General features: G+C 38.2%; 47 protein-coding genes, 1 tRNA gene and 2 rRNA genes (1 of these 50 running past the window's edge). 42 read left to right on the top strand and 8 right to left on the bottom strand.

Annotated elements, in window-relative coordinates:
• Together VCHSUH03_RS06180 and rrf are read left to right on the top strand one after the other, a co-directional pair.
• Positions 1-1334, top strand: a 23S ribosomal RNA gene (locus VCHSUH03_RS06180); the annotation flags it as partial.
• A 73-nt stretch (positions 1335-1407) separates the two neighbouring features.
• Positions 1408-1524 (top strand): 5S ribosomal RNA (gene rrf / locus VCHSUH03_RS06185).
• 887 nt (positions 1525-2411) lie between these two features.
• On the opposite strand, the gene VCHSUH03_RS06190 is transcribed toward rrf, so the two are convergent.
• Together VCHSUH03_RS06190 and VCHSUH03_RS06195 are read right to left on the bottom strand one after the other, a co-directional pair.
• Complete coding sequence (locus tag VCHSUH03_RS06190) at positions 2412-2621, bottom strand: TOBE domain-containing protein (RefSeq protein WP_105085362.1); 210 nt, start codon at positions 2619-2621, stop codon at positions 2412-2414.
• A gap of 101 nt (positions 2622-2722) precedes the next feature.
• Positions 2723-2796: transfer RNA gene (locus tag VCHSUH03_RS06195), tRNA-Gly, on the bottom strand.
• 136 nt (positions 2797-2932) lie between these two features.
• Here VCHSUH03_RS06195 and VCHSUH03_RS06200 point away from each other — a divergent pair.
• The 20 genes from VCHSUH03_RS06200 to VCHSUH03_RS06295 all read left to right on the top strand — a co-directional run bounded on the left by VCHSUH03_RS06200 (position 2933) and on the right by VCHSUH03_RS06295 (position 27098).
• The gene (locus tag VCHSUH03_RS06200) at positions 2933-4258 is read left to right on the top strand and encodes a PepSY-associated TM helix domain-containing protein (protein WP_105085363.1); all 1326 of its coding nucleotides are present in this window, start codon (positions 2933-2935) and stop codon (positions 4256-4258) included.
• Positions 4259-4408: 150 nt separating this feature from the next.
• Positions 4409-5563, top strand: a complete 1155-nt coding sequence (nhaA, locus tag VCHSUH03_RS06205) for a Na+/H+ antiporter NhaA (RefSeq protein ID WP_105094402.1) — start codon at positions 4409-4411, stop codon at positions 5561-5563.
• A 28-nt stretch (positions 5564-5591) separates the two neighbouring features.
• Positions 5592-6764: a Na+/H+ antiporter NhaA gene (nhaA, locus tag VCHSUH03_RS06210; protein ID WP_105094403.1), complete on the top strand. Its 1173-nt coding sequence runs from the start codon at positions 5592-5594 to the stop codon at positions 6762-6764.
• 260 nt (positions 6765-7024) lie between these two features.
• On the top strand, positions 7025-7633 hold the full coding sequence (locus tag VCHSUH03_RS06215) for a peptidoglycan-binding protein (protein ID WP_105094404.1): 609 nt from the start codon (positions 7025-7027) through the stop codon (positions 7631-7633).
• A gap of 226 nt (positions 7634-7859) precedes the next feature.
• Complete coding sequence (gene purR, locus VCHSUH03_RS06220; RefSeq protein WP_105094405.1) at positions 7860-8678, top strand: pur operon repressor; 819 nt, start codon at positions 7860-7862, stop codon at positions 8676-8678.
• Between the two features lie 52 nt (positions 8679-8730).
• Entirely contained in the window at positions 8731-10104 is a 1374-nt protein-coding gene (gene glmU / locus VCHSUH03_RS06225) for a bifunctional UDP-N-acetylglucosamine diphosphorylase/glucosamine-1-phosphate N-acetyltransferase GlmU (protein WP_105094406.1), read from the top strand.
• A 126-nt stretch (positions 10105-10230) separates the two neighbouring features.
• A complete protein-coding gene (locus VCHSUH03_RS06230; protein ID WP_005387130.1) occupies positions 10231-11184 on the top strand; it encodes a ribose-phosphate diphosphokinase in 954 nt (317 codons plus the stop codon).
• Positions 11185-11194: 10 nt separating this feature from the next.
• Entirely contained in the window at positions 11195-11773 is a 579-nt protein-coding gene (pth, locus tag VCHSUH03_RS06235) for an aminoacyl-tRNA hydrolase (RefSeq protein WP_105094407.1), read from the top strand.
• A 58-nt stretch (positions 11774-11831) separates the two neighbouring features.
• Positions 11832-13313, top strand: a complete 1482-nt coding sequence (locus VCHSUH03_RS06240) for an aminotransferase class I/II-fold pyridoxal phosphate-dependent enzyme (RefSeq protein WP_105094408.1) — start codon at positions 11832-11834, stop codon at positions 13311-13313.
• 2 nt (positions 13314-13315) lie between these two features.
• Complete coding sequence (locus VCHSUH03_RS06245; protein WP_105094409.1) at positions 13316-14002, top strand: dTMP kinase; 687 nt, start codon at positions 13316-13318, stop codon at positions 14000-14002.
• 75 nt (positions 14003-14077) lie between these two features.
• Positions 14078-15118: a DNA polymerase III subunit gene (locus VCHSUH03_RS06250; protein ID WP_105094410.1), complete on the top strand. Its 1041-nt coding sequence runs from the start codon at positions 14078-14080 to the stop codon at positions 15116-15118.
• On the top strand, positions 15119-15964 hold the full coding sequence (locus tag VCHSUH03_RS06255; protein WP_105094411.1) for a PSP1 domain-containing protein: 846 nt from the start codon (positions 15119-15121) through the stop codon (positions 15962-15964).
• A complete protein-coding gene (locus VCHSUH03_RS06260) occupies positions 15957-16682 on the top strand; it encodes a tRNA1(Val) (adenine(37)-N6)-methyltransferase (RefSeq protein ID WP_105094412.1) in 726 nt (241 codons plus the stop codon). Before VCHSUH03_RS06255 ends, VCHSUH03_RS06260 begins: the two co-directional genes overlap by 8 nt.
• Positions 16672-17520 carry a 16S rRNA (cytidine(1402)-2'-O)-methyltransferase gene (gene rsmI, locus VCHSUH03_RS06265; RefSeq protein ID WP_105094413.1) on the top strand — a complete coding sequence of 283 codons (849 nt, stop codon included), beginning with the start codon at positions 16672-16674 and terminating at the stop codon, positions 17518-17520. Before VCHSUH03_RS06260 ends, rsmI begins: the two co-directional genes overlap by 11 nt.
• 34 nt (positions 17521-17554) lie before the next feature.
• A complete protein-coding gene (gene metG, locus VCHSUH03_RS06270) occupies positions 17555-19501 on the top strand; it encodes a methionine--tRNA ligase (protein WP_105094414.1) in 1947 nt (648 codons plus the stop codon).
• Positions 19501-20271, top strand: a complete 771-nt coding sequence (locus tag VCHSUH03_RS06275) for a TatD family hydrolase (protein ID WP_105094415.1) — start codon at positions 19501-19503, stop codon at positions 20269-20271. The genes metG and VCHSUH03_RS06275 overlap by 1 nt, the downstream gene beginning before the upstream one ends.
• Before the next feature lie 203 nt (positions 20272-20474).
• A complete protein-coding gene (ppx, locus tag VCHSUH03_RS06280; RefSeq protein WP_105094416.1) occupies positions 20475-22022 on the top strand; it encodes an exopolyphosphatase in 1548 nt (515 codons plus the stop codon).
• Positions 22022-23587, top strand: coding sequence for a Ppx/GppA phosphatase family protein (locus tag VCHSUH03_RS06285; protein WP_105094417.1), 1566 nt, complete (start codon positions 22022-22024; stop codon positions 23585-23587). Before ppx ends, VCHSUH03_RS06285 begins: the two co-directional genes overlap by 1 nt.
• Positions 23577-25694: a polyphosphate kinase 1 gene (gene ppk1 / locus VCHSUH03_RS06290; RefSeq protein WP_105094418.1), complete on the top strand. Its 2118-nt coding sequence runs from the start codon at positions 23577-23579 to the stop codon at positions 25692-25694. Before VCHSUH03_RS06285 ends, ppk1 begins: the two co-directional genes overlap by 11 nt.
• A gap of 426 nt (positions 25695-26120) precedes the next feature.
• Positions 26121-27098, top strand: a complete 978-nt coding sequence (locus VCHSUH03_RS06295) for a 3D domain-containing protein (RefSeq protein WP_105094419.1) — start codon at positions 26121-26123, stop codon at positions 27096-27098.
• A gap of 157 nt (positions 27099-27255) precedes the next feature.
• Here VCHSUH03_RS06295 and msrB read toward each other — a convergent pair whose 3' ends face one another.
• The 3 genes from msrB to VCHSUH03_RS06310 form a co-directional block, all read right to left on the bottom strand.
• Entirely contained in the window at positions 27256-28194 is a 939-nt protein-coding gene (gene msrB, locus VCHSUH03_RS06300) for a peptide-methionine (R)-S-oxide reductase MsrB (RefSeq protein ID WP_105094420.1), read from the bottom strand.
• Positions 28195-29316 carry a 5-methyltetrahydropteroyltriglutamate--homocysteine S-methyltransferase gene (locus VCHSUH03_RS06305; protein WP_105094421.1) on the bottom strand — a complete coding sequence of 374 codons (1122 nt, stop codon included), beginning with the start codon at positions 29314-29316 and terminating at the stop codon, positions 28195-28197.
• Positions 29317-29597: 281 nt separating this feature from the next.
• On the bottom strand, positions 29598-30536 hold the full coding sequence (locus VCHSUH03_RS06310; protein ID WP_105094422.1) for a LysR family transcriptional regulator: 939 nt from the start codon (positions 30534-30536) through the stop codon (positions 29598-29600).
• 104 nt (positions 30537-30640) lie between these two features.
• Here VCHSUH03_RS06310 and rnmV point away from each other — a divergent pair, with 104 nt between their 5' ends.
• Together rnmV and rsmA are read left to right on the top strand one after the other, a co-directional pair.
• Positions 30641-31168, top strand: coding sequence for a ribonuclease M5 (gene rnmV, locus VCHSUH03_RS06315; RefSeq protein ID WP_105094423.1), 528 nt, complete (start codon positions 30641-30643; stop codon positions 31166-31168).
• A gap of 13 nt (positions 31169-31181) precedes the next feature.
• On the top strand, positions 31182-32036 hold the full coding sequence (gene rsmA, locus VCHSUH03_RS06320; protein WP_105085385.1) for a 16S rRNA (adenine(1518)-N(6)/adenine(1519)-N(6))-dimethyltransferase RsmA: 855 nt from the start codon (positions 31182-31184) through the stop codon (positions 32034-32036).
• Between the two features lie 122 nt (positions 32037-32158).
• On the opposite strand, the gene VCHSUH03_RS06325 is transcribed toward rsmA, so the two are convergent.
• Positions 32159-33406 carry a sodium/glutamate symporter gene (locus tag VCHSUH03_RS06325; protein WP_060924806.1) on the bottom strand — a complete coding sequence of 416 codons (1248 nt, stop codon included), beginning with the start codon at positions 33404-33406 and terminating at the stop codon, positions 32159-32161.
• 454 nt (positions 33407-33860) lie between these two features.
• Positions 33861-35456 carry a peptide chain release factor 3 gene (locus VCHSUH03_RS06330; RefSeq protein WP_105094424.1) on the bottom strand — a complete coding sequence of 532 codons (1596 nt, stop codon included), beginning with the start codon at positions 35454-35456 and terminating at the stop codon, positions 33861-33863.
• 176 nt (positions 35457-35632) lie between these two features.
• On the opposite strand from VCHSUH03_RS06330, the gene VCHSUH03_RS06335 reads away from it, so the two are divergent.
• Positions 35633-37942, top strand: a complete 2310-nt coding sequence (locus VCHSUH03_RS06335) for a DNA topoisomerase 3 (protein ID WP_105094425.1) — start codon at positions 35633-35635, stop codon at positions 37940-37942.
• Between the two features lie 39 nt (positions 37943-37981).
• On the opposite strand, the gene VCHSUH03_RS06340 is transcribed toward VCHSUH03_RS06335, so the two are convergent.
• Positions 37982-39280, bottom strand: coding sequence for a DEAD/DEAH box helicase (locus tag VCHSUH03_RS06340; RefSeq protein WP_105094426.1), 1299 nt, complete (start codon positions 39278-39280; stop codon positions 37982-37984).
• Between the two features lie 557 nt (positions 39281-39837).
• Between VCHSUH03_RS06340 and VCHSUH03_RS06345 the strand changes: the two genes are divergently transcribed.
• The 17 genes from VCHSUH03_RS06345 to VCHSUH03_RS06425 form a co-directional block, all read left to right on the top strand.
• Positions 39838-40071: a FeoA family protein gene (locus VCHSUH03_RS06345; RefSeq protein ID WP_094028542.1), complete on the top strand. Its 234-nt coding sequence runs from the start codon at positions 39838-39840 to the stop codon at positions 40069-40071.
• Positions 40072-40080: 9 nt separating this feature from the next.
• Positions 40081-42450 (top strand): ferrous iron transport protein B, encoded by a 2370-nt coding sequence (gene feoB, locus VCHSUH03_RS06350; protein ID WP_105085389.1) that lies wholly within the window; start codon positions 40081-40083, stop codon positions 42448-42450.
• A 231-nt stretch (positions 42451-42681) separates the two neighbouring features.
• Positions 42682-42885, top strand: a complete 204-nt coding sequence (locus VCHSUH03_RS06355) for a FeoB-associated Cys-rich membrane protein (protein ID WP_105085390.1) — start codon at positions 42682-42684, stop codon at positions 42883-42885.
• Between the two features lie 105 nt (positions 42886-42990).
• Positions 42991-43251, top strand: coding sequence for a DUF6110 family protein (locus VCHSUH03_RS06360; protein ID WP_004697111.1), 261 nt, complete (start codon positions 42991-42993; stop codon positions 43249-43251).
• 15 nt (positions 43252-43266) lie between these two features.
• A complete protein-coding gene (locus VCHSUH03_RS06365; RefSeq protein WP_105094427.1) occupies positions 43267-45405 on the top strand; it encodes a heavy metal translocating P-type ATPase in 2139 nt (712 codons plus the stop codon).
• Positions 45406-45520: 115 nt separating this feature from the next.
• Complete coding sequence (locus tag VCHSUH03_RS06370; protein ID WP_105085392.1) at positions 45521-45925, top strand: hypothetical protein; 405 nt, start codon at positions 45521-45523, stop codon at positions 45923-45925.
• Positions 45918-46760, top strand: a complete 843-nt coding sequence (locus tag VCHSUH03_RS06375; RefSeq protein WP_105094428.1) for a hypothetical protein — start codon at positions 45918-45920, stop codon at positions 46758-46760. Before VCHSUH03_RS06370 ends, VCHSUH03_RS06375 begins: the two co-directional genes overlap by 8 nt.
• Positions 46761-46809: 49 nt before the next feature.
• Positions 46810-47601, top strand: coding sequence for an ECF transporter S component (locus VCHSUH03_RS06380; RefSeq protein ID WP_105094429.1), 792 nt, complete (start codon positions 46810-46812; stop codon positions 47599-47601).
• A 67-nt stretch (positions 47602-47668) separates the two neighbouring features.
• Positions 47669-47812, top strand: coding sequence for a six-cysteine ranthipeptide SCIFF (scfA, locus tag VCHSUH03_RS06385; protein ID WP_004693318.1), 144 nt, complete (start codon positions 47669-47671; stop codon positions 47810-47812).
• 166 nt (positions 47813-47978) lie between these two features.
• Complete coding sequence (gene scfB / locus VCHSUH03_RS06390) at positions 47979-49388, top strand: thioether cross-link-forming SCIFF peptide maturase (protein WP_105094430.1); 1410 nt, start codon at positions 47979-47981, stop codon at positions 49386-49388.
• A 35-nt stretch (positions 49389-49423) separates the two neighbouring features.
• Complete coding sequence (gene hypF / locus VCHSUH03_RS06395) at positions 49424-51703, top strand: carbamoyltransferase HypF (protein WP_105094431.1); 2280 nt, start codon at positions 49424-49426, stop codon at positions 51701-51703.
• A gap of 143 nt (positions 51704-51846) precedes the next feature.
• Positions 51847-52098, top strand: coding sequence for a HypC/HybG/HupF family hydrogenase formation chaperone (locus VCHSUH03_RS06400; RefSeq protein WP_005387071.1), 252 nt, complete (start codon positions 51847-51849; stop codon positions 52096-52098).
• Positions 52058-53176: a hydrogenase formation protein HypD gene (gene hypD, locus VCHSUH03_RS06405; RefSeq protein ID WP_105094432.1), complete on the top strand. Its 1119-nt coding sequence runs from the start codon at positions 52058-52060 to the stop codon at positions 53174-53176. The genes VCHSUH03_RS06400 and hypD overlap by 41 nt, the downstream gene beginning before the upstream one ends.
• 1 nt (position 53177) lies before the next feature.
• On the top strand, positions 53178-54185 hold the full coding sequence (gene hypE, locus VCHSUH03_RS06410; protein ID WP_105094433.1) for a hydrogenase expression/formation protein HypE: 1008 nt from the start codon (positions 53178-53180) through the stop codon (positions 54183-54185).
• Between the two features lie 258 nt (positions 54186-54443).
• Complete coding sequence (locus VCHSUH03_RS06415) at positions 54444-54890, top strand: hypothetical protein (RefSeq protein ID WP_005387067.1); 447 nt, start codon at positions 54444-54446, stop codon at positions 54888-54890.
• Positions 54891-54998: 108 nt separating this feature from the next.
• A complete protein-coding gene (locus tag VCHSUH03_RS06420; protein WP_105085398.1) occupies positions 54999-56117 on the top strand; it encodes a hypothetical protein in 1119 nt (372 codons plus the stop codon).
• 37 nt (positions 56118-56154) lie between these two features.
• Positions 56155-57671, top strand: the 5' portion of a protein-coding gene (locus VCHSUH03_RS06425; protein WP_105094434.1) for an LptA/OstA family protein. Its footprint extends 37 nt past the window's final position; 1517 of the gene's 1554 nt are visible here — the first part of the coding sequence; its start codon is at positions 56155-56157; the stop codon falls past the right edge of the window.

Consider the following 57671-nt stretch of genomic DNA (forward strand, 5'->3'; position numbering starts at 1 on the left):
GTCGAGAAAAGCTTCTAGGTAGAGACACATCGCCCGTACCAAAACCGACACAGGTAGGCGGGGAGAGAATCCTAAGGTGCGCGGGAAAACCCTCGTTAAGGAACTCGGCAAAATGCCTCCGTAACTTCGGGAAAAGGAGGACTCATGTAGTGTGAAGTGCAGCAACGCATGGAGCATGAATGAGTGGCACAAGAGAGGCGCAAGCGACTGTTTACCACAAACACAGGTGCCTGCTAAAGCGAAAGCTGATGTATAGGTGCTGACACCTGCCCGGTGCTGGAAGGTTAAGAGGAGGGGTTAGACTTCGGTCGAAGCTCTGAATTGAAGCCCCAGTAAACGGCGGCCGTAACTATAACGGTCCTAAGGTAGCGAAATTCCTTGTCGGGTAAGTTCCGACCCGCACGAAAGGTGTAACGACTTGCGCACTGTCTCAACGAGGGACCCGGTGAAATTGAAGTACCTGTGAAGATGCAGGTTACCCGCGACTGGACAGAAAGACCCCATGGAGCTTTACTGCAACCTAAGATTGAACTTAGTTAATGAATGTACAGGATAGGTGGGAGACGTAGAATCTAGGACGCCAGTTTTAGAGGAGTCGTTGTTGGGATACCACCCTTTCATTAATTGATTTCTAACGGGCCGAGTAACGACCGGCCGGACAGTCTTAGGCGGGCAGTTTGACTGGGGCGGTCGCCTCCTAAAGAGTAACGGAGGCGCCCAAAGGTTCCCTCAGAGCGGACGGAAATCGCTCGAAGAGTGTAAAGGCAGAAGGGAGCTTGACTGCGAGACGGACAGGTCGAGCAGGGACGAAAGTCGGGCTTAGTGATCCGGTGGTGCCGAGTGGAAGGGCCATCGCTCAACGGATAAAAGCTACCCTGGGGATAACAGGCTAATCTCTCCCAAGAGTCCATATCGACGGGGAGGTTTGGCACCTCGATGTCGGCTCATCACATCCTGGGGCTGAAGTAGGTCCCAAGGGTTCGGCTGTTCGCCGATTAAAGTGGTACGTGAGCTGGGTTCAGAACGTCGTGAGACAGTTCGGTCCCTATCCATCGCGGGCGCAAGAAACTTGAAGGGGGCTGCTCCTAGTACGAGAGGACCGGAGTGGACGAACCGCTGGTGTACCAATTATCCTGCCAAGGGTACAGTTGGGTAGCTACGTTCGGGACGGATAAACGCTGAAAGCATCTAAGCGTGAAACCAGCCTTGAGATGAGGTTTCTCATAGCATAAGCTAGTAAGATCCCATGTAGACGACATGGTTGATAGGCCAGATGTGGAAGAGCCGTGAGGTTTGGAGCTGACTGGTACTAATAGATCGAGGGCTTTACTTAAATAAACATTAAGCAGAATGTGCAACAAATATATATAACTTCTATGTGGTTTTCAGAGTACAAACTCTGACAGATTCAGTGGCGATGGCTATGAGGATCCACCTGTTCCCATCTCGAACACAGTAGTTAAGCTCATAAACGCCGAAAGTACTTGGCTGGAGACGGCCTGGGAGGATAGGAAGCCGCTGATTAAGCTAAAGGCACACCTGAGGGTGTGTCTTTTTTTGTTGTATGGCTTCCTATCCTCCCAGGGTACCTGGTAAGCAGGGCAGTAGAAGATGGAGGAATGAAATGACGACAGATTCACTGCATCGCTTAGTTCGGAGCGTAAGATGGACATGTAGCGAAGCTACATAAGTCCATCCACAGCGACGAACACCCAGTATCCTGGAGGGCAGAACCGTACATAAGAATTCGCTGATTAACGAAATAGAGGGTCAACCCTAAAGGGTTGGCCCTCTATTTTATGCTCTAACGAGCACAGCTCTTATACCTGCTAGAGCCGTCTCCAGCCAAGGTTGTACAAGTTTCATCTTTGTGTATTCATCAATAGAGGCGGCGTTGGGAAAAGTAGGGCAGTAGAAGATGGAGGAGTGAAACGACGACAGATTCACTGCATCACTTTCTTCCGAACGTAAGATTTACCGAACTGCGAAGCAGAGAAGGGAAATCCACAGTGAGGAAGCAAGTAGGGCCACCGAAAAGCAAATATATCTATGCGACGTATGGGGCCCACACATCACTTTCTTCCGAACGTAAGATTTACCGAGCTGCGAAGCAGAGAAGGTAAATCCACAGTGAGGATTGATAGGAAGCTGCGGCTAGTGGTAGAATTTTAACTTCATCTAAACGATACCGCGGTGCGTAGCACCTACGGTATCGTACCGTAAACCAGTTGAGTAACTCTAAGTACTTGTAATTAGAGCGGTAAATATAACTTCTATTGTAGTAACTATATAAAATATAAAAGCCCTATAAGCTACTTTAAATAGTTTATAGGGCTCATTTTTATTCATATGAATTTAACACGAAATCAATTTATAACAAAAAAAAGAGCCGCCGAAGCGACTCTTTCTTATTATTCTACACCAACCATTACGCTAGTGGATTTGATAACAGCCACAACTTCTTTGCCAACTGTTAAGCCTAATTCCTTAACGGATTGAACTGTAATATCAGCTGTAAGAATGTTATCGTTACCTACATTAATCTTTACAATTGCGTTTACAGCACCTTCTTGAATTTCAACGATTGTACCTTTTAATTGGTTTCTTGCGCTTAATTTCATGGAGTACTCCTTGTAAAAAATATACAATATAAATTTATATTTATTATATCATTATACAAAAAAATAACCGTGATGTATATCACATCACGGAATTTTATATATGGAGCGGGCGAAGGGAATCGAACCCTCCTCTCAAGCTTGGGAAGCTCGCATTCTACCGATGAACTACGCCCGCATGATGTACATATTGTATCATACAATAATATTTACATTCAAGTGGAGCTTCTTTATATACTCTATACCCATAGTGGTTGCTGTATTGTGTTGATATAAGAATTGATGTATAAAATAATGAGAAAGGAGGCATATGTATGTCAAAAATTTATAAAATTCATAAATGGTTATCTATAGTTTCTGTGCTATTTTTCTTAATGTTCTGTATTACAGGTCTTGTCCTTATGTTCAGAACTGAATTAAATGCATGGGCTCAAGGAGGGTCACATCATTCCTCGTTATCAATGGCGATGAGCCAACAAGAAATGTCTATTTTTAATTATGCTGATGAAGGTGCCCTATTAGTGAAAGAAAAATATCCGTCTAAGGATATTTTAAATATTTCTCCAGCTATGGGGGCTACACATATTTTACGGTATCGTATTATTGATTCTTCCGCAACTGTAGCGCCTCCAGCGCGTATGGGGATGGGAGGGGATTATGTATTATATAACCCTAAAACAAAGTCTCTCATAACTACGCATCATGAAACGCCTGAGCATCCTTGGGTTCGAAGTGTGTTACATACGCTTCACCAATTACATACTCGATTAGATCTTGGCAAAACAGGAATTTATATTGTAACGATTTTATCTTTAGTATGTGGGTTATCTATTATTTCTGGTGTTTTTTTATATGGTCCATTTCGTAAAAGCTTTGCCAAATCTACTGTATTGTCTAATTATATGAAATTAAGTATATTACACCGAGAATTTGCTATGGTTGCCACTGTATGGGGATTTATATTATGCATTACAGGTGTATGGATAGGTGGATTTTTTATTGCTAATGACAGCTATAATGCAGATGTACTACACACTGCAAAGCAAGAACTTTCAGTTGGTCAATCTGACATTTTACAACCATCTGAAGCTATCTCTCGAATTATGAAAGCATACCCAGATCGTCAGCTTATATCTATAGATTATCCATCTAAATTTAATAATCATCATTATGCATTTTATTTAGGTGCTGTTAATGATGATGATCCAGCTATGTTCTTGGGCCAACCAGTTTATGCTAATTTATATACTGATTCTACTAAGGATATGTATTCTACAAAAAATATCCCCTGGTATTTTACAGGCATGACTACAATGATTAATCTCCATATTCATAATCATAATACGATGGCTCTTAAAATATTATGGGCCATCTGGGATATTGTTCTTATTGTAGGCATTGTGACTGGTATTATTATGACTATTAAAAGGAAATTTGGCAGAGCTAGTGCTATAGAATCTAAAGTATCGGCTGAGATAAAACATGTTTGGCGTACACCAATCTGTTGTGGTACCTTAGTATTACTTGGATTTATTATGCCACTTTGGTCTAATCCAGTTACAAATACTATAGCAGGTATTTGTTTAACTATTCCTCTAGTAGTATTTTTTATTTCTTTAATTAGAGGATTTAATCATTAATTCATTGTATATTTTATACACTTAATCAATGAGGTTCATCATAAGTTTATTGATTTATTTCGAACTAAAATGATAAAATAATATATATTAGTTATAATTTTATGTAGTAAAATTTGTATTTATTTTATGATTGAGAAAGTGGTAGTTACTATGAATTATATAAAAGCATTTATTCAGTCTGAATCATCTGGCGGTATTATGCTCTTATTAGCCGCTATTCTTGGTGTTATTACAGCAAATTCTCCGCTAGCAGAACAGTATTTCTCCTTAATGCATGTGTATTGGGGCCCTATGGATATATTGGAGTGGGTAAATGATGGATTAATGGCTCTTTTCTTCCTATATGTAGGGCTAGCAATTAAATCAGAAATGATTTCTGGTGAGCTGAATACAAATTCAAAACGACTACTACCAGTATTAGCTGCTCTTGCAGGCGTTGTGACACCAGCTTTAGTATATTTCTTAATTGCTGGATCTGTGCCTGAGTATACTCATGGTTGGGGAATTCCAACAGCTACTGATATTGCATTTGCCATAGGTGTAATTATGATGCTCGGTAAGCGTGTATCACAAGCTATGAAGGCATTTCTTTCTGCATTGGCGGTTATAGATGATTTAATTGCTATTATTGTTATAGCTATCTTTTATGGTGCTGGTGTTGATTTCCCATACTTGATTGGTGCTGCTATCGTTACAGGTGCATTGTGGTATACTAATAAACAGGGATATGTTAGACCTGTATTATATGGTGTATTAGGTGGAGTTCTCTGGTACTTTGTATTAAAGTCTGGTGTTCATGCCACTATCGCTGGTGTTGTGTTAGCTATGACTATTCCTGCAACGGGTAAGTTGGATGGTGAAACAGTATATCCTATGCATAAATGGGCTGATAAACTGAAGAATTGGGTCAATTTCTTGATTATTCCTTTATTTAGTTTCTTAAATGCTGGTGTATCCTTTTCTGATGTTTCAGCAGATCACCTATTCCATCCTGTTGTACTAGGCATTTCATTAGGCCTTATTTTAGGTAAACAGTTTGGTATTTTCTCTGCTGTTTTCGTTTTAGTTAAATCTAAGATTATAAAGATGCCTACTAATACAACATGGCCAGAGGTTTATGGTACAGCCATTGTTTGTGGTATTGGTTTTACTATGAGCTTATTTGTGGCTACATTGGCATTTCCACCTGGTGTAACTCAAGAAATGTCTAAAATTGGTATCTTTATAGGATCTATTATTTCTGGTTTATTAGGTTCTATAGTTTTAATTGTGGCTTACAAAATAAGAACCATTAAGAATAAATAATAAACTTATTATATTAGGAAGGAATCATATGGAACGAATATTTGTATTTTTACGTTCTCCTGGTTCGGCTACAGCTGTTTTACTAGGATCTACACTTATTGCATTAATCGTAGCAAACTCTCCATTAGTGTCACAGTATATGTCACTGGTTAATTTGAAACTAGGTCCATTAACAACTATGGAGTGGGTTAATGATGCATTAATGGCGATTTTTTTCCTCTTTGTAGGATTAGAAGTAAAACGTGAATTAGTGAGTGGCGAACTCAATACGAATGCTAAGCGTATTATGCCTGGTATTGCTGCACTATTTGGTGTTTTAGTACCTGCTTTTATTTACTATCTTATAGCTGGTTCTAGTGATGTTTATGTACATGGTTGGGCTATTCCAACAGCGACGGATATTGCTTTTGCTATAGGGGTAATAACAGCATTGGGCTCTAGAGTACCTAATTCTATGAAGGTATTTTTGACAGCCTTAGCTGTTATTGATGATTTAATTGCTATTATTGTTATTGCTATATTTTATGCATCAAATCTTAATCTTTTCTATTTAGTTGCAGCCGTTGTTGTAACGGGTTTATTGATATATTGTAACCGTTCTGGTTATGTTAGATCTTTGTCTTATATCATTCTTGGTATCATTTTATGGTACTGTATTCTTCGTTCTGGTTTACATGCTACAATGGCTGGCGTAATCTTGGCGATGACAATTCCTGAACGGGGCAAGATTGGTCGTAAATATGTTAGACCAATGCAACATTGGGAACATTATTTATCTAACTGGGTAAGCTTTGTTATTGTTCCTATTTTTGCTTTCTTTAATGCCGGTGTAAGTCTTGGTGGATTTGGTGTAGCAGATTTAACACATCCAGTTGTTTTAGGCGTTGCCCTAGGTCTTATTTTAGGGAAACAAATCGGTATCTTTGGTGCTATGTTTGGCATGATTAAGTTAGGTATTGTACCTATGCCAGCAGAAGCTAACTGGAAATTTATTTATGGTACATCCATTGTATGTGGTATTGGTTTTACTATGAGTATATTTGTTTCCGTTTTAGCTTTTGATCCAGGTCATGCTCAAGAGATGGCTAAGGGTGGGGTATTAATCGGCTCTATTATTTCTGCCATTATAGGTTATACATACTTACGTATAGTTGGTGCTAATCGTAAAGAGTGCCATATTGGTTTGTATCATAACTGCTAAAATTAAATAGTATTAGTAAAGTCTCCATTATTGACTCCCATAAATCTAATGTTAAATTATATTTTTCTTAGATAAAGTAGTCTATAATGGAGATTTTGTTTCATTGGTATCTTAGATTTCTATGATATATATGTAGTATTATAGTTGAAATGTAGTTAATAAAGTGCGTTATACATGCATTTTTTGTATTACTATCTCAATATGGTTTATAGATTATTTAAAACTATATAGTATACTATTTGTCGTAAGGTGGGGTGTATATGGTAAAAAAAATAATTATTGCATGTACGCTTGTTTGTATGACTACAATGGTATCTTCTGTATCATTGGCGAAAACGATTGATAAGGGACAACGGGGGCACCATGTAAGTAAGGTCCAAACAATGTTAAAGCATCAAGGTTTTTTGCATGATTCTGTAGATGGCATTTATGGTCATAACACAGAACAGGCCGTACGAAAATTTCAAAAGTCAAAGGGACTTGCTGTCGATGGGCGAGTTGGTCCTGCAACAATGAATGCTTTAGAAAAGATGGAGACTCGATATGGTGGTCATGGTACAGCATTAAGTCATGATGGTGTGCCGAATAAATATTCTCGAGTGTTAACTATGCAGGCTAGTGCTTATTCTGCTCAAGATCTTGGAAATGGAAATTATACGGCTACAGGTAGTCGCTTGAAGAAGGGAATTGTATCTGTAGATCCAAAATTAATTCCATTAGGTACGAGATTATACATTGAAGGATATGGTTATGCTGTAGCTGACGATGTTGGTGGTGCTATTAAAGGTCATAGAATTGATTTAGCCTATGATTCACGTTCTGAAGCATTGCAGTTTGGTCGTCAAACTGTGAAGGTTTATGTTTTATAATAAAAGCTCTCTAGTTCATATATTATTGTAATAGACTATAAGGTCTAATTTTACAGTATTATAGGAGGTCTAGAGAGTTTTTTATTTTGCCGAATTATAGTGTTTTTATAACCTCGAATATTCGGAGATTATGGTATAATAAATAATAGATATATTTGAGATGACTCATGATTTTTATTGAATGAGTACAATCAATAGTTATATGATGAATGGTAAAGGAAATTCTATGGATAAAGTACGGCGTGTGGAACGAATGGTGGCAATGACAAAATTGTTAGTTGATTCACCGCAAAAATTGATTCCTTTAAATTATTTTTGTGACTTCTTTGGCATGGCTAAATCTACAGTTAGTGAAGATTTAACCTGTGTTAGACAGTCTATGGAACACTTTCAACTGGGCACATTAGAAACAGTGGCTGGTGTGGCAGGCGGGGTACGTTTTATTCCTCATCGGAAAGGTACTCAAGCAAATGATATTCTACGAGATGTACAGGCTCGTTTAATGGAATCAGATCGCATTATCCCTGGTGGGTTTATTTATATGTCTGATATCTTGTATGATTGGCATGTAATGACACGTCTTGGGGAAATTATAATGACTCGCTTTATGGACTGCAATCCAGATTATATTTTGACAGTAGAAACGAAGGGGATTCCCTTAGCCGTCATGGTGGCTAGAGCGTTTAATAAACCTCTCGTTATTGCTCGTCGTGATAGTAAAGTAACAGAAGGGTCTGCTATTAGTATTAACTATGTAACTGGCTCCTCTGGTCGTATTCAAACTATGACTCTTACTAAACGAGCTATTCCACCGAATGCTAGGGTCTTAATTATCGATGACTTTATGAAAGCTGGAGGTACTGCGAAGGGCCTAAAAGAGCTTGTCCTTGAAATGAGTGGTATTGTTGTGGGGACCGGTGTTTTAGTAGCAACGGCAGAACCAAACCCAAAATTAATCGATGATTATGAATCACTGTTTACCTTCTATGGTATTGATGAAAATACAAAGAAAATAAGTATTGAACCAGTATTTGATGAAGAGTAAAGATTAATATTAAAATGTTAGACATATAAGAGATAATAGATAGGAGATTACTATGAATATTGCAAGCCTCATTTTAGCTGCTGGTAAGGGTACGCGTATGAAGTCTAAATTGCCAAAGATATTGCACAAGGTTGGCGGCAAAGCTATGGTAGAGCGAGTTCTTGAAACTGTTCAGTCAATCGGTACAAATCGCGATGTGGTTATCGTAGGTTTTGGTGGTGATGCGGTACAAAATTATTTAGGTGATCGCGCTGAATTCGTTCGCCAAGAAGAACAAAATGGTACAGGGCATGCCGTAAAAATGGCTCAACCAGTGCTTGGTGACTATGATGGTACAATCTTATTGTTGTGTGGTGATACTCCGCTTGTTACAAAAGAAAGCTTAGAAGCTCTTTTAGAGGAGCATAAAAACTCTGGTGCAGCCGCTACGATTTTAACAGCACATATGCCTGATCCAACTGGTTATGGTCGCATTATTCGTAATGAATCAGGTTCCGTAGTTCGCATTGTAGAACAAAAAGACGGTAAGCCTGAGGAATTAGCTGTTCAAGAAGTAAATACTGGCATGTACGCCTTTGATAGCAAAAAGCTATGGCCTTGCTTAGATCAACTATCTGATGATAATGCACAAGGTGAATTGTATATCACAGATGTAGTTGGTATTCTTGTAAATGGTGGCGATACAGTAAGCGCTTATATGACTAAAGACTTTGAAGAGTCTCTAGGTGTAAACTCTCGCTTGCAATTAGCAGAAGCGGAATCCATTTTAAAAAATCGTAAAAATGTTGAGTTAATGACAGCTGGCGTAACAATTATTGATCCTGCAAATACTTACGTAGCTCCAGAGGTAACAGTAGGGGCCGATACAATCTTACATCCTGGTACAATACTTGAAGGCGATACTGTCATTGGTGAGCGTTGTGAAATTGGTCCACATACTCGTTTAACAAATGTGAAAGTTGGTAACGATACGATTATCCACTTCACGTATGGTCATGACTGCGAAGTAAAAGATGGTGTAGATGTAGGTCCATATGTTCACTTGCGTCCAAATACTGTACTAGGTAACAAGGTTCATGTAGGCAACTTCGTAGAGGTTAAAAACTCCAATGTTGGGGAAGGCACCAAGTTCCCACATCTATCTTATATCGGCGATAGTGATGTAGGATCTGGTGTTAATATTGGTTGTGGTACGATTACTGTAAACTACGATGGTAAAGTTAAACATCGTACGACCATTGGCGATGGTGCTTTCGTAGGCTGTAATAGTAATTTAGTAGCTCCTGTAACAGTAGGTAATTATAGTTATGTAGGAGCAGGTTCTACTATTACTAAAAATGTACCAGATAAGGCGTTAGCAGTGGGCCGTAGCAAGCAAATTGTGAAAGAAAACTGGGTAACAGACGATACTTTCAAAAAGAAATAAAAAAATATTATAATTTTTTAACACAATTTGGGTAAAATAGTATACAATAAAAAGGCAATAGTGTGTATCTGTAATGGATGATTATGGATAAGTAACCAATATAGGAACAAATGAAAGGGTAACAAAATGGCATTTGAAGACGGCAAAAAACTTAAAATTTTCACAGGTAATGCGAATCCTGCATTGGCAAAGGAAATTTGTGATTATTTAGGTTTGCCTTTAGGTGAAGCATTTGTAGGTCGCTTTAACAATGGCGAAGTACAAATTATGATTGATGAAAGCGTACGTGGCAAAGATGTATTTATCATTCAACCAACAAGCTATCCTGTAAACGATAATTTAATGGAATTAATGGTTATGGCTGATGCGTTAAAACGTGCTTCTGCTCGTCATATTACAGCTGTAGTTCCTTACTACGGTTATGCTCGCCAAGACCGCAAAACTCGTGGTCGTGAACCAATTACTGCAAAATTAGTAGCAAACTTGATGCAAACTTCTGGTATTACACGTCTTGTAACAATTGACTTACATGCAGGTCAAATTCAAGGCTTTTTCGATGTGCCAGTAGATCATTTATATGGTGCATCCATTTTAGCTAAATACATTAATGAAAAAAATCTTGAAGATGTTATCGTTGTATCTCCAGACCTTGGCGGTGTTACAAGAGCTCGTGATTTGGCTGACCGCATTGGTGCGCCAATCGCAATCATTGAGAAAAAACGCCCTGAACCAGGTGTTGCTAAGGTTATGAACCTTATTGGTGATGTAAAAGGTAAAAACTGTATCATTGTTGATGATATTGTAGACACAGCAGGTTCCCTTGTAGAAGGTGCTAAAGCATTAGAAGAATTTGGTGCAAAATCCGTTATGGCTGCCGTTACCCATGCTGTATTAACAGATCCAGCAAGTGAACGCATTGCAAACTCCAATATTAAAGAGCTTATCGTAACAAACACAATGCCATTACCAGAAAATTGCAAATTGGATAATGTAACGCAATTATCTGTAGCCCCATTGTTAGGCGAAGCAATCATGCGTATCTTTCATGAAGTTTCAGTAAGTAATTTATTTGATAAATAATAGGTGATTCTTGAAGTTAGTAGTAGGCCTTGGTAACCCAGGTAAGCAATATGAAGCAACAAAACATAATATTGGATTTATGGTCATCGATGCCATTGCGGATAGCGTTTCTCACACTCCTTGGAGAGAGGAACAAAAGGCAGAGGTGTGCAGTATTAATGTAGCTGGTGAAAAGGTATTGCTTGTAAAGCCTCAAACATTTATGAATGCAAGCGGCGAATCTATAGGTCCATTAATGCGATACTACAAGATCGATCCATCTGATGTGTATTGTATTTATGATGATATGGATTTACCAGTAGGCAAATTACGTATTCGACCAAATGGTAGTTCTGGTGGGCATAATGGGATTAAATCTTTAATCTCCCATATAGGAACAGAAAATTTTCCGCGTTTTCGCGTAGGTATTGGTCGTCCATTACCACAATGGACTGTCATTGACCACGTGTTAGCACCATTTAGTGAAGAATCACAAGAGAAAGTACAAAAAGGTATCAAAGACACAGTAAAAGCTGTATTAGGTACTTTAGAGGTGGGCATAGACAAAGGGATGAATCAGTTTAATCCTAAGCGTCGTCCACAGCGATAAATAACATGCAAAAGGGCATGAGTCTCATTGAGATTCATGCCTTTTTTACGAGGTAATTATGAGCAATCAAGAAAGAATGCCTTTTGTAGAGGCCTTAGAATCATATAAAGAACAACACTTTGTGCCCTTTCATACACCAGGTCATAAAATTGGTGGAGAGGCTCCTCAATTATTAAAGGACTGGATGGGCCCAGCGTTACCTTATGATTTAGGTGTTATGTACGCCTTAGACGATTTACACGAACCAGAAGGAGAGCTAAAAGAAGCTCAAGACTTAACAGCTGAATTGTATGGTGCAGATTGTTGTTGGTTTTCCATCAATGGTACAACTGCCTTGATCGAAGCCATGATTATGGGGACTGTAGGTCCCGATGAAACCATCATTATTCCTCGTGAAGCGCATCGCTCTGTTATAAGTGGTTTAGTCTTATCTGGTGCAAAGCCTGTCTATATGGATTGCCAATTTGATGAGCGATGGGGCATTCCTTTAGGAGTATCTTTAGACGATGCCGTTAAAACAATGGAGGCCCATCCAGAGGCTAAGACGCTTCTTTTAGTTTACCCAAATTATTATGGTGTAGGTGTAGATATTATAAATATTGTAAAAGAAGCGCATAAACGAGGGATGGTTGTTCTTGTTGATGAAGCGCACGGACCTCATTTACCATTTTCAGAAAATTTACCTGTTGAAGCCATTGCGGCAGGTGCAGACTTAGTGGCACAGAGCACGCATAAATCAGTTGGTTCTTTGACACAAACCTCTTGGCTATTAGGACAAGGTGAAAGAATTAATAAACGTCGTATTACACAAATGCATCAAATGCTACAAAGTACAAGTCCCAATTATATTTTCCTTGCCTCCTTAGATATGGCGCGCCATCAATTGGCCACATCGGGTAATGACCTAGTAAGTCGTACCGTAGAATTGAGCCTATATTTACGGAATGAGTTACATAAGATTTCTGGTATTACTGCTATGGAATACACCGATATTCGAAACCGGGTCACAAATTATGATGTTACTAAAGTATTAATCGACGCAAAAGAACTTGGTTTAACAGGCGTTGAGTTTGAACGTATGTTACGGGCATACTCTATTGAGGTGGAATTGGTACAAGCTCATCATGTACTGGTACTCATTACAATTGGTGATACAAAAGACTCTGTAGATGCTCTTATTAAGGCTGTACAAGCTGTAAGTGATGATGTATTAAGTGGGGACTCTAGGTCTGCAGGTGCAAATGATGAGGCGACTCAATCACTTAGTAAAGATTCTGCGTTGTTACCTCTGCCTCAAGTTCGTGTGACACCGCGCAATGCCATATATGCTCATCGTGAGCAGGTTCCGTTAAGTGAAGCATTACATCGTATTGCTGGGGAGACTATAGCTTATTATCCTCCAGGGATTCCTTGTGTAGCCGTAGGTGAAGTGATTAGTGAGTCTGTGTTACAATATATAGAGAATCGAAAGGCTCTAGGGTATGTGCCAAATGGAGCCGATGATATGACATTAGAAACGATTTGGGTAATACAGGAGTAATTATGGGGACTTTAATCATATTAGAAGGCGGAGATGGTAGCGGTAAGGCTACACAAACTAAACTTTTAGTAGAACGCTTAACCAAGGAAGGGCATGCAGTCAAATCTGTAAGCTTCCCTAATTACGATAGCGGCGCTGCTATGCCTATCAAAATGTATTTAGCCGGCGAATTTGGAAAAGATGTACACGATGTAAATCCCTATGTGGCAAGTTCCATGTACGCCATTGATCGCTTTGCTTCTTTTAGAACTGATTGGGAGCAGTTTTACAAAAATGGTGGTATCATCATTGCAGATCGTTATACGACGTCTAATATGGTCCATCAAATGGTAAAATACGACGATCCTAAAGAACGTACTGCTTTTTTAGATTGGCTTGAAGATTTTGAGTTCCAAAAATTTGGCTTGCCTACACCTGATGCGGTATGTTTATTAGATATGCCCCTTGAAGTGAGTGAAGCCCTTATGGCTGAACGCACTGGTAAAACTGGGGGCAATACTGGCGATATTCACGAGGGCAATCATGCTTATTTAGTAGCTGTTCACGATGCTTATGAAGAGCTAGTAGAACGCTACCAATGGCACCGAATTCCTTGCGCTACAAAAGATGATTCCAGTCAATATGCATTACGCACCATTGAAGAAATTCATAACGATGTATATCAAGCTGTAGTAAATCTACTACCTTAGGATAGGGCGACTCTTTTAAAAGTCGCCTTTTTCTTATATAATATTAATATTGAGCATGTATTGATAGGAGGGGCTATGACATATTTTGATTCTATAATTGGTCAAGATTCGATCAAGGCACACCTATCGGAACTTGTAAGTCGCAATGCATTACCACATAGTCTTTTGTTTTATGGTGAAGCAGGTCTTGGCAAGCTAGATATGGCCATAGGTCTGGCATCCATATTACTGGGTCGCCAAGTGTTTTCACAACCTAAGGGAGAATCATATTTAGCTGACGTTAAAGAAGCACGTCTTGCCAATGGTGAGACCGAGAAACGCATCGAAGCAGAAGGTTTACCTATCTATATGGATAAGGGTGATGCTTTTTGGATTCGTCCCATGAAGACGACCTTAAAGGTGGAGCAGTGGTATTCCTTATTACAAGACCATTTGTCTGTGGCTGGGAATGGGAACCGCGTTGTCATTGTGGAAGACTTTCACACGGCCAATGCAGTTATGGCAAATGCCATGTTAAAAACCATTGAAGAACCGCCTGAACAGGTGTATTTCATCATTATTACGAACAAGATTAACACTGTGTTACCAACTATCATTTCTAGATGTATGGGCATTGGCTTTAATAGTGTTGATATAGATACGATTCGCAAGGCTCTCGTAGCACGAGGCGTTACTGGTGATATAGAACAAGCCTTGTTAGCTGGTCACGGCAATCCGCAGTTAGTGGAGAAGTTGGCCACACAAGGTCGCATTGAAATGCTAGAGTTAGCTGTTAAGGTAATGGATATGCTCGCCTTTGAAACACGATGGTTTTCTATGATTTCTCTAGCTTGTGAAAGCTTACCTCGTGAAAGTCTAACAGAATTGATGCATTGGCTGCGCCTTGTGAGTAGAGATATGATGGCTCTTAAAATGGGGGCATTAGACACACAATTACAGGTACCTATGTACAAGACTCAATTATTACGATTATTACCGCGCTGGTCTATGCAAGCATTGTTACAGGTCATTACTGAAACATTGCAAGCGGAACGGGCTTTGCGTTTACATATAAAAACCGCTCTCGTGGTGGACGGTCTTAGTATCGCCCTTCATGATGCTCGGGAGGAGGATTAAATGCTAACCATAGTTGGCGTACGCTTTAAAAAAGCTGGGAAAATTTATTATTTTCTGCCTGAACAATTAGAAATATCCGTTGGTGATGGGGTTATCGTTGAAACGGCACGTGGCGTTGAATACGGTACAGTTGTGATCGGACCAAAAGAGGTCTTTGAAGATACTGTTGTAGCTCCTGTTAAGCCAGTTATTAGAAAGGCAACACCAAAGGACTTAAAACAAATTGAGAAGAATAAAGAGCGCGAAGAAAAAGCCTTTGATATTTGTCTCGAAAAAATCGAAAAACGTAAGTTACCTATGAAACTTATCAATGTGGAATACACATTTGATATGAATAAGATTATATTTTTCTTTACCGCTGATGGTCGTATTGACTTCCGTGAGCTTGTTAAGGATTTAGCCACAGTATTTAGAACGCGCATTGAGTTGCGTCAAGTAGGCGTTCGCGATGAGGCTAAGGTTTTAAATGGTATCGGCGCTTGTGGTCGACCTTTATGTTGCTCTAACTTCTTAGGTGACTTCACACCTGTATCGATTCGAATGGCTAAGGATCAAAACTTGAGCCTAAACCCTACAAAGATTTCTGGTGTTTGTGGTCGTTTGATGTGCTGCCTCAATTACGAAGATGATTTGTATAAAAAAGGTGGCGACTTATATGTGAAGAAGGAACGCCCTCAAGCCCCTCAAGATGTGGCTCCTCCAGGTATTGGTAAGGAGGTCGTGACCGATGAAGGCATTGGTAAGGTTTTGAAGGTAAATCATCACAAGCATACTGTAAAGGTGCAGCTCGAAGCTGGTCGTACTATAGATTTGAAATGGTCCGAGGTGGCATTGCCTGATGAATGATCAAGAACGACTTGATGATTTAATTATAGATGGCTTACAGATTTATCAGCGTACTGATATGTTTCGATTTTCCTTTGACGCTATAGCCCTCATTCACTTTTGTCGTTTCAATAATCGTCATTCTTATGTTGATCTTGGAACGGGAACAGGTGTTATGCCACTCATTGGTACATCATTAGGAGCGGGCCATATAACGGGTATAGATATCAACAAAACTCTTATTGAGTTAGCTCAGCGTAGTGTAGAACATAATCATAAACAAGATGTAGTAACGATGTGGTGCGGCGATTATCGCCATATGTCCTACCGAGATGTACAAGATAAGCCCTTTGATGGTGTTATTGTAAATCCACCTTTTTATGATTCTGAAAGCGGTGCAAAGCCTACGTCTGAAGAACGGGCCTTGGCACTTCATGATGGACATACAACATTAGAAGAGGTTTTGAAAGCTGTACAGTCCTTTATTAAGTGTAAAGGTCGCTTGTGGATGATTTATAGTGCTAGTCGCTTGCAATATGTATTGCATGAACTAGAAGAAGCCAACTTTCAAGCTAAACGCTTTCGCTTTATTCATGGTATGGTAGATAAGCCAGCTAAGCTGGTGCTGATAGAGGCTCTCTATCAAGGTCAGCCTGGACTTGTATTAGAGCCGCCACTTATCGTTTATGATAAGCCTAATGTGTACACGAAGGAGGTGTCCTCTTGGTATGAACGATAACGAATGGGGCACCTTATACTTGGTGCCTACACCGATAGGTAATTTAGAAGATATGACGTATCGTGCAGTTCGTATCTTAGGTGAAGTTGATGCTATCGCCGCAGAGGATACGCGCCATACGGGCATATTATTAAAACACTTTGATATTAAGAAACCTTTGATTTCTTATCATGAACATAATAAGGAGGAAAAAGGTGCTTATATTATAGAGCTTTTGTTAGAAGGGCAGTCTATAGCTTGCGTTAGTGATGCAGGCATGCCGGCTATATCTGATCCAGGGGCTGACCTAGTAACAAAAGCTATTGAAGCAGGTATAACGGTGGTACCACTGCCAGGTGCAAATGCGGCGTTAACAGCGCTTATTGCATCAGGCTTAGATACGAAATCATTTACCTTTGCAGGATTTTTACCTAAACGGGGTAAACATCGAGTTGAAGAATTACAACGACTTTCACAAGTAACGGGAACTTTGATGTTTTACGAAGCACCTCATCGATTACAAGAGGTCTTACAAGATATGTATGAAGCCTTTGGCAATCGATCTATCACGGTGGCAAGGGAATTGACAAAGAAGTTTGAAACCTTTGTACGCACTGATTTAGAGAGCCTTGTAAATGATTTGGAACAGCTCACGTATAAAGGGGAATTCGTCCTCATTGTAGGTGGTGCTGATACAGTAGAGTCTGATACTAGTGAAGTTTCGGATGAACCAGTATCGTATGTAGATGCTGTACAAGCCCTTGTAGAAACAGGGGTACCTAAAAAAGAAGCAATTCGCCAGGTGGCAAAGCGTTTTAACGTTTCCCGCCGGGATGTATATAATATTGTAGAACGTTAAACCTTCCCATTCGAAGGTTAGAAGGAGGCTCATCATGGGAGACACAAAAAAAACGTATTATATTACGACACCAATTTATTATCCAAGTGCTAAGTTGCACATTGGTCATACGTATTGTACATCTGTAGCTGATACAATCGCTCGATTCAAGCGTTTAGCTGGTTATGATGTACGTTTCTTGACTGGTTCTGATGAACATGGTCAAAAAATTCAACGTGCTGCAGAAGCGCAAGGTATTACACCTCTTGAATACACTACGAATATCGTAAATGGCTTTAAGGCATTATGGGAAAAGATGCATATCTCTAACGATGACTTCATTCGTACTACTGATGAACGCCATGAAAAGGTAGTGCAAGAACTCTTCACAAAAGCTTATGAAAAAGGCGATATTTACAAGGCTGAATATGAAGGTTGGTATTGCACACCTTGTGAAACATTCTGGACTGAACAAAAGCTTGGTGAAAATCATACTTGCCCAGATTGTGGCCGCCCTGTAGAGAAGGTTAAAGAGGAAAGCTACTTCTTTAAACTCGCTAAATATACAGATCAATGGTTGAAATTCATCGAAGAAAACCCTGATTTCATTCAACCTGAATCCCGTCGTAATGAAATGATCCAATTCGTAAAACAAGGTCTTGAAGACTTGGCTGTTTCTCGTACATCCTTTGACTGGGGTATCAAGGTACCATTCGATCCTAAACATGTTGTGTATGTTTGGTTTGATGCATTAGTAAACTATATTAGTGCACTATCTCCATTTGATGGGGATGGCGAATTATACAAAAAATACTGGCCAGCAGATCTCCATTTAGTAGGTAAGGAAATAGTACGTTTCCATACAATTATTTGGCCTATGATGCTCATGAGCCTTGAGTTACCATTACCTAAAAAGGTATTTGGTCACGGCTGGATGATCGTTGACGGTACAAAGATGAGTAAATCTTTGGGGAATGTTATTGACCCAATTCCATTGATCGATACCTATGGGGCAGATTCTTTGCGTTATTACTTATTAAGTGAAATTACGCTTGGCAATGATGGTAACTTTACATTGCCTAATTTCGTTACAAAGATCAATGCGGACTTATCTAATGACTTAGGTAATTTGTTGAATCGTACCATTGCTATGATTGAAAAATACCATGGTGGTGTGATTACAAAATGCGATGATATGGACGACTTAGACCGCGACGTATCTGCATTAGCAGTTCAAACTGTAAATGACTTTGAAGCGGCCATGGAAAACATGGAGCTTAATAAAGCGATTAAATCCGTATGGGCATTTATTAGTCGCATGAATAAATACATTGATGAAACAATGCCTTGGGTATTGGCTAAATCAGAAGATGCTAACGATAAAGCTCGTCTTCAATCCGCTATGTATCATTTAGCGGAAGCATTGCGTATCATTGCAATCTTAGTAAGCCCTGTTATCCCTGTAGGTGCTCCAAAGATTTGGGAACAATTAGGTCTTGCAGGCTTTAGTGATGCTACATTAGAAGACGCTAAAACTTGGGGTGTATTGCCTACAGGTACAAAGGTTGTAAAAGGCGATCCTATCTATCCACGTTTTGAAATTCCGGAAATGGTAGAAGTGGTTGCTAAAGAGGAAGTTGAAAACTCTGTAGACACATCTAATATTCCACCATTGAAAGAAAATATTACGTACGATGACTTCGAAAAACTCGATCTTCGAGTAGCAAAAGTTGTAAGCTGTGAAAAGGTTCCTAAGTCCAAGAAATTATTGAAGTTTGTATTGGATATCGGCATTGAAGAACGCACAGTATTAAGTGGTATCTCTCAATATTACGAACCAGAAACTATGGTTGGTAAAAAGGTAATTTATTTGTCTAACTTGGCTCCTAAGAAGATGATGGGCATCGAGTCTTATGGCATGATTTTGTCTGCATCTGATTGGGAAGAACATTTAGAAGTAACAAATATCGAATCATTACCAGCAGGAAGTGTGGTTAAATAATGAAACTCTTTGATACACATGCTCATGTGAATGACGGTCGTTTTGATAATGACCGCGATGAGATGTTACAAGCCTGCTTTGATGCTGGCGTAGAATACATTATGATTCCAGGGGTAGATAGAGGTACTGTTGAATCAGGACTAGCTTTAGCAAAACAGTATGATCGTTTATATGCTGCTGTAGGCACACATCCTCATGAGTCAAAAGATTTTACAGAAGAAGACTACGAGTTCTATAAGGATCAAGCCCTTAACAACGATAAGGTCCGCGCTATCGGTGAAATCGGATTAGATTATTATTATGATTTTTCTGACCGTGAAACACAGAAACGCGTATTCATTCGTCAATTAGAACTCGCTCGTGAAGTAGATTTACCTATTATCATTCATGATCGCGATGCACATGGCGATATTATGAATATCTTGCGCAATGAAGGTAAGGATAACTGGGGGATTTTTCACTGCTATTCTGGCAGTTGGGAAATGGCAAAAGAAGCTATTAAATTAGGATTCTACATTTCCTTTGCTGGCCCTGTTGTATTTCCTAAGTCTACTAACCTTAAGGAAGTAGCTCGCCAAGTACCCTTAGATAGAATACTTATTGAAACAGATTCACCATATTTGACGCCACCTCCATTTAGAGGTCGCCGCAACGATCCTAGTAAGACTCAATTTATAGCAGAAGAGATTGCAAGTCTTAAAGGCATTGATGTTGATGAGTTTTCAGAGATTGCCTATAATAATGGTAAACATGTATTTGGTATTAAATAACTTGAATGCTCGAAATCATGTATGCTAGTAAATAATATTGGTAAAATTCTAAGAGCTTTAGTATTAGATATTACAAAATACACCAAGTATAACTAGAATAATAAATTATAAAACGCGATTCTCCCATATCGGTGAGAATCGCGTTTTTCTATGGTATACTTAAGTATATTCATACTGAACTATAGTAAGTCGAGGTTAGTAGCATGAAACGTATTGCATTTATAGATTTAGGATCCAACTCCGTTCGTTTTGTCATTTATGAGATTTCTAAGACCGGTAGTTATCGACTCATATATCAAGAAAAAGAAAGTGTCCGCTTAAGTGAAAATATGTGGGGCACTCATGAGTTAACAAAAGAGGCAATGGAGCGTTCTTTACGCGCATTAAAAGGCTTTGTTCATATGGCGGATGCTATGGAGGTAGATACCATAAAAGCCGTTGCTACGGCTGCAGTACGTCTAGCTAAAAATGGAGATGCTTTTATTAAAGCTGTAAAAGAACTAACTGGTCTTAATTTAGAATGTATTGCTGGTGAAGAAGAGGCTCGCCTTGGATTCCTTGGGGTTATTAATACGATTGGGCTCAAAGATTTTATTATCTTTGACTTAGGTGGTGCTAGTACAGAGGTAACGCTAGTAAAAAATCGACATATCGTGAAAGCTGTTAGCTTACCTATAGGGGCTCTAACTTTAACAGGAACCTATCAAAAAGGTGATGAGTATACTCCTAAAGAACTAGAAAAGATGACGAAGGCCGTAAAGAAAACCATTAAGGAACATACGTGGCTTCAAAATATAAAACTACCTCTATTAGGTATAGGTGGTACAGCTCGTAATATTGCTAAAATAGACCAACGTAAGCTAGCATATCCTATTACGAAACTACATAATTATGAGCTACCATATCATAGATTTCACGAAATCTTGGAAGATGTAAAAAGCAAATCCTTAGAGGATCGTAAAAAAATTAGTGGTTTATCATCGGATCGTGCAGATATTATTATTGCAGGACTTACTATAGTGGATGAACTATTTAACTATGTAAATACTAAGACACTCGTTGTGGGCGGTTGCGGTTTACGGGAAGGTTTGTTTTACGATTATTATGGAGAAAATTATTTAGGTGGAAATTCAATTATCGACGATATTTTAGTCCACTCTGCGGAAAATGTGCTGCTAGGTATGACAAAGCATGAGCTAGTGCATGCTAAGTATATTACGAAATTAGCTACCACTCTGTATGATGCATTAGAGCCACTCCATAAGGCGGATAAGAATTTTAGACGATGCTTAATCGCAGCGGGATTATTGCATGATATAGGCAAACGCGTTAACTATTATAGTCATGCCCGCCATGGTTGTTACATGTTAGTTAATAGTAATTTATATGGTATTTCCCATGTGGAACAAGCTTTTAGTGCATTTTTAGTGATGAACTCTCATGGATTGACGCCAAAGGAATATAAAAATTTCTTATATGGTAAATTATTAGATCAAGAGCAACGCTTATTAGGGCAAAAACTTTCCATTATTTTAGCCATAGCAGAGGCTCTTGATGAAAGTCATGAACAATTTATTAAGCGGTTAGAGGTAAATATTAAATATACGAGTGTAGTTATAAAGGTATTTTACCTAGAGGGACGCGATGTAAGTGTCACAAAAACTGCTGTAGAAAAGCTTTCAAAATCTTTTAAAAAGGAATTCAAGAAGACATTAGAAATAGAGTGGCATGAATCTCGTAAGGAGGCATAATGGTATTACCAAAAGCATTACAATATGCGGTGTTACATGTAGGCTCCAGCAGCATGAGCATTACCATATTAGAATATAAAGGCATAGACGATGTACGTGTTATCGATTATGCAGCGCGAGAAGTAACCTTTGGGGAAGAATTATTTCAAACCTCTCGGTTGAGTTTTAAAACAATTGAAGAAATCTGTCATATTTTAAAAGGATATAAACAATTAATGGCCGATTATGGCGTGACTCGTTCCAAACTATATGGTACGACAGTAATACGTGAGGCTGCTAATCGTCGTAGTATTTTAGACCAAATTTATATTCAAACAGGGATGCGTGTTGAGGTCATCGATATGCCGAAAGAGGTATATTACAAATACGCCTTGCTATATTACAAGATGACACATCAATACCATCTGACTGATCCTACAAAGGCTACATTATTCTTAGATATTACATCTGGTGGGGTTGGTTTAACAGTTTGGCGTGGTGAAAGCTTACTGTTCCAACGCAATATGCATAGTGGTTCCTTACGTGTTATGGAGTCCTTTAATCGAAATCAACGATCTTCTATATCATTTCCAAGGGCTATTACGGAATATTTACATCGTATGATTGGACCACTCCGTGAAGAACTACAAACCTTTAATATTGATAGTATTGTCTTATCTGGTGACGAAGCGCAATATATGACTCATTTAATGGGACAAGAAAATAATAAAGAAGATATCATTACTGTTGAGCCAGAACGATTTAAAGGTCTTATAAATTCTTTTGATGGTGTAACTGCAACAAAGTTGATGAACCGTTATAAATTACCTGAATATAAGGCTAATATTTTAATGCCTACCATGATTTTGTTTAATGAAATTATTACGGCTATAGGGCCGAAATCATTAATTTTTAGTAGCTTTTCATTCTCTCAAGGCATTAGTTGGTTCTATGGGGTAGAGTCAGAGAATAATCCATTTATGTATCAGTTGCGGGAGCAAAATGCACAGTTAGCCCGTGCTGTGGCCGCAAGATATCATACAGACCGTATTCATGATGCGGAGGTAGAAAAGTTTAGCGCTTTATTCTGTAAAGCTTTACGCCATAAAGGCTTACCGGAACGATGGGGATATTTATGTAGTATAGCTGCCATTCTTTGCTCGGTTGGCAAGTTTGTAAATTTACGAAATCATGGAGAGCATGCCTATCATATCGTAATGGGAACCGATATATTTGGGCTTTCAGAAGAAGAAAAACAAGTGGTAGCTAATGTTGTATATTACCACTACAAGGGAACACCAAATGATGACGATGCGTATTTCAATGCATTAACAGAATTACAAAAAATTCAGGTTACAAAGCTAGTAGCAATTATTCGTGTGGCTTGTGCACTCGATGCGGGGAGCAATCAAAAAATCTCTGATGTAACATTGGAAGAAAGAGATAATGTACTATATGTATTCTGTCGTACTAATGAGGATATCTCCTTAGAATGGTGGACCTTTAATCGAGATTCTGAATACTTTACAGAGGTATTTGGTATGGAAATCGTACTAGTAAGGGGAGGGAATCGTCATGTTCAATAATGCAAAGTATTATTTTAACCGTGAATTGTCTTGGTTAAAGTTTAATCAGCGCGTCCTATTAGAGTCTATTGATACAAATACTCCTTTATTAGAACGACTCCGATTTATTGCCATTGCTAGCTCTAATTTAGATGAGTTCTTTATGATTCGCGTAGCTGGTTTACGCCATCAAGTTGTGAATGGCATTGTTAAGTACGATGCTGCTCATATGGATGCTAAGGCACAGTTAAAGGCTATTGATGAATCTGTACAACGTCTCGTATCGATGCAAAGTACGTATTTGAACAACGTACTGACTGAGCTTGAATCATATGGCTTCTATTTTACTAAACCCGATCAGTTAGATGTAAAATCAAAAGCTTGGTTACGTCATTACTTTGAAGAACATATTTATCCTGTAGTAACACCATTGGCTGTTGACTCTGGTCATCCATTCCCATTTTTAACAAATCATACGATTAATGCTATTGTGCGTATCTTTCAAATACAACCAGATGGTACTAAGGATTATAAGATTGCTATCTTGCCAATTCCATCTGTACTCGATCGTATTATTGAAATCCCAAGTCGAGGGAATAAGGAGCATCGATTTGTTTACCTAGAGGATGTCATTACATATTATGCAAATCAGTTTTTCCAAGGTTATGGCATCGAAGATTATATGGTGTTTCGAATTACTCGTGATGCGGATTTAGAAATCGATGAAGAAGAAGCCACAGATTTGCTATCGGAAGTAGAGGCATCTTTGCGTCGTCGCCGTCGTGGTGATGCGGTACGATTAGAGGTGTGCGGTGAGGTAAAGGATAATTTATTAGACTTTGTGCTTACTAGTGTTGAATTAGAAGCAAAGGATGTATACCGTATAGATGGTCATCTTGATTGTCGTATGTACTTTGATTTCTGTAACTATCAAGGCCTTGACCATCTTCGTTATGTGCCATTTGAACCTAAACTACCTAGTGAATTAGTTAATCATGAAGGTGAAAGTCTATTTTCTGTTATTGGAAAACAAGATCTTTTCGTCCACCATCCTTTTGAGTCTTTTGGTGTAGTAGAACAATTTATTGCACAAGCAGCTACAGATCCAGATGTGCTCGCTATTAAACAAACCTTGTATCGCGTAAGTGGGGATTCTCCAATTATTGCATCCTTGATTAAGGCTGCGGATAATGGGAAGCAAGTAACTGTACTTATGGAGGTTAAAGCGCGCTTTGATGAAGAGAATAATATCCATATGGCACGCCGCTTAGAAAAGGCAGGTTGTCATGTAATTTATGGTTTGAAAGGTCTTAAAACTCATTCTAAGATTACCATGGTTGTGCGCAGAGAGGATGCAGGTATTAGACGTTACGTTCATTTAGCTACAGGTAACTATAATGGTAAGACGGCTCGCATGTATACGGACTGTGGCATATTTACGTGTAATGATGAATATGGCGATGATGCATCTCGTTTCTTTAACTTAATTTCTGGCTATTCCGATCCTCCAATTTGGAATAAATTTATTGTCGCCCCTTTAAATTTGCGGGAAAAAATAATGGAATTAATTGACCGAGAAATAGAATTCGCTAAACAAGGTGAAGAAGCATATATTATTGGTAAAATGAATTCCCTGCTTGATAAAGAAGTTATTGCTAAATTATATGAAGCCTCTGCTGCAGGTGTTCGCATAGATCTTATCGTTCGTGGTATTTGCACACTAAGACCTGGTATTGCCGGTGTCAGCGATAATATAACGGTACGTTCAGTGGTAGGACGGTTCTTGGAACATCATCGTCTATTCTATTTCCGAAATGGGGGAAATGAAAGTCTATTCTTATCTAGTGCAGACTGGATGCCAAGAAATTTAAATGAACGTGTAGAACTTATGATTCCTATTGAAGATAAACAACATAAGGAGCGCGTTAAAGGTATATTGGATTTATATTTAGAAGATACCTTAAAAGCTCATATTATGAGAGCCGATGGTTCATATCGTAAAATTAATGATCGAGAACATCCAATTTCTGCTCAAGAAGAACTTATGAAAGAGGCTATTGCCTATGAGCATAAGGAGTCAATGACCGTAATTGAGCGTTTACAACCAATGTTTAAAATGAATAAATAATGAAATTCACACGTAGTGTTGAATGATGAATTTTAATACATTTTCATAATAGTGAAAAAGCCTGTTTTTACAGGCTTTTTTACATGTATATATTTTTTAAAATGAGATAAAAATGAAGTTTTGCGATGCGTAGAAAAAATTGGTAACAATTCAAAAACACATAAAAATACAATTTATATTATAAAAAAAACTAACATACTATATATAGTAGTGGTATCGTATATATGTACACAATTCGGAATATATTGTATAGTATTAAGAAATATCGATATGTACGTACGCAGTGGACTTTTGCGAAAAATATAGAAAATAAAATAACTTAAAACTCAGTATTCACAAGCGTTTATCTCTTATTGTTAACCTATATCGTTTGACAGGTTATATCTATCTGTAGTAGAATAGTTACATTACAGGAGGGATTACAATATGAGAATTCATAAGACACACAAACGATATATTTCGTCTGTTGTTGCAGGATTGATTGTAACAGCTGTAACTATGACAGGTTTTTCTTATAATGATAAAACTGTTACCGTTATGGTAGATGGTGCAGCACACACTGTTAGAACGCATTTAAATTCTAACGAAGGTATCGTACGCGATGCTGGGGTTAAATTAAATCCAAATGATAAAGTTATTTCCAGCTCAACATCTGTTCAAAATGGTACAACATTAACTGTTGTACGTGCCATCCCAGTTTACGTAACTGTTAATGGTAAAACTAGAGCTGTTTTCACTACAGAAACAACTGCACAAGGCGTTGCTAATGAACTTGGTTTTAAAATGCCTAACTATGCCGTAGTAGGTGATACAAATGGTTCTGTATTAAGTGGTACACATATCACAATTGCACAAGTAACAAGCCGCTCCTTGTCCACAGTAGATCAAGAAATTGCTATTCAAGTAATTCGACAAAAAGATGATACAATGGCACAAGGTGAAGAAGAGGTTGTTCAAGTTGGTCAACCTGGTTTAGAACGTGTACAACGTGAAACATTATATAGTAATGGTACGGTTATTAAGACAAATGACGTATCTAAAGTAACACAACGCGAAATGGTACCTACTATTATTAAAGAAGGTACTCGTGAAGTGACTACATCTCGTAATATAGCTGGTCGCTCATCTCGTGCTATTGTAATGGAAGCTTCTGCTTACCTTGCTGGCGATGGTGATGGCGCTGGTATTACAGCTACTGGTGTACCTGCAGTACGTGGTATTGCAGCTGTTGACCCAGATGTTATTCCATTAGGCACACGTTTATTTATTCCTGGTTACGGTGAAGCTATTGCAGCCGATACAGGTGGTGCTATTGTGGGTAATAAAATCGACCTTGTAATGGACTCTTATGGTGAGGCTATGGACTTTGGTCGCCAAGACGTTACAGTATACGTATTGGACTAATATAATAATTTAGAGGATATATCTAATAGATATATTCTCTTTTTATTTGGTTTATATAGTTATCGCCTGCTTAGTAAATATATATCATAATATATCATACTTAGTAAGCAATCATTATGTATACTAAAAGGGCGCCTTATGATTAAGGCGTCCTTTTTTAGTCTTCAATATATGGAATTAGATATTCGTATTTTGTACCTTTTAATTCATCTTTCGGGATAAATCGTAAAGCAGATCCATTGATACAGTATCGAAGCGATCCATTTGGACCATCTTCAAATACATGACCTAAATGGGAGTTACCAATGCGGCTGCGTACTTCGATACGATTCATACCATGTGAGTCGTCTTGATAGTATTTAATGACATCTTTAGCGATTGGTTTCGTGAAGCTAGGCCAACCACAGTGAGATTCGAATTTATGAGCAGAAACGAAGAGGGGTTCTCCCGTAGTGATATCTACGTAAAGGCCTGCTTTGAATTCATCAGTTAACTCATGACTGAATGGCGCATCTGTAGCAGAGTTTTGTGTAACTTCGAACTCTTGCGGAGATAAAGTCTTAAGATCTTCCTCAGAAGGCTTGTTATATGCATTGTCATCTACAAGTGGTTCATCAGATAGGCCAAGTGGAATATGACAATAGCCATTAGGATTTTTATCTAAGTAATCTTGGTGATATTCCTCTGCAGAGTAGTAGTTTGATAGAGGTAATACTTCAATAGCAAATGGCTTACCTTCGAAGGATTGAGCACGTGCTAATGTACTTTCAATAATAGGCTTGTCGGCTGTATCGATATAGTAAATACCAGTTCGATATTGAATACCTACGTCACCACCTTGTTTATTAACACTGAATGGATCAATGGCGCGTAAAAAGTATTGAATTAAGTGGTCTAAGGAGAGTACGTCCGCATCGTATGTAACTTTTAGTGCTTCCACGTGACCACTATCATGACAGACATCTTCATAACTTGGATTTTCCGTAGGCCCATTGGCATAGCCTACTTCAGTGGAAATGACGCCAGAGATTTTTTTGATATACCCTTGAAGGCCCCAGAAACAACCGCCACCTAAATATATAGTATGTTCATTCATTCAATCACCCCAAACTTCGTGAGCTATTTCTTTAACTAATGCAAGTTTAGCCCATTGTTCTTCTTCAGTCAATTGATTGCCGATTTCACAAGATGCGAAGCCGCATTGAGGGGATAGGCAAAGTCTATCGAGAGGAATATATTTGGTAGCTTCTTTGATTCGTTCCTTGATGATTTCTTTATCTTCTAATTCAGGGCGTTTGGATGTAATCAAGCCTAATACAACCTTTTTATTAGGAGACACTTCGCGCAATGGCTCAAAGCCACCGGAGCGGTCATCGTCGAATTCTAAGTAGTACGCATCTACATTTTCTTTAGCAAATAAGATTGGTGCAACTGGTTCATAACCGCCACTAGCAGCCCAAGTAGAGTTGTAATTACCACGGCATACATGAGTTGTGAAAGCTAGGTCATGAGGTCGGCCTTCTAAGGCTAAATTATTAATGCGTAAATATTTGGCTGTTTCTCCTTCAATAGTTACACTTTTGTCTTTTTGACGACCAGTCCAATAACCGTGGTCACAGCACATACCCCAAGTACAATCGTCAAATTGAATGTTGCGGCAACCTGCCTCGTAGAGGTCTTTAATAACTTGACGATATGCAGCAGCAATATCTTGAATTAACTCTTCTAAGTCAGGATAGAAGGAACGTGTTGTAATACCATTATCTTCGCGGAATAATTCAGCTAAGAATTGAGATGGAGCAGGAATAGTTTGACGAGCTGTAGTATGTTCATCTTCAAACTGTTTTACAAATTTGAAATGCTCTACAAATGGATGGTTAGTGCCTGTGATTTTACCAGTAAGTGCGAGGGAACCAGGCGCTGTTTCTTGACCAACGAATTTATAACCGTGTTCAAGTTCAATTTCCTTTACGCCATTGAATCCCCACATGAAATCTAGGTGCCAATAGGCACGGCGGAATTCACCGTCAGTAATAACAGGAAGTCCTGCAGCTTTTTGTTTTTGAATGAGGTCTGTAATGAGACGATCTTCTACAGCTGTTAGTTCTTCCTTAGTAATATTTCCTTTTGTAAAAGCTTCACGAGCTTCTTTTAATTCTGCTGGGCGTAGGAAAGAACCTACGATATCAAAATGGAATGGTGCTAATTGTTTGGACATATATAATCCTCCTTATATTAAACGGTATAACCGATAGATTCGATAGGTTTATTATAACTAAGGATGAGCATATATAAAAATATCAATATATTAATGTTGCACATAGTTTTTAGTTATATCTGTGCATTATTTTATGGATTTAGTTATATCAAAATATGATGTTAATTTATAGTGTTGAGTTTTATGGATATGCAAAAAAGCACTCCCTAATAGGAGTGCTTTTACTTGCAGTTAAACTATTATGAAGAGTCATTTAAACTATCATCAAATATAATACGATATTATTCCTTTGTTTTAGGTAATTTAATGTGTCTACCATAGTTCCCTACATATTGTTCTAACGCGTGGATATATTCTTGCCCTAAACGGCTACGATGCATTTTGTTATTTGTAATGTAACCGATATGCATTAAACCTTCCTCTGCAAGAGGCACGGAAATGATATTTTCACCGTTTACTTCCTCATCTATTACGCCACTAGATACGGTATATCCATCTAGACCAAGCAATAAACTGAAGAGGGAAGCCCGATCGCGTACCCGAATATGTTTTGGACGGACAACGGTACTGAAAATCTCTTCAGAGAAATAGAAGGAATTGTGATCTCCTTGTTCGAAAGAAATATAAGGATATTCCTCAAGTTCATCCATAGACACTACATCTTTATTTGCTAATGGATGGTTTTTGCCAATAAAAATATGAGGATGAGCAGTAAATAATTCTGTAAAGGTTAATTCATTAGTGTGAATTAATTTTTCTAATACAGGGCGATTAAAATCATTATAGAAGAGCAAACCGATTTCGCTCTTCATATGAGCTACGTCATCGATGATTTCATAGGTTTGTGTTTCTCGTAAGGATACATCATATTGATCAATGTCTGCACCTTTTAAAAGCTCTACAAAGGCATTTACTGCAAAGGAGTAATGTTGTGTAGAAACAGAAAATTGCTTTTTACCACCGCTTTGGCTTTTGTATTGTTCTTCCAATAATGCAGCTTGTTCTAGTACTTGACGTGCATAGCCGAGGAAACGTTCCCCTTCCTTAGAAACAGTAATCCCTTTATTGGTGCGGTCGAAAATGGTAATACCCATTTCCTTTTCTAATTCTTTAATGGCCTTTGTTAAGCTTGGTTGAGAAACGAAAAGTCTCTTGGCAGCCTCACTAATACTGCCTATATTTGCAATGGTTGTGACATACTTTAGTTGTTGTAAGGTCATAATGGCCTCCTTTTATATATTACACTACTTATACTACTCGATTATAAGTATTTAAGCAATGTTATATATGTGTTACAATGTACTAATAGAATAAAGGAGGACCTATGCTTAAACAAGTCATCGTGGTAGAAGGAAAATCTGATATACAACGTATTGCACAAGCTGTGGAAGCAGATTGCATTGCGACAGAGGGTTTCACACTCCGTAAAGGTGTTATTGATATGATTCGCGTAGCCTATGAAAAAAGAGGTATTATCATATTAACAGATCCTGATACAGCAGGGGAAAGAATTCGTCGTGTATTAACAAAAAAATTCCCTAATGCTCAGCATGCTTTTGTTCCTCGTGATGAAGCTTTTGCGAATGATGATATTGGCATAGAACAAGCATCGCCTGAATCCATTAGAAAGGCACTATCTACATTACATGTAGAATCTTTGGAATCATCCAACGAATTTTCTATGGTGGATCTAGTTCGTCATGGACTTTCAGGTATGCCAGATAGTGCTGCCCGCCGTGCGATTATTGGTGCTAAGTTAGGTATTGGTTATGGCAATGGCAAGCAGTTCTTATACCGCTTAAATCATTATGGTATAACTCGAGATGCTTTTGAAGAGGCTGTGAATTGTTAAAATAGGAGTTAAGATGTTAGAATCAGTAATTGCAAGCCCTGAGGTAGTGCATTATATATGTAAACGCTTCGATATTAAAATGAGCAAGAAATTAGGGCAGAACTTTCTTATTAAACGCGGCATTGTTGATGAAATAGTACATGCTGCAGAATTGACACCTGGTGAACCTGTACTAGAGGTAGGTCCTGGCATCGGTACATTGACACAGGGGTTAGCACAAAGTGGGGCAGATGTAACGGCCATTGAACTCGACAGACGTTTATTAGAGGTCCTAGACACTACTTTGGCCTCCTATGATAATGTACGTATTATTCATGGGGATGTGTTGAAACTTGATGTACCATCCATCATGAATCATAAACCATTTAAGGTGGTTGCCAATTTACCGTACTATATTACAACACCTATTATTATGTCTTTATTGGAAAGTAAATTACCAATTGAGCGCCTCGTTGTAATGGTGCAAAAGGAAGTTGCCTTGCGAATGGTAGCTAAGCCAGGTACAAAGGATTATGGTGCATTATCTGTAGCGGTACAATATTATACTGAACCGGATATTGTGCTTGATGTACCACCTAAATCCTTCTTGCCAGCTCCTGCGGTAACGAGTTCTGTCATTCGCTGCGTATTACGTGATAAACCACCTGTTGATGTGATTGATGAGAAATTATTCTTCCGAGTAGTGAAAGCTGGTTTTGCACAACGACGTAAAACATTCTCTAATACGATGAAGACAACGGGATTATCAAAAGATCGAATTGAAGAGCTGTTAGCAAAAGCAAATATCGATGGTCAACGAAGAGGGGAAACATTTACCCTTCAAGAATTTGCTGATGTGGCCAATGCGTGGGCTTCTTTAATTAAATAGTATAATGTAAAAAGAGCTTATTAGATTGATAATATCATTCTAATAAGCTCTTTTATGTTAATAAGCTTTTATTAAGCTAATAGGTTTTTGCATAAAAAAGGACCCAAATGGGTCCTTTTTGATTAGTAAAGAATGCCAGCCATTGTTGTAATAAGGAAAGCATTTGCAAAGTCGATTAAGAATGCACCTACTAAGGAAACTACGAGCCATGCACGAGGGGATGGACCGTGTTTGCCCGCCAAGGATAACATGTTAACCAAAGCATTTGGTGTAGCACCTAGACCGAAGCCGATAGCGCCCGCGCCAAGCATAACTGCATCGTAGTTGCGACCAAAGATAAAGTAGATAAGGTATGCAAATACACAGATAAGTGCCATTTGTGCAACTAAGATTGTAATAAGAGGTAATGCAAGATCAATCAATTGAACTAGTTTCAAGCTATTGATAGCCATTGTTACGAATAAGGATAATGCTACATTGGATACTGCATCGAGAGCTGCATCGTTGATTTTGTAAGCTTTTGTAAAATCACCAAAGTTACGAATTACAGCTGCACAAATCATGGCACCGATATATGCAGGAAGTGGGGTTAAGATAGACAAACCAGCACTTACGATAGTACCGATACCTAGAGCAAGGCCAATCCACATACAGATTGTTAAAAGATCTTGAGCGTTGAATTGTTTGCCACCACTTTCAACGTGATCTTCGATCATGTCGATGCCTTCATCTTCCATTAACTCAGGATTTTCGTATGGTGTTTTAACTTTGTGCATTTTAATAATGCGTTCGCCTACAGGAGCACCTAGAATTGTACCAGCAACCATACCGAATGTTGCGGCTGCAACCGCTGCGGATGCTGTACCAGGAATGCCAAGTAATTGTTCGTAATATGGACCGAAGGCACCAGCCGTACCAAGACCACCAATCATAGATACGGAGCCCGCCATAATACCGATGATTGGTTCAATGCCTAAAGCTTTAGCAATCATAATACCTGCAGTATTTTGTACAACAATCCATACAGCACAAGCGAGGAAGAAGAAAATAATAAAGATACCGCCCTTTTTGAGGACTTTTAATGATGCCATCAAACCGATGGTAGTAAAGAAGGCAAGCATTAAGAATGTTTGTAGGGAACCTTCAAAGGTAATGTTCAAAATTTTGTAGTAAGAAAGAATAGCAGTTAAAAATGCAAATGGCAAAGCCCCTACAGCTGGTGCAGGCATACACATACGTTGTAAGAACTTGGAATGTTTGTTAATCCAAGTACCAATGAATAACGTGATTACAGCAAGGCCTACAGTTTGGATCATGGACAGTTTTAAAGTCCATACATCGTTGACTAACGCTAAGTCAATAAGTGGCATAAAATCACTCCTTTAAAATAAAAAATAAAACTTATATTTTATGGTATCATGAATGGTCGAAAAAAACTATAGAATATATAAGGTATAATAATTATATATTATTTATTTTCAACACTCACAACAACATTAAAACCATTTAGTTATTATATACCTATAATTAGATATATATCTTTTTTAATACATTTATATTATATACAAAAATACGAGAAAGTAATAGTAAAAATCACTTCTTTACATAATCATACTATATGTATTCGACTAAATTCTGTGATATTCCTGCCTATTATAAAAAAATAAACTGGAATATATTTCTAATTTTTATATATTGAGAAATATATTCCAGTCTTGAGCTATAAAGTCTTTACATCTTATTATATGCTATTGTGATTTGAGCTTATACTACCATATATAATATAGCAACTCTCTTATCTAGAGAAGGGGATGAGCTTCCATACTATAGTTCGTGATGAAGTTTTGGAGTGGTTAAGAATGTAACATCTGGATTACGTTCTTGAACCCAACCCATTTGCCACTCATTGGAAATGAGGACTACGGTGCGATCTCGATTATCCTTGACAATCATCGCATTATCTACACCTTTTAAAGAAGCGATATCTACTTCACCATCGATCCAACGAGCAACACTGTATGGTAATGTATTATTTAATAAATCAACACCATATTCATTTTTTAAACGGTATTCCAGAACCTCGAATTGAAGCATACCTACAGCACCGACTACGAAGGAATCAAGAGCACCTGGTTGTTCAAAGATTTGAACAGCGCCTTCTTGTGCTAATTGCGTCATCCCTTTTTGGAACTGCTTACGCTTCATAGTATCTTTTGGCGATACGCGAGCAAAGAACTCTGGTGGGAATACAGGGAAGTCACCAAAGGTTACCTTGTGTTTTTGAGCACACAGTGTATCACCTACACCCATTGTACCAGCGTCAAAGACACCGATAATATCACCAGGATATGCATCTTCTACTATAGTACGTTCTGTAGCCAAAAACTGTTGAGGCTGAGATAGGCGAATCGTTTTGTTCGATTGTCGATGCAATACGGACATGCCTTTTTCAAATTTACCAGAGCAGATACGCATGAATACGATACGGTCATGGTGGTTAGGGTCCATATTGGCTTGAATTTTAAATACTAAAGCGGAGAAGTCTTCGCTTGTAGGTTGTACCATTTCTTCTACTGCTTGTCGTGGAGCAGGGGACGGAGCAAGTTCTAAGAATTTTTCTAAGAATGGCTTTACCCCAAAGTTAGTCATAGCAGAGCCGAAGAACATAGGTGTTAATTCGCCTGCACGAACCTTATCAAAATCGAATGGATCACCTGCAACATCTAATAATTCAATATCATCAAGTAATGCTTGGTATACATCATTACCTAATAATTCTTTCATACGAGGATCAGTCAAAGCTCCTTTTTCAGAGGCTAACTTTTCTTGACCATGTGTTTCATCTTTTGCGAATAGCTCGATAGTTTCGTGCTCTCTATCGTATACGCCTTTGTATTCACCGTTGATACCAATTGGCCAGTTCATAGGGCAAGTACGAATGCCAAGAACGTTTTCGATTTCTTCCATCAAGTCAAATGGGCTGCGACCGAAATGGTCAATTTTATTTACAAAGGTAAAGATAGGAATACCGCGTTCTTTAGAGACGGCAAATAGTTTTTTCGTTTGCGCTTCGACACCTTTTGCTACGTCAATCAACATGACAGCACTATCTGCAGCCATTAATGTACGGTATGTATCTTCGGAGAAATCTTGGTGGCCAGGGGTATCAAGGATATTGACACGACAGCCATCATAATCGAATTGTAATACGGAACTCGTTACAGAGATACCACGTTGCTTTTCGATTTCCATCCAGTCAGATACGGCGTGTTTTGCCGTTTTACGAGACTTAACGGACCCCGCCAAGTGAATAGCACCACCGTATAAAAGTAATTTTTCTGTTAATGTAGTTTTACCCGCATCCGGGTGAGATATGATAGCAAACGTACGACGACGTTGCACTTCTTCTAAAAATGCCATAGTTCACCTCTATTGTTTCGTTTGTAAAAGCCTTGTCTTATTATATAACTTTCACATCATTCATATCTTTAAAATTATACATGATTTTGGTAGTTATGACCACTAAATTGTAGTATAATGAGATTTCAAAGAGCGGCTTAGGGGAATAGCCGTTATTTTATGTTAAGGAGGGGACCATGCGGTTATTTATTGCGGAAAAGCCATCCATGGCTCGCGAAATTAGTAAGTGCTTGCCGGAAAATAAGAATATCCAAAAACGGAATGGCTACTTTATTCAAGGCGATGATGTGGTGACATGGGTTGTAGGTCACGTATTACATCAAGCAGAACCTGGTGATTACGATGATAAATATGTTCGCTGGCGCCCTCAAGATTTACCTATTGTGCCTGATGAGTGGAAATTATTGGTTACGGATAGTAGTCGTCAACAGTTTGAAACGGTGAAAGACCTTATCGGTAAAGCTGATATTATCGTTAACGCCGGTGACCCAGATAGGGAAGGGCAACTGTTAGTTGATGAGGTTTTATATTATGTAGGAAATACAAAACCTGTACAGCGTATTTTATTAAATGCATTGGACGAAAAATCTGTTCGTGCAGCTCTTAATGATTTGCGAGATAATAAAGACTTTCACAATCTATATCAATCTGCATTGGCCAGAGCGCGTGCAGACTGGCTTATTGGAATGAACCTATCTCGCGCATATACCTTATCTGAACGATATAAAGGTAATAAGGTAACATTACCTATAGGTCGTGTTAAGACTCCAACGTTAGCACTAGTAGTTCGTAGAGAACGTGAATTAGCCGCATTTAAACCGGTCGATTATTTTACACTAAAGGTTTTATATAACCATCCAAATGGTGTATTCTGGGCTACGTGGCAACCAACAGATGAACAAAAGGGGCTTGATCCAGATGGTCGTCTCATAAATAAGGCTATTGCAGATGAATTGGTCGAGCGCTTGCAAGCTGGTCCAGATGGTATTATTAAGGCGGTTACAAAATCCAAAAAGAAAGATGTACAACGCTTACCATTATCCTTGTCATCTTTACAGGTATTGGCTGGTAAAGCATTCTCCTATGATCCGCAAACTGTACTTGATACAGCTCAGAAATTATATGAGAAAAAGTTGACTACGTATCCTCGTTCTGATTGTGAATATTTACCACCAAATCAGTATGGTGATCGCAATGCTATCCTCAATAATTTGCAGAATGCTGGCGATGAAAGGTTAGCACAATGGGCTACAGATGCCGATCGTTCTATTAAGAGCCGCGCATGGAATGAAAAGAAAATTACCGCCCATCACGCAATTATTCCTACTACTGTAGCGTGTAATATGAATAGTTTGTCTCGTGAGGAGCGCAATATTTACTTCCTCATTAGTCAGGCTTATATTGCTCAATTCTATGGTGAGCACGTGTATGAACAAACTAAAATTGTAGTGGAACAATGTAAGGAAGAGTTTGTTGCTAATGGTCGTGTAGTTATAGACGAAGGATGGAAGTTGCTTTATAAACGACAAAAGTCCAAATCGATGACAGATAATGATGAACCTGATTTAACTGATGAACGTGGCGCAGAATCTGACTCTAAAAAAGAGGCTATTGAAGAAACGGATCATTTGCCGGCTGTTAAGAAAAATGATTCCGTTCTTTATACAGATTCCTCTGTAGAGGCGAAACAAACAAAACCACCATCTCGTTTTACACCATCTACATTGTTGCAAGCGATGAAGGAAATTCATAAATTTGTAAAAAACGAAGATTTGAAAAAACAGTTAAAGGCTGTATCTGGTATAGGCACAGAGGCGACTCGTGCTAATATTATTGACGAACTCATCAGTCGTGGTTTTATGAAAACTTCGGGGAAGAAGCAAGTTCTATCACCTACGGAAACAGGCTATCTTTTAGTAGATGCATTGCCTGATGAATTGTTGTATCCTGATGAAACGGCAGTTTGGGAAGAACGTTTGGCCCTCATGAGTGAAGGGGAGGATACATTGGATTCCTTCTTATCTGATCAAGTTAAGTTTTTACAGTTATTGATTGATAAGCTTGGCTTTGATAAACAGGTAAACTCTGGTCAAATGATGCCAAATGTAGTTCGCACGATAACGAATCAAAATCGTAAACGACCTATGGATAATGAAAATGTAGACTTATCTACTTTGCCTATATGTCCGAAATGTAATAAGGGACGTATGCAACAGCGTAATGGTAAATATGGTGCTTTTTTAGGTTGTACCAATTATCCAACTTGTAAACATACACAACCAATCGATGGAGAGACTTCAACTGGTGAAAGTAATATCATTCTATCTGAAGAAGAAAAGAAATATAAATGCCCACGATGTAAAGAAGGCTATTTTGTTAAACAAGAGGCGAGAGGACGAATTAACTGGGTTTGCAGTAATCGATCTCAATGTAAGACACAATGTTCTGATGTAAATGGCATGCCAAGTATTTATGCGAACAAATAAAAAAGACGCGTACAGATTAATCTGTACGCGTCTTTAGTTTTATCTGCGTTTACCGCGACGTCCAGTTTGAGATGTAGAGGTACGGCGTTGGCGTGTGTTAGCACCTTTGTGGCCACGAGCTTTATGAGCTTTAGCCTTTGTAGATTGATAGGAACTCGTAATCTTAGGCTTGCCAGAAGATTTTGCACGTTTTGGAGCAGCACTTGCATTACCTTTAGTTTTAATTTGTCCATCTTTAGTATATTTAGTAAGCGTTGCTTGGATGGCACGCTCAATACGTCGTAGCCAAGATTCATCCTGTGGCGTAGCAAATGTAACAGCTACACCAGAATTACCTGCACGACCAGTACGACCAATACGATGGATATAGTAATCTACGTCGCGTGGTACGTCGTAGTTATAAACATGTGTAATGCCTTCAATATCGATACCGCGAGCTGCAATATCTGTTGCTACTAAGATTTGTGTCTTAGCTTTTGCAAAATCGCGTAATATTTGAGTGCGGCGACCTTGTGTTAAATCGCCATGCATTTCAGCAATATTTAGGCCTGCAGCAGTTAACTCATAGGATAAGCGAACTGCACCTTCACGTTTATTACAGAAAACAATGGCCAAGAATGGATTGTCTTCTTCAATCATTTTGATGAGGCGTTCTGTTTTTTCTTCTGGATTTATCATGTATACACGTTGATCAATAGATTCTAATGTAACATGCTTACCTTCTGCTGTTACAGAGGCTGGTTTTGACATATAAGCTTTTGCAAGGTTTCTAATCTTATCTGGGATTGTTGCAGAGAATAGTAAAAGTTGTCTGTTAGCATCTGTTTGGCTGATGAGATTTTCGATATCCGGTAAGAACCCCATGTGGAGCATTTGATCGGCTTCATCGAGTACGACACGACGAATACAATCTAGGTGAAGTGAACCACGCTTAGCATGATCTAATAGACGGCCAGGCGTACCTAAGATAACTTGAGGGCGACGTCCTAATTGTTGTAGCTGTGCTTCAATCGTTTTGCCACCGATAAGAGGGAGGATATCCACATTTAAAATGGTACCTATTTCTTTTGCTTCGTCAGAAATTTGTTTCACTAGTTCTCGCGTAGGTGCAATGATAAGTACTTGTTCTTGATGCACATCTGTGTGCACCCGTTGAAGAATAGGTAATAAGAAGGCTAATGTTTTGCCTGTGCCTGTTTGAGCTTTTGCTATGACATCATTCCCTTTGAAAACTACAGGAATGGCTTGTTCTTGAATTGGAGTGGGCTCCTTGATACCTTGTTTTTGAAGGGCTTGAATGAGTTCATCGCAAACACCTAGAGATTTAAAAGATTTCATGGATCGTCCTTTCTATAATACATATTATATTAATTATACCTTATGCAGATAGGAGGGGCAAATAAATTGAATTGTTATAGCTAGACCACAGTAGTAGTGGGGGTGCGATAGACTATTTTAAATACATAGGTGTGAAATTATATTGAAGATCACAACTAGTTGATAATAAATCGATAAATAACGATGTGATGAATATTTATGAGAATGGAAAATATTAAAATATAAATGTTTAAAGAAATTTCAAAGTTATAAATGAGAATGATTAAATTATCAGTAATGATAATCTTAGTAGTGCTTCTTATTTGGTGGGGCAATTATGATTTGTGTTGGTTCATAAAAAGCTATACCCTAAAGGGTTTATTTTGATTAATGATAAAATAATTCTCATATTTAATATGAGAAAAAAATATATATATGACATAGAAAATAACCATAAAAATGATAATAATTGTTGAAATTAATGCTCGATTTGGTATAATATCTTAAGATATTAATACGCATTATTATTTGGTGTGTTTAATATGAGGTTGTTAGGTACAATAATTAGGAGGTGTCGTATGGCTATCAAAAAGTTAAAAGACATGAAACCAGGTGAGTCTGGTCTTATTGTTGCACTACATGGCAGTGGCAATGTTAAGCATCGTCTAATTGACATGGGTCTCGTACATGGTACAAAAATCCATGTTATGAAGTTTGCCCCTTTGGGTGATCCAGTGGAGATCAAAGTAAAAAACTTTGAATTAGCACTTCGTACAAGCGAAGCTGGCATGATTGATGTAGAGGTTCAATAGGAGGTTCACATGGCAGAAAAAGGGCAAATTCGTATTGCCTTAGCAGGTAACCCTAACTGTGGTAAAACGACAATGTTTAACAATATCACAGGGGCGAAGCAACACGTTGGTAACTATGCCGGCGTTACAGTAGAAAAAAAAGAAGGTTATACTAATTTTAATGGTCAAGAGCTATTATTTATTGACTTGCCAGGTACATATAGCTTAACAGCTCGTTCCTTGGATGAGTTAGTAGCTCGTAATGTTATCGTAAACGATAATCCAGATGTAATCGTAAACGTTCTTGATGCATCTAACTTGGAACGTAACTTGTATTTAGCGGCACAATTGTTGGAACTTGAAAAGCCAATGGTTATTGCTCTAAACATGTCTGACGTTGCTGAAGATATGGGCATTAAATACGACCTTAAAAAAATGGCTGAATTAACAGGTGCTACCATTGTTAGTACAGTAGGCCGTACAAATATTGGTACAAAAGAGTTGTTAGAAGCAACAATTAGCGTAGCTGCTTCTCAAAAAGCACCTGGTGTAACAGTTGACTATGGCGATTTACTAGAAGGCAAAATTGCTGAGCTTGTAGAAGAGCTTAAGAAATCTGGTACTGTTACATATCCACTTCGTTGGATTGCTATCAAGCTATTGGAAAAAGATGCTGATGTTATTGGTAAGGTTATGCGTTTTGATAATACAGAAGCTGTTATTCAAAAAGCTGAAGCTATTCGTGAGGAAATTAAAAATCAAGTTGATCTTGATATCGTATTCCAAGAATATCGTCACCGTTTTGCTGTAGAAGTATATAATACATGCTTAACACAAGCGCCAACAACATTGGAAACACGTTCTGATCGTTATGACAAAATTTTAACGCACCGTATTTGGGGTTTACCAATTTTTATGTTGGTTATGTGGTTATTGTTTAACTTCGTAAATACAGTTGGTGCTGTTCCACAAGGTTGGATTGAAGATGGCTTCACAGCATTGCAAGCATGGGTTGTAACTGCTATTCCAGAAGGTCAATTACAATCACTTATCTCTGATGGTATCATCGCCGGCGTAGGTGCGGTTCTTTCTTTCGTACCATTAATTCTATTATTATTCTTGGGCATCTCTTTCTTAGAAGATACTGGCTATATGGCGCGTGCGGCATTCGTTATTGACCGTGTAATGCGTGCTTGTGGTTTACATGGCAAATCCTTTATTCCATTGTTATTAGGCTTTGGTTGTTCCGTACCATCCGTAATGGGCGCTCGTATCCTTGATAACTATAAGGATCGAATGGTGACTATCTTGATTACACCATTTATGAGCTGTTCCGCTCGTTTGCCTGTATATACATTGTTTGCAGCAGCATTTTTCCCACCTGAATGGTCTGGTACTGTAGTATTTGGTGTATATGCATTAGGTATTGTATTTGGTATCATCTTTGCTAAAGTTTTCCGCAAATATTTATTCTCTGGTGAAGCTGAACCATTCGTAATGGAATTACCTCCATATCACTTGCCTACCTTAAAAGCAACTTTGATGCATATGTTTGAACGCGGTATTTTGTACCTCAAAAAAGCTGGTACATTTATCATGGCTGCATCTATCTTAGTATGGTTCATTACAGCGTATCCAATGGATGTTGAATACTCCAAAGATTATGATGCGTTGCATGATCAAGTAGCTCAAACATATGAAATGAAAGATGCAGAAACTTTGTCTCATTTTGGTATTACTACAGATGAACAAAAAGACCAAGTTAATGAAATCGTTGATAATATGAAATCTACCGTAGCAGATGCTACTTCAGCAGCAGAAAGTAATCAAGAACCTGCTCCTGAAGTTGCAGTAGAAGAAGATTCTGAAGCACCTGAACTATTTAATGATATTAAAGATGAAAATAAAGACTTGTTCCCTGCAGCATGGGCAATGTACAAAAACAGTGCTAACTTAGATGCAGAAAATCAAAAAATTGATGAAGAACAAAAATCTGAAAAATTAGAACAATCCTATGCTGCTATGTTTGGTAAAGCAATTAACCCAGTTCTTGAACCATTGGGCTTCGATTGGAAAATCGGTGTATCTCTTGTGGCTGGTTTAGCAGCTAAAGAAGTCGTTGTATCTACATTGGGTACTATTTATGCAGTAGGTGGTGATACAGATCATCCTCAAGCATTGACTGATTATTTACAAAATGACCCACACTTCACACCATTAATTGCATTAACATTGATGCTATTCGTACTAATCTATCCTCCATGTATCGCAGCTTTAGCTGTTATTAAACGTGAAACTGGTTCTTGGAAATGGATGTTGTTCATGTTCTGCTATGAAAATGCATTTGCATGGATTGCATGTTTCATCTTCTATAATATAGGTCGCGCATTAGGTTTCTAATCTAGAGTCGCTAAATAGGAGAGTTTAGCCACTTTTAGATTCTTTAAACAAAAATGAATTAGAAAAATGCGATTTTGTTATAAGTAATTTAAAAATAATACTTGATAATTATCAATATTCGTGGTTAAATGATAATGAGAAAAGGGAAATATCCTATAGATATTGCTTTTATCTTATTTATCACTAAGACACATATTATAATTTAGTAGATATTGAGAAAGAGGCATAATAATGGATAATCTTGTTATAGGACTCATAGTTGTATTAGCATTAGCTTATATCGGTACTAAAATTTATAAGCAAGTGTCTGGAAAAGGTGGTTGCGGCTGTGGCGGTGGCTCCGATTCTGGCTCTAAAAAATCTTCTGGTTGCGGTGGTAACTGCAGCTGTGATGGTTCCAATAAGGCATTAGGCATAAAACGTACCGCTAAGTAAGCTAATACGAATTCTGAATTTGATAGAGGGGTCTCTATAATGGGCTCCTCTTTTCAAATATAGTAATTAAATTTTTTATCATATTTAGTAGAAAGGAATATTATCATGTTCAACATCGATCAAAAAAATCTTAAAAACGCTAATTTATTCGCAGCAGGTCTTGCATTGGGTACTGTAGGTCTTAAAGTTTTAACTTCTAAAGATGCTAAAAAAGTATATGCTGGTATCGTAGCAGCTGGCCTTCGCGCTAAAGAAACTGTATTAGAAACAGCTGAAAAAGTACAAGCATCCGCATCTGATGTATTAGCAGAAGCTCAAGAAATCAACGAAGCACGCAACGAAGAAATCTTTGAAGAAAATAAATAATAGAAGGATTTAACTATGTTACAATTTTCTGTTGTACGAAAACTCAGAAATCGCTTGCATGTTAAGGTAACAGGTCATCGCTTTACAGAAGCTGAAGCTGCTTATGTAGAGGATACATTACTCCTTAATGATGCAATTGTAGATGTAACCTTCTACACTCGTAGCAGTCAAATCGCCATTAAACATACTGGCGATTCTGATGCTGTGCGTGATGCAGTTCTCGGTCTACGCGATTTAGATTTGTCCGAAGCACCTGCTTTGAACGAATATTCACCACGCTTGGTAAATAAAAAATATCGTGAAATGATGATCAACCGCACTGCACTTTACTTAGGTAAAAAAGCAGTGCTTCCTGCACCGATTGCGGCTGCATGGGCTTGGTTTGACGGTGTTAAATTTATCGGTAAAGCCATTAAAACATTGTGGCAACGTAAGTTAACAGTAGAAGTACTTGATGGCGTAGCTATTGGTGCTGCTTTACTTCAAAAAGACTACCCTACAGCTGGTGCTGTTATGTACCTATTGGGTATTGGCGATATCTTAGAAGAATGGACTCACCGTAAATCCGTATTGAATCTTGCTCAAAGCATGTCCTTGAACGTAGATAAAGTATGGGTTTTAGTTGATGACATTGAAGTTAGCAAGCCAGTTAACGAAGTTGTGGCAGGTGATAAAATCATTATTCGCCAAGGTGAAGTGATTCCATTGGATGGCGTCGTTATCGATGGTGTTGTTCTTGTTAATGAAAGCTCCATGACCGGTGAACCAGAAGCGGTTCGTCGCGATCAAGACAGTTCTGTATATGCAGGTACTGTTGTTGAAGACGGTAAAGCTATTGTAGAAGTACGTAGCACATCCAAAACATCTCGTTACGAAAAAATCGTTAACCTTATCGAAGAGTCTGAACAAATGAAATCCGGTATGGAACAACAAGCATACCGCATGGCTGATAAATTAGTTCCAATAAGCTTTATTGGTGCTGGTTTAACATACTTGTTGACTCGTAATGTGATGAAAGCATTGTCTTTCGTAATGGTTGACTTCTCTTGTGCTCTTAAATTATCCATTCCATTGGCAGTACTTTCCGCTATGCAAGAAGCATCTAAACGCGGTATCACTGTTAAAGGTGGTAAATTCTTAGAACAAATTGCACAAGCAGATATGATTGTATTCGATAAAACAGGTACTCTTACAAAAGCAGAACCTGAGTTTGAACAAATCATTCCATTTAATGGTCATGATGCAGATGAAATGTTAAAATTGGCTGCATGTATTGAGGAACATTTCCCTCATTCCATGGCAAAAGCAATTGTACGTGCTGCTAAGGATCATTCCTTGCCTCACAAGGAAATGCACTCCGACGTAGAATACGTTGTAGCTCATGGTATTGCATCTAAAGTAGGCCGCTACCGTGTACGCATTGGTAGTGCTCACTACATCTTTGATGATGAAAAAACAAAGATTCCTGCAGATGAACAAGAAAAGTTCAATAATTTACCAAATTCATCTTCCCATATTTATCTCGCTATTGGAGGTACACTAGCAGCGGTTATTTGTATTAAAGACCCTGTTCGTGAGGAAGCAAAACAAGTTATAGCTGATTTACATACATTGGGCATTAAAAAGGTTGTCATGATGACTGGCGACTCCAAACGTAATGCACAACGTGTGGCTGACGAACTCGGCATCGATGAATTGCATGCTGAAGTATTGCCAGAAGATAAAGCGGCTTATGTAAAACAAGCAAAAGCTGAAGGCTATACTGTTATGATGGTAGGGGATGGTATTAACGATTCCCCAGCAATTTCTGAAGCACATGTTGGTATCGCTATGAATGAAGGTGCACCAATCGCTCAAAAAATTGCAAATGTTACTATTTCTTCCGATCATCTACAAGCTCTTGTAGATTTACGCCGCATTTCTATGGCATTGATGAAACGCATCAAAGCAAATTACAATGGTATCGTTGGTTTCAATGGTGCTCTTGTAGGTGGTGGCGTACTCGGTATTATGCCGCCAAGCCAAACAGCATGGTTGCATAATCTATTCACATTGGGTATCGGCTTAGAAAGCATGACTCCATTGTTGAAGAAAGAAGAACAAAAGGAAACTGTTCCTACAATTGATGTAACAGCTGACTCTGTAGTGGCTTAATTAAAAACCTCCATATAAGGTATTTATTTACCTATATGGAGGTTTTTCTTTTTTGATGACATTTATCTATGATTATTGTAAAATACAAAGAGATTACATATCATAGGAGATCTTTATGAACACATTAATAGATATTTGTAAAAGATCCATCTACTTGAATATATTTATCGTAGTAATTCCTATTATTGCGTATATGATTCATAATGGATCGAGTGCGACAGTAGCACTTGCATGGTATTTGCTCTTATCGTTAATAATGCCTTGGGCATATTTATCGTTTAAAAGTAGTACCTTTGGCGAGGGTAAATCGATTAGCCGTATTGCCTATTTTATAAGTTGGATTATAATTCACGGTATTAGCTATAAAGGTATTTTTCTCGGTATAGATTTATCTATGTTATGGAGCTGGCCAACAGTTGGTCGAGATGTAGCTTTCTTAGTGGCTATGTATATTGGTGTTACTATTAGCTTGATTTTGGCATACGGTCTTACTCGTTTAGTAGGAGGCCGTAATGAATAAGAATTTCTGGTTATTCACCGTTGTCTGTGCTTTATTTGTAAGTGCTGTAACGACAGTTCTTTCCTTGAGTGGCGCATTAGCATTACCAATATTAGTATTCCCTGTATTATCTCTTGTAATACCTCTTATGGTACGAAGATTGAAGAATGCTAAATTTAACGATGACCTACCATTGAGTATGGGATATCATGCGTATAGTTGGGCTTGGTGGACTGTATTTTCATTTCTTCATACGCCCTTTAGCTTTACTGCAGATAATGGAATTGTAACAGCGTTACTTCTCTTCGTGGTGTATTTTATAGTTCAAGTACTTATTGAACTTTGTGGGTTGCTAGCTACTAAGTTTTTCAATCGAAATCATCGATGGGGAATGGTAGATGAAGCACTCGATATAATTGGATATACTATTCCAATTCCATTCTTATATATTGGTTCACTTCTCTATATTGATCTACAAGATCCAATGGTTTATTTCATGTATGCGTCATCTATGAATGTGAATATACTCTTTGCAGAATTGGTGTCGTTACTTATATCCTTATTGGTATTCGTATTCTATTTATATCCAAGAGAAATAGCCTATAAAGGTATACGATTATTTCGTATTGTTTTAACTGCTGGTTTATGGCTCGCTATGAATGCCCATATTTTATATGGTGGTTATATTCCAGAGTTTGTTTTATCTTTAGTTCCCACCGTTTTTCCAACGTATCAAGGTAATCCACTAGTGTTTGTTACCCCAACTTTGTTAGAAGCTGGTATGACAGGTGTAGCAGTGATTATAGGTGCATTGGTAGAGCGTGGTATTATTTCACGACGCCGTGAACGTATTTAATTTCTAGTTTCGACTTATATCCGTAAGGAATGAGAACGAAGGAGGATCTATGAACAACAATGAACGTCTAGTGGATGATAACTCAACTGTATCAATCCAAGGCAATGAAACGACTAACTCCGTTGAACGTAAAAAGGTTAAAAAAGAGAAAAAGAGTGGTATTACTATTCGTGAGCTTACCATTATTGGTTTGTTGGCGGGGATTACAATCGCATTAGGTGTATCTGGATATGGGATTATTCCATTGGGGCCTCTTAATGTGACAACTCTACATGTACCGACTTTGATCGGTGCTATTGTAGAGGGCCCTAAGGTAGGTGCCTTTGTAGGCTTTATCTTTGGTTGCTATAGCTTGTGGCAAAATATTACAGCACCTAATATTTTATCCCCACTATTCATTAATCCAATCATTTCTGTGTTACCACGTATACTTTTCCCTGTATTAGCATATTTAGTATACTTATTATTGTGGAAAGCACCTCAAGGTCCACGCATTCTTGTATCTGCATTTATGGGTACTGTATTCCATACAATTATGGTTATGGGACTTATCTTCTTGCTTTACGCAGATATGTTTGCTATTAAAATGAACCTAAGCCCAGAACAAGTATTAGGCTCTATTGTATTCTTATCTGTTACGCATGGTATTCCAGAAGCTGTTTTTGCAGCTGTTATCGTTACTCCAGTTGCATTGGCATTACGTAAGGTGTTGCGTAAGGATACTCCTAAGAAAGAAAAAACTGATGCTGTTACAAGCGCTGCAACAACAGTAGGAGCGGATGCAAATAAAACTACAGAAGTTAATAAAATAAAATCTGTAGAAGAAAACATAACTAAATAGTATTTTACAGGCTTTTCATAAATATGATAAAATAAATATCATTCGATAAGTATTGAGGAGGATAACCATGGCTAAACGTATTCGTACTATCAACACTGAATCCTTGCAAAAAACTGCTAAAACTGGCGGTTGTGGGGAATGTCAAACATCTTGCCAATCTGCTTGCAAAACAAGTTGCACAGTTGGTAACCAAGTTTGCAAACAAAAATAATAAAGAGGCTCGCTTAGCGGGCCTTTTTTATTTATGTGTATAATACATATTTTATATGGTATATCTTTATGACTCTTTTCATAACGTTTAGCGTGGAAATGTGGTACAATTATCTAGAAAGTTCTATATAGTAGAACTTTTACCATACATAATAATTGGAGGTACCATGTTAGAATTAAAACCAATGATCCATAAGTTTCGGATGAAGGATAACTATTACTGCTTAGATGTTAATAGTGGTATTATTCACGTTATCGACGAACTCATTGATAGAGTTCTTGACATATATGATGGCACTAATCGCGATGCAGTACATGCTGCATTAGATGCTAAAGAAGATGTAGTAGAACTTGATGAGATTATGGATGAGTTAGATGAGCTCATTAAAGCAGAGCAATTGTTTGCTCCCATGAGTACAGAGTTTAAACTTGTAGTAGGTGAAAAACCTATTGTTAAGGCATTATGCTTAAATATTGCTCATGATTGTAATTTAGCATGTAAATACTGTTTTGCCAGCCAAGGTGATTACGGCGGTGTAAAACGTGAATTAATGAGTTTTGATGTGGCGAAGCGTGCAGTGGACTTCCTCATTAAAATGAGCGGCCCTCGTCAACATTGTGAAATAGACTTCTTTGGTGGAGAACCTTTATTGAACTGGGATGTTGTTAAACAAACAGTTGAATATATTGAATCCATTCAAGAAAAGCACAATAAGATTTTTAAGCTTACATTGACTACAAACGGCATGCTGTTAACACAAGATAAAATCGACTATGTAAACGAACATAAGATGAGTCTTGTATTATCTTTGGATGGTCGTGAATCTGTACATAATGCGATGCGTCCTGTAGCTGGTAGTGGTGCGGAATCTTATAAATATATTGCTAAAAACCTTATTAATGCAGTAAAACAACGCCATGGCCTTGAATACTACGTACGTGGTACATATACACATAAAAACTTAGACTTTACAAAAGACGTTATGGCTATGTCTGATCTTGGCTTCGAACATTTATCCATGGAGCCTGTAGTAGGTGAAGAGGGGGACTATGTTCTTCGCGAAGAGGATTGGCCTGTATTGGAAAAAGAATATGAAAAATTAGCAGATATTTATTTACAACGTCAATTAGATGGTTGGGGTGAGAAGTTTAACTTCTTCCACTTCCGTATGGATTTGTACCGCGGTCCATGTATGGCTAAACGCCTTCGTGGTTGTGGTGCTGGTCACGAATATATGGCAATTGTTCCAAATGGCGATATTTACCCATGTCATCAATTCGTAGGTAAAGATGGATATGTGCTTGGCAATGTGTATGATGGATTACAAAATACAGAAATTCCTAAAGATTTCCGTAATACACATGTATTCTCTAAACCAACTTGTGCTGAATGTTGGGCGAAATTCTTCTGTTCCGGTGGCTGTCATGCTAATAATATTACATTAGGTGGCGATTTAGAAACACCTTATGAATTTGGCTGCCGCTTACAAAAGAAACGTATTGAATGCGCTATTATGATTCAAGCCGAGTTAGAACAAGCTGGCATTGATGGCAGTATTCCTGTAGCATTAGGTTAATAGCCATTAATTCTCCGTCTATAGTAGGAGTTTATATGAAACAAAATAGTAATCAAACTATAGAACGCTGGGGAATTCGTTATACCGGTATAGTTCAAGGGGTCGGATTCCGGCCCCTTGTTTCTATGTGGGCACATTCCCTAGGTTTAACAGGTTTTGTATATAATGATAGCCAAGGTGTTTACGTCGAGATACAAGGTTGTACTAGTGATTTGCAGTTATTTTTAGATGCGATTCAAGATGATCAACCTCGATTGTGCCGCATTACAAGTCAATGGGTACAACATCTTACTATACAAAACAATGAAGTTGAGTTCTCTGTGAAGCCCTCTCCATTAGGCGAAGAGGTTAGTACGTTTATTAGTGCTGATACAGCGCCATGTGATGACTGTCTTAAAGAACTAGAACGGGACAAGCGTAGGAAAGAATATCCTTTTATTAATTGCACAAATTGTGGTCCTCGGTATACGATTATTAAATCTCTACCTTATGATCGTGAGCGAACGACGATGGATGATTTTCCTATGTGTGAAGCTTGTAAGGCTGAATATGAGGATATAGAGGGGCGCCGTTATCGTGCTGAACCTAATGCCTGTTCTCTTTGTGGGCCGCATTATACTCTATATAAACCTAATCGTACGGTTGTAGATACAGTAAATGTATGGAATACGACCCGTGAATTAATCAACGAAGGTAGTATTATCGCTATAAAGGGTATTGGCGGCTATCATTTAGTTTGTGATGCTCGAAATGATGTAGCGGTCCAACGCTTACGTAAGCGTAAAAACAGACCACATAAACCACTAGCAATTATGGTAGGGGCTCTAGATACGGCAATCGAGCTAGTCCATCTTAGTGATGTAGAACTAGATATTTTGACTGGAATGGAACGTCCTATCGTATTATTAGAAAGAAATCACGATAGCTTAGTCCATTTGAGTGCCCATGTAGCGCCAGATAATCATATGCTTGGCGTAATGTTACCATATACACCGATGCATGAGGTACTATTACCATCAGATGCGGCGTGGGTCATGACGAGTGGCAATCGTAGTGGTGATCCCGTTTTATATGATGATAATCAAGCATTTGAAGAGTTAGGGTCAGTGGCTGATTATTTTTTGGTCCACAATCGGAAAATTTATGCACCTCTCGATGATTCTGTTGTAACTGTTATTCATAAGAAACCTCGATTTATTCGTCGCAGTCGTGGCTATGTACCAGAACCTATTCATTGTGAAATTTCAGGGCAAACTTCGATATTAGCCATGGGTAGTGATTTAAAAAATGCTTTCGCTGTGAATAAAGGTTCTGAAGTTCTTGTAGGACCACATATTGGTGATCTACAGAATGCATCCACTCATGCAACTTTGGAGTGGACTATTGACCGATATGAGAAATTATTTTCTATACAACCAGAGAAAATCATTGTAGATAGTCATCCTCAATTTTTCTCTTCTCACTTAGGGGAGCGTATTGGTAAAAGTTCTCAGATTTCTGTTATACCTGTCCAACATCATCATGCTCATATCGCATCAGTTATGGCAGAACACAATCTAGAAGGGCCTGTTCTTGGAATTGCCATGGATGGTACAGGATATGGTCCAGATGGAAGCGTATGGGGCGGTGAATTTCTCCTTTGTAAAGGCAATGAATATCAGCGATTAGCTCATATTCATGAAGCGCCGTTACCAGGTGGAGAAAAAGCGGTTTCTGAGCCATGGCGTCAAGCCTTATGGTATATCAGAAATTATTATGGTAATGATATTCCACCTATTTACCAAGATTGGATGAACAGGCTACCTAAAGGTTGGGAAATATTAGATAAAGCATTACAATCTACAATGCCTATGATTCAAGCAACGAGCTGTGGACGTTTATTTGATGCAGTAGGTTCTCTTTTAGGATTAGGAATGATTCATACCTATGATGCGCAAATTGCTATTGCATTAGAATCTTTATGTGGTGATGAAAAAGGCACATTGCTTGATTATAACTATGACGGGCGAATTCTTGATTTTACTCCAACTGTTCAATCTATTATGGATGGTGTTGTTAAAGGTGAATCTAGAGCTCATCTTGCAGTATCATTCCATAAAACCGTTGCCATTGCATTATGTGAAACTTCAGCCGATTTAATGGAGCGATATAATATTAGTGATGCGGCCATATCAGGCGGTGTATTTCAAAATCGCAAATTAGTAGAGTTAATATATCGCGCTTGGCATGTAGGCAATTTATATATGAATGAGGCTGTTCCTTCCAATGATGGGGGCTTAGCACTCGGCCAATTATGGATTGGTAATCAGAAATAGTTATATACTCTTGTAGCTAGTATCACTTAATAAATACTATAATTGTGATACAATAATATTAGAAATATTTATATATAATGAGTTTACTTATATAAAAGTAAACTTATAGAATTTGTTATTAAAGTAATATATAAGGAGATAATATGTGCTTAGCTGTACCCGCACAGTTAGTAGCTGTGAATGATGTTATTGGCACTGTAGAATTAACAGGTGCCACCCGTGACTGCAGCTTACTCCTCGTACCAGAAGCAAAGGTAGGGGACTGGTTGTTAGTCCATGCAGGTTTTGCTGTACAAATTGTTGATGAAGAAGAGGCACAAAAAACATTAGAGGCCTTTAAGGAGCTAGAAGAACTTGAAGAAGCTTACTTTGCAGGAAAAGCAGAACAGTGCTGATGCATTGTTAAAACGTATCAATGCTCTTCATAAGCCAGGGGAAACCGTGAGACTTATGGAGGTTTGTGGTACACATACTGTATCGATTTTCCGTGAAGGTCTTCGTCAGTTATTGCCAAGTGGCATTGAACTTGTTAGTGGACCAGGATGTCCTGTATGTGTAACGGATCAAACGTATATGGATAAGGCTTTGGCTTATGCTGAACGTGATGATGTTATTATTGCAACCTTTGGGGATATGTTAAAGGTGCCAGGTAGTTATAGTAGTCTTAGTGAAGCTCAAACAAAGGGCGCACATATCCATGTAATTTATACCCCTTTAGAGGTAGTAGAACTTAGTAAGAAATATCCGGAAAAGAAAATCGTATTTTTAGCCATAGGTTTTGAAACGACTATTGCCGTTATTTGTGCAACTGTAAAAGCAGTTCATGCAGCAGGCTTGAAGAACGTTTTCTTCCTTGTATCTCATAAATTAGTGCCTCCTGCATTGCGCGCTTTATTAGATAAACAAGAAGGTCATATTGATGGTTTTATTTTGCCGGGGCATGTGAGTGTTATTATCGGAGAAGAACCATATCAATTCTTACCTGAAGAATATCACATACCATCATGTATTGCTGGTTTTGATGGACTTGAAGTTTTGTCTGCTATAGCAAATATTTTAGAACAACGAAAAACAAGTAATTTTATAGTAGGAAATACATATCATTCTGTAGTTATGCAGAAGGGTAATCCTGTAGCCCAAGCGATGATCAAAGAGGTATATGATGTATGTGATGATGCGTGGCGTGGTATAGGTGTCATTCCAAATTCTGGTTTAAGATTAAAGGACGAATATGCAGCCTATGATGTAGAACGTGCATTACCTATCCATCTTGAACGACCTTCTCTTGATCCGAAGGGCTGTCAATGTGGCCGTGTATTGCAAGGTCTTATTAAGCCGAGTGAATGTCCATTATTTGGTAAAAGTTGTACTGCTGACCATCCAGTTGGTGCCTGCATGGTATCTGTAGAAGGTAGTTGTGCTGCATGGTATAAATATGGTTATTCCAGTGGTGGATCGACGTGGGAGGATTAATATGGAGCGAGTTCGCTTAGTCCATGGAAACGGTGGTCGATTTAGTCATGAGTTGACCGAGCGTTTTATTTTGAAATATTTTACAAATGATTTATTAGCTCCTTTACACGATGGTGCTCAATTTCCCGTTACAGAAGGACGTATGGCGTTCTCTACAGATTCATATGTAGTACAACCAGCGTTTTTCCCTGGCGGAAATATTGGTAAATTAGCTGTATGTGGTACAGTGAATGATTTAGCTATGAATGGTGCTATTCCACAATACTTGAGTTGTGGGCTCATTTTAGAAGAAGGCCTTGCCTTTAATGAGTTAGATGAAATCCTTCATACCATGTCAGATATGGCCAAAGCTGCAAATGTACAAATTGTTACAGGAGACACTAAGGTTGTTAAAAAGGGGGAGGTAGATAAAATCTACATAAATACAGCGGGGATTGGCATGATTCCAGAGGGGATTGATATTGGTCCACATCGCGTAAAACCGGGTATGGATGTTATCTTATCTGGTGCTATAGGGGATCATTCTATTGCTGTTATGGGACAACGGTTTGGATTAGACCTATCCGATTCTTTGAAAACTGACTGTGCCCCTTTAAATAACATGGTTCATGCTGTACTTGATAAAGTGGGGCCTCAAGTGGCTCTATTGCGAGATCCTACACGTGGTGGTTTAGGTACTGTTTTAAAAGAAATTGCAGATCAAAGTCAAGTTGGTATTAAGGTAGACGAAGCAGCTATACCGGTTCACGCTGAAGTGCAATCTGTATGTGATATTTTAGGGTATGATCCATTATATTTAGCCAATGAAGGTAAGGTAGTGCTTGTGGTAGACCCATCGGTTACTGATGAAGTTTTATCTATTCTTCGTGGCTTTGAAGAAGGTAAAGAAGCTGTATTAATCGGTAAAACATTAGATAAAAATATTGGCAAGGTTGGATTGCAAACCGCAATTGGTGGTGTCCGTTTAATTGATTTGTTAGGTGAAGATCAAGTCCCTCGTATCTGCTAATTATATAGACTAAGATTATTTTACATTTAGCTGATTTTATATGTATAAAAAGAATTTTTGTACTTATAGATTGTGAAGAATAGTAGATATTGACAATAATCTCTTAGGATAGTAGCATTAAATTAAGTTGTGTAAAATTCATTGATTGTTCATCGGACTTTTATACAATACTAGTATCTTTATGTGTAAGTTCTTATACTTTCACTAGAATCTATGTATAGAATTTGTTAAAATATAAGTATCTATAGGAGGCTTATTATGAAAAAGAAGATTATTACAGCTGTTCTAGGGATTTGTTTAACTACAACTGCATTTGGTGGCATCTTGACTACTCAAGCTGGCGGCCTTAGCAGTATTCTTGGTGGTGCAGCTAAAATTGGTGGTATCGGTATTGTTATCAATAAATTCGGTCCTCAAATTGACTCTTTCTTAAATAAATTATTGAAACAAAATAACTTAAGCACAGAGTATACAACTAAAGTTGTACCTATCATCAGTATTGGTACAAAAGGTTATATTGGTGCTGCTCAAGTAACTGGTCCAGCATCTAGCATTGAACAAGTTAAAGCGGTTGCTCAAGTTGAAGGTAGCTTTAACGGCATGGTTCGTGTAAAAGGTTTAGTACCAGTTGATAGCACAAACCCAGTTGGTGCATCTCGTGTTCAAGGCGTAGGTGTATCTGCGATTATCGATTTGAAAATTTAATGGCCACTGAGCATATAAAATAGTAGACTCAGGGAATAAGCACGGTCTTAGGCCCGTGCTTATTCTGTTGTATAACAGTTATACATTAGATACGTTGTGGAGGAATTTATGAAGAAGCAAGTACTTACACTTTTAATGGCATCCTTGATTTCAGGCACTGCATTTGCTGCTCCTGGTACAGTTACAGAAAAAACAAATGTTTTAGAAACTACTGTATATGGCGCTGTACAAGATGGTGCTGTAGTGGACCGCATTAATCAACTTGATGAAACCGTGTATGGTACTGGTTTCAATGGCAATTCTGCTACATTGAGCAAACGTGTCGATTCTCTTTATAACTCCGTAGAAGGTAGCGGTACAAATATTTCTTTGCGCGAAGAAATGGATGCACTTGAATATACATATCAAAATAGCATTAATGCAGGTTCTCTTGTTGATCGTGTAGAAAAGATGGAACGTAGCGTTAATGGTCGTATTGGTAGTGGCTCTTTACAAAAACGTATCATTTCTTTAAAAACAAAAGTATATGGTAGCAATGTAACGCTCACAAATCAAGTGGGTACATTAGCTGGTAACCAAGTTTTCAAAGTTACATTGAATGATGCTGTTTCTTCAAAAACTAGCCATGAAGGCGATACTGTTGCTTTCACAGTAGCTGAAAATGTTATGGATGGCAATGTGTTATTAGTTCCTGCAGGTACAGTAGGTTCTGGTACAATTACTTCTTTGAAAAAGGCGCGTTCCTTTGGTCGTAATGGTGCATTAGATATTACATTCGATACTATTCCTGCTATCGATGGTACAGAATTCACTGCTGTACAAGGTAAAGAAGCTAAAGACAAAACTCGTAATGAAGTTAAAGCTGCAGGTGCATCCGTAGCTGGTGCTGTTTTACTTGGACCAGTAGGTTTAGTAGGTGGCGCTTTTGTTAAGGGTAAAAATATTGAGTACCCTGCTGGTGCAACAATTTATGTACAACCTCAAGATTCTGTAACAATTCAAGGTCTTGTAATTGGTGGTGACGGTTTAGCTCATAGTGATGATGAATTGGCTGAAGCTGTAACTGTACCGAATGCAGCAGATGAATCTGAAGAAGTTGTAGATACTAATGAAGCGGCTGTTGATGAAAATGAAACAACAACAGAGGAACCAGCAGCAGTAGAAGAACAAGAAGAACAAGTAGAAAATGTTTCTCAACCTATCGTGGTTGTAAAGCGTAATCAATAATTAACAAATTCTTAAAGCAAGAGGAGTTCTAGTAACCATGAGGAAACGTAAAGTACAATGGCTGGCAGCGGCATGTGTTTTCTGTTTAGCACAACCAGTATGGGCTGCTACAGAGTCAACCACGGTATATCAAGATCAATTGGATAGCGTTGATCAATCCTATCTTGGAGAAATTTCCAAAGCATCTACACCTGACAATAGTAATATCCGTGTTGTACGTCGTGGTGAAAAGGCAAAGTCTAATCAACCTACAGAACAATTGCCGACTCGTATTGATGCAGATAAAATGTCCTATATAGGGTCCACTGGTGATGTATATGCACAAGGTGATGTAGTAGTGACTCAAGGTAATCAAACCTTGATGTCTCCGCGTATAGAAGGTAACACGAAAACTACAGAATATCGTACTGTTGGTGGATATCGCTTTTTAGAAAATGGCGGTAAAACTAAGGATATTACAGGTCAAAATATGACATATCGTACTAGTGATCATCATTTTACAGCTGATCAAGCTTTTGGTTGGAATGACCCTTACTATGTAAAAGGGCAAAATGCTACATTTGATGGTGAAACTGGTCATATGGAAAAAGGCATGGTTACCACAAAACATGCGATGGCTTTTAAACATACACCTGACTATCGTGTAGAAGGTCAAGATATCAAGGTATATCCTGGCGATAAAGTAGTTATCAAAAAACCATCCTTCTATATTAAAAACTTCAAGGTTTTATCTTTGCCTTCTTATACAGCATCCCTTCGTCATGATAAAGAGGGTAAATTTAGTATTTTCTCCTTGGTTCCAAAACCTACATATAGTAGTGATGATGGATTTGGCTTGCATGGTAGTACTGATTATCCAATCGGTAAGCATGGTGAAGCCTATATTGATTACCGTTGGTATTCAAAGTCTGGATTTAAACCAAAAGTAGGCTATAGACATTATTTGCCTTGGGCTACTGCATCCATAGGTTACAGTAAAGAATCTAATGAGTATAACGATGAAACTGTATGGGTAGAAAAGATTGGTGAAGCTCGTTTAGATACTCATACATATCATGTTGGTAAATCTCCTGTTACTGTACGTGGTGGTGTAAATGCGGGCTATTGGAAAGAGGGTTCTGTAAAAGGTTCTCATACAGAGTATTATACAGAAGTATCCCATGATCCAATTAAGCTTTGGAAAAATGCAGATTTACGTTTCTTAGGTGGTTATCAACGTGACTACTATGGTTACAATGACTCCATTCGTAGCATGCCTTATTGGGGTGCTCGTTTCCGCTCTAAAGTGGGAGATCGTGCTAATGTATGGGTTAGTTATAATCAACGTAATATTTCTTATAATAACTCTCCATATCGATTCGATACGACAGAGCTTCCTAAGGAGCTCATTTATGGTGGTTCTTATAAATTAACTCGCTTGGATGATGTTTCTGTCAGTGTGAAAACAAATATGATGAGTGGTCAAATTGACTCTGTATATTATACATGGCATCGTGACTTACACTCCTTTGATCTATACTTAACTTATAAGGATGCACATAGAAGCAACAATGA

The organism is Veillonella infantium (assembly GCF_002959895.1).
Taxonomy (GTDB): domain Bacteria; phylum Bacillota; class Negativicutes; order Veillonellales; family Veillonellaceae; genus Veillonella; species Veillonella infantium.

What these genes read in the sequence shown, in the direction of transcription:
- metG (WP_105094414.1), top strand. Translation starts at nt 17,555, where the DNA reads ATGGGAGACACAAAAAAAACGTATTATATTACGACACCAATTTATTAT.
- rsmI (WP_105094413.1), top strand. Translation starts at nt 16,672, where the DNA reads ATGAACGATAACGAATGGGGCACCTTATACTTGGTGCCTACACCGATA.
- VCHSUH03_RS06355 (WP_105085390.1), top strand. Translation starts at nt 42,682, where the DNA reads ATGGATAATCTTGTTATAGGACTCATAGTTGTATTAGCATTAGCTTAT.
- hypE (WP_105094433.1), top strand. Translation starts at nt 53,178, where the DNA reads ATGGAGCGAGTTCGCTTAGTCCATGGAAACGGTGGTCGATTTAGTCAT.
- rnmV (WP_105094423.1), top strand. Translation starts at nt 30,641, where the DNA reads ATGCTTAAACAAGTCATCGTGGTAGAAGGAAAATCTGATATACAACGT.
- VCHSUH03_RS06370 (WP_105085392.1), top strand. Translation starts at nt 45,521, where the DNA reads ATGAACACATTAATAGATATTTGTAAAAGATCCATCTACTTGAATATA.
- VCHSUH03_RS06325 (WP_060924806.1), bottom strand. Translation starts at nt 33,406, where the DNA reads ATGCCACTTATTGACTTAGCGTTAGTCAACGATGTATGGACTTTAAAA.
- VCHSUH03_RS06285 (WP_105094417.1), top strand. Translation starts at nt 22,022, where the DNA reads ATGGTATTACCAAAAGCATTACAATATGCGGTGTTACATGTAGGCTCC.
- VCHSUH03_RS06305 (WP_105094421.1), bottom strand. Translation starts at nt 29,316, where the DNA reads ATGTCCAAACAATTAGCACCATTCCATTTTGATATCGTAGGTTCTTTC.
- hypF (WP_105094431.1), top strand. Translation starts at nt 49,424, where the DNA reads ATGAAACAAAATAGTAATCAAACTATAGAACGCTGGGGAATTCGTTAT.
- VCHSUH03_RS06420 (WP_105085398.1), top strand. Translation starts at nt 54,999, where the DNA reads ATGAAGAAGCAAGTACTTACACTTTTAATGGCATCCTTGATTTCAGGC.
- VCHSUH03_RS06250 (WP_105094410.1), top strand. Translation starts at nt 14,078, where the DNA reads ATGACATATTTTGATTCTATAATTGGTCAAGATTCGATCAAGGCACAC.
- VCHSUH03_RS06310 (WP_105094422.1), bottom strand. Translation starts at nt 30,536, where the DNA reads ATGACCTTACAACAACTAAAGTATGTCACAACCATTGCAAATATAGGC.
- nhaA (WP_105094403.1), top strand. Translation starts at nt 5,592, where the DNA reads ATGGAACGAATATTTGTATTTTTACGTTCTCCTGGTTCGGCTACAGCT.
- VCHSUH03_RS06330 (WP_105094424.1), bottom strand. Translation starts at nt 35,456, where the DNA reads ATGGCATTTTTAGAAGAAGTGCAACGTCGTCGTACGTTTGCTATCATA.
- scfA (WP_004693318.1), top strand. Translation starts at nt 47,669, where the DNA reads ATGGCTAAACGTATTCGTACTATCAACACTGAATCCTTGCAAAAAACT.
- VCHSUH03_RS06335 (WP_105094425.1), top strand. Translation starts at nt 35,633, where the DNA reads ATGCGGTTATTTATTGCGGAAAAGCCATCCATGGCTCGCGAAATTAGT.
- msrB (WP_105094420.1), bottom strand. Translation starts at nt 28,194, where the DNA reads ATGAATGAACATACTATATATTTAGGTGGCGGTTGTTTCTGGGGCCTT.
- VCHSUH03_RS06380 (WP_105094429.1), top strand. Translation starts at nt 46,810, where the DNA reads ATGAACAACAATGAACGTCTAGTGGATGATAACTCAACTGTATCAATC.
- VCHSUH03_RS06255 (WP_105094411.1), top strand. Translation starts at nt 15,119, where the DNA reads ATGCTAACCATAGTTGGCGTACGCTTTAAAAAAGCTGGGAAAATTTAT.
- VCHSUH03_RS06230 (WP_005387130.1), top strand. Translation starts at nt 10,231, where the DNA reads ATGGCATTTGAAGACGGCAAAAAACTTAAAATTTTCACAGGTAATGCG.
- VCHSUH03_RS06240 (WP_105094408.1), top strand. Translation starts at nt 11,832, where the DNA reads ATGAGCAATCAAGAAAGAATGCCTTTTGTAGAGGCCTTAGAATCATAT.
- VCHSUH03_RS06375 (WP_105094428.1), top strand. Translation starts at nt 45,918, where the DNA reads ATGAATAAGAATTTCTGGTTATTCACCGTTGTCTGTGCTTTATTTGTA.
- VCHSUH03_RS06260 (WP_105094412.1), top strand. Translation starts at nt 15,957, where the DNA reads ATGAATGATCAAGAACGACTTGATGATTTAATTATAGATGGCTTACAG.
- ppx (WP_105094416.1), top strand. Translation starts at nt 20,475, where the DNA reads ATGAAACGTATTGCATTTATAGATTTAGGATCCAACTCCGTTCGTTTT.
- VCHSUH03_RS06200 (WP_105085363.1), top strand. Translation starts at nt 2,933, where the DNA reads ATGTCAAAAATTTATAAAATTCATAAATGGTTATCTATAGTTTCTGTG.
- VCHSUH03_RS06360 (WP_004697111.1), top strand. Translation starts at nt 42,991, where the DNA reads ATGTTCAACATCGATCAAAAAAATCTTAAAAACGCTAATTTATTCGCA.
- feoB (WP_105085389.1), top strand. Translation starts at nt 40,081, where the DNA reads ATGGCAGAAAAAGGGCAAATTCGTATTGCCTTAGCAGGTAACCCTAAC.
- glmU (WP_105094406.1), top strand. Translation starts at nt 8,731, where the DNA reads ATGAATATTGCAAGCCTCATTTTAGCTGCTGGTAAGGGTACGCGTATG.
- VCHSUH03_RS06190 (WP_105085362.1), bottom strand. Translation starts at nt 2,621, where the DNA reads ATGAAATTAAGCGCAAGAAACCAATTAAAAGGTACAATCGTTGAAATT.
- rsmA (WP_105085385.1), top strand. Translation starts at nt 31,182, where the DNA reads ATGTTAGAATCAGTAATTGCAAGCCCTGAGGTAGTGCATTATATATGT.
- VCHSUH03_RS06215 (WP_105094404.1), top strand. Translation starts at nt 7,025, where the DNA reads ATGGTAAAAAAAATAATTATTGCATGTACGCTTGTTTGTATGACTACA.
- VCHSUH03_RS06365 (WP_105094427.1), top strand. Translation starts at nt 43,267, where the DNA reads ATGTTACAATTTTCTGTTGTACGAAAACTCAGAAATCGCTTGCATGTT.
- VCHSUH03_RS06340 (WP_105094426.1), bottom strand. Translation starts at nt 39,280, where the DNA reads ATGAAATCTTTTAAATCTCTAGGTGTTTGCGATGAACTCATTCAAGCC.
- VCHSUH03_RS06345 (WP_094028542.1), top strand. Translation starts at nt 39,838, where the DNA reads ATGGCTATCAAAAAGTTAAAAGACATGAAACCAGGTGAGTCTGGTCTT.
- VCHSUH03_RS06295 (WP_105094419.1), top strand. Translation starts at nt 26,121, where the DNA reads ATGAGAATTCATAAGACACACAAACGATATATTTCGTCTGTTGTTGCA.
- nhaA (WP_105094402.1), top strand. Translation starts at nt 4,409, where the DNA reads ATGAATTATATAAAAGCATTTATTCAGTCTGAATCATCTGGCGGTATT.
- VCHSUH03_RS06275 (WP_105094415.1), top strand. Translation starts at nt 19,501, where the DNA reads ATGAAACTCTTTGATACACATGCTCATGTGAATGACGGTCGTTTTGAT.
- VCHSUH03_RS06415 (WP_005387067.1), top strand. Translation starts at nt 54,444, where the DNA reads ATGAAAAAGAAGATTATTACAGCTGTTCTAGGGATTTGTTTAACTACA.
- VCHSUH03_RS06400 (WP_005387071.1), top strand. Translation starts at nt 51,847, where the DNA reads ATGTGCTTAGCTGTACCCGCACAGTTAGTAGCTGTGAATGATGTTATT.
- VCHSUH03_RS06245 (WP_105094409.1), top strand. Translation starts at nt 13,316, where the DNA reads ATGGGGACTTTAATCATATTAGAAGGCGGAGATGGTAGCGGTAAGGCT.
- ppk1 (WP_105094418.1), top strand. Translation starts at nt 23,577, where the DNA reads ATGTTCAATAATGCAAAGTATTATTTTAACCGTGAATTGTCTTGGTTA.
- purR (WP_105094405.1), top strand. Translation starts at nt 7,860, where the DNA reads ATGGATAAAGTACGGCGTGTGGAACGAATGGTGGCAATGACAAAATTG.
- scfB (WP_105094430.1), top strand. Translation starts at nt 47,979, where the DNA reads ATGTTAGAATTAAAACCAATGATCCATAAGTTTCGGATGAAGGATAAC.